Origin of the sequence: Janibacter limosus, from assembly GCF_004295485.1 — a bacterium.
Taxonomy (GTDB): domain Bacteria; phylum Actinomycetota; class Actinomycetes; order Actinomycetales; family Dermatophilaceae; genus Janibacter; species Janibacter limosus_A.
This window is the reverse complement of sequence record NZ_CP036164.1, coordinates 961,804-1,018,628: the sequence shown is the minus strand read 5'-3', so window position 1 is coordinate 1,018,628 and position 56,825 is coordinate 961,804. Positions and strand designations below refer to the sequence as shown.

At 70.1% G+C, this 56,825-nt stretch carries 55 protein-coding genes (2 of these 55 only partly in view); 16 read left to right on the top strand and 39 right to left on the bottom strand.

Annotated features, from left to right (window positions below):
- The 3 genes in view from EXU32_RS04935 to EXU32_RS04925 are tightly spaced (each overlapping or abutting the next) and all read left to right on the top strand, a layout consistent with a single transcriptional unit that may run on beyond the window.
- A protein-coding gene (locus EXU32_RS04935; protein WP_242612887.1) for a metal ABC transporter ATP-binding protein crosses the window boundary here: on the top strand, positions 1-580 show its 3' portion. Its footprint begins 200 nt before the window's first position; only the last 580 of its 780 coding nucleotides appear in the window; its start codon lies off the left edge, out of view; the stop codon is at positions 578-580.
- Positions 577-1,587, top strand: coding sequence for a metal ABC transporter permease (locus tag EXU32_RS04930; RefSeq protein ID WP_130628900.1), 1,011 nt, complete (start codon positions 577-579; stop codon positions 1,585-1,587). Before EXU32_RS04935 ends, EXU32_RS04930 begins: the two co-directional genes overlap by 4 nt.
- Positions 1,584-1,991: a Fur family transcriptional regulator gene (locus tag EXU32_RS04925; protein WP_130628899.1), complete on the top strand. Its 408-nt coding sequence runs from the start codon at positions 1,584-1,586 to the stop codon at positions 1,989-1,991. The genes EXU32_RS04930 and EXU32_RS04925 overlap by 4 nt, the downstream gene beginning before the upstream one ends.
- Here EXU32_RS04925 and EXU32_RS04920 read toward each other — a convergent pair.
- A complete protein-coding gene (locus tag EXU32_RS04920; protein ID WP_130628898.1) occupies positions 1,988-2,938 on the bottom strand; it encodes a class II glutamine amidotransferase in 951 nt (316 codons plus the stop codon). The two genes, EXU32_RS04925 and EXU32_RS04920, sit on opposite strands and share 4 nt — an antisense overlap.
- A gap of 195 nt (positions 2,939-3,133) precedes the next feature.
- Here EXU32_RS04920 and EXU32_RS04915 point away from each other — a divergent pair, with 195 nt between their 5' ends.
- Positions 3,134-3,367 (top strand): hypothetical protein, encoded by a 234-nt coding sequence (locus EXU32_RS04915; RefSeq protein ID WP_130628897.1) that lies wholly within the window; start codon positions 3,134-3,136, stop codon positions 3,365-3,367.
- On the opposite strand, the gene EXU32_RS04910 is transcribed toward EXU32_RS04915, so the two are convergent.
- Both EXU32_RS04910 and recO read right to left on the bottom strand, forming a co-directional pair.
- Positions 3,368-4,150: an isoprenyl transferase gene (locus tag EXU32_RS04910; RefSeq protein ID WP_130628896.1), complete on the bottom strand. Its 783-nt coding sequence runs from the start codon at positions 4,148-4,150 to the stop codon at positions 3,368-3,370. It lies immediately after the preceding gene.
- Complete coding sequence (recO, locus tag EXU32_RS04905) at positions 4,147-4,923, bottom strand: DNA repair protein RecO (RefSeq protein WP_130628895.1); 777 nt, start codon at positions 4,921-4,923, stop codon at positions 4,147-4,149. Before recO ends, EXU32_RS04910 begins: the two co-directional genes overlap by 4 nt.
- Before the next feature lie 95 nt (positions 4,924-5,018).
- On the opposite strand from recO, the gene EXU32_RS04900 reads away from it, so the two are divergent.
- Together EXU32_RS04900 and EXU32_RS04895 are read left to right on the top strand one after the other, a co-directional pair.
- Positions 5,019-5,642, top strand: coding sequence for an alpha-ketoglutarate-dependent dioxygenase AlkB (locus EXU32_RS04900; RefSeq protein ID WP_130628894.1), 624 nt, complete (start codon positions 5,019-5,021; stop codon positions 5,640-5,642).
- A 95-nt stretch (positions 5,643-5,737) separates the two neighbouring features.
- Positions 5,738-6,742 carry a DUF2157 domain-containing protein gene (locus tag EXU32_RS04895; RefSeq protein WP_165399578.1) on the top strand — a complete coding sequence of 335 codons (1,005 nt, stop codon included), beginning with the start codon at positions 5,738-5,740 and terminating at the stop codon, positions 6,740-6,742.
- Between the two features lie 124 nt (positions 6,743-6,866).
- Here the strand turns inward: EXU32_RS04895 and leuA are convergent, their stop codons facing one another.
- The 3 genes from leuA to EXU32_RS04880 form a co-directional block, all read right to left on the bottom strand.
- A complete protein-coding gene (gene leuA / locus EXU32_RS04890) occupies positions 6,867-8,606 on the bottom strand; it encodes a 2-isopropylmalate synthase (RefSeq protein ID WP_130628892.1) in 1,740 nt (579 codons plus the stop codon).
- A 177-nt stretch (positions 8,607-8,783) separates the two neighbouring features.
- Positions 8,784-9,485 (bottom strand): response regulator, encoded by a 702-nt coding sequence (locus EXU32_RS04885; protein ID WP_242612886.1) that lies wholly within the window; start codon positions 9,483-9,485, stop codon positions 8,784-8,786.
- 1 nt (position 9,486) lies between these two features.
- Complete coding sequence (locus tag EXU32_RS04880) at positions 9,487-11,085, bottom strand: sensor histidine kinase (protein WP_207233877.1); 1,599 nt, start codon at positions 11,083-11,085, stop codon at positions 9,487-9,489.
- A gap of 104 nt (positions 11,086-11,189) precedes the next feature.
- Between EXU32_RS04880 and EXU32_RS04875 the strand changes: the two genes are divergently transcribed.
- From EXU32_RS04875 to EXU32_RS04860, 4 genes are read left to right on the top strand one after another with little or no spacing between them, the layout of a single operon-like run.
- The gene (locus tag EXU32_RS04875; protein WP_130628890.1) at positions 11,190-12,179 is read left to right on the top strand and encodes a Bug family tripartite tricarboxylate transporter substrate binding protein; all 990 of its coding nucleotides are present in this window, start codon (positions 11,190-11,192) and stop codon (positions 12,177-12,179) included.
- Positions 12,176-12,706: a tripartite tricarboxylate transporter TctB family protein gene (locus EXU32_RS04870; RefSeq protein WP_130628889.1), complete on the top strand. Its 531-nt coding sequence runs from the start codon at positions 12,176-12,178 to the stop codon at positions 12,704-12,706. The genes EXU32_RS04875 and EXU32_RS04870 overlap by 4 nt, the downstream gene beginning before the upstream one ends.
- Complete coding sequence (locus EXU32_RS04865; protein ID WP_130628888.1) at positions 12,706-14,217, top strand: tripartite tricarboxylate transporter permease; 1,512 nt, start codon at positions 12,706-12,708, stop codon at positions 14,215-14,217. The genes EXU32_RS04870 and EXU32_RS04865 overlap by 1 nt, the downstream gene beginning before the upstream one ends.
- On the top strand, positions 14,214-14,606 hold the full coding sequence (locus EXU32_RS04860; RefSeq protein ID WP_130628887.1) for a universal stress protein: 393 nt from the start codon (positions 14,214-14,216) through the stop codon (positions 14,604-14,606). Before EXU32_RS04865 ends, EXU32_RS04860 begins: the two co-directional genes overlap by 4 nt.
- Before the next feature lie 235 nt (positions 14,607-14,841).
- On the opposite strand, the gene EXU32_RS04855 is transcribed toward EXU32_RS04860, so the two are convergent.
- From EXU32_RS04855 to hrcA, 14 genes are all read right to left on the bottom strand, one after another.
- Complete coding sequence (locus EXU32_RS04855) at positions 14,842-15,690, bottom strand: hypothetical protein (RefSeq protein ID WP_130628886.1); 849 nt, start codon at positions 15,688-15,690, stop codon at positions 14,842-14,844.
- Complete coding sequence (locus tag EXU32_RS04850; protein ID WP_130628885.1) at positions 15,687-16,448, bottom strand: helix-turn-helix transcriptional regulator; 762 nt, start codon at positions 16,446-16,448, stop codon at positions 15,687-15,689. Before EXU32_RS04850 ends, EXU32_RS04855 begins: the two co-directional genes overlap by 4 nt.
- Before the next feature lie 120 nt (positions 16,449-16,568).
- Entirely contained in the window at positions 16,569-17,606 is a 1,038-nt protein-coding gene (locus tag EXU32_RS04845; protein WP_130628884.1) for an aspartate-semialdehyde dehydrogenase, read from the bottom strand.
- Positions 17,607-17,676: 70 nt separating this feature from the next.
- Positions 17,677-19,491: a BCCT family transporter gene (locus EXU32_RS04840; protein WP_431603050.1), complete on the bottom strand. Its 1,815-nt coding sequence runs from the start codon at positions 19,489-19,491 to the stop codon at positions 17,677-17,679.
- Positions 19,492-19,666: 175 nt separating this feature from the next.
- Complete coding sequence (era, locus tag EXU32_RS04835; protein WP_130628883.1) at positions 19,667-20,602, bottom strand: GTPase Era; 936 nt, start codon at positions 20,600-20,602, stop codon at positions 19,667-19,669.
- Entirely contained in the window at positions 20,599-21,891 is a 1,293-nt protein-coding gene (locus EXU32_RS04830; protein ID WP_165399577.1) for a CNNM domain-containing protein, read from the bottom strand. The genes era and EXU32_RS04830 overlap by 4 nt, the downstream gene beginning before the upstream one ends.
- The gene (gene ybeY, locus EXU32_RS04825; protein WP_130628881.1) at positions 21,891-22,361 is read right to left on the bottom strand and encodes an rRNA maturation RNase YbeY; all 471 of its coding nucleotides are present in this window, start codon (positions 22,359-22,361) and stop codon (positions 21,891-21,893) included. The genes EXU32_RS04830 and ybeY overlap by 1 nt, the downstream gene beginning before the upstream one ends.
- On the bottom strand, positions 22,358-23,410 hold the full coding sequence (locus tag EXU32_RS04820; RefSeq protein ID WP_130628880.1) for a PhoH family protein: 1,053 nt from the start codon (positions 23,408-23,410) through the stop codon (positions 22,358-22,360). Before EXU32_RS04820 ends, ybeY begins: the two co-directional genes overlap by 4 nt.
- A 54-nt stretch (positions 23,411-23,464) precedes the next feature.
- A complete protein-coding gene (locus EXU32_RS04815; protein WP_130628879.1) occupies positions 23,465-24,172 on the bottom strand; it encodes a hypothetical protein in 708 nt (235 codons plus the stop codon).
- Positions 24,169-24,996: a hypothetical protein gene (locus EXU32_RS04810; protein WP_130628878.1), complete on the bottom strand. Its 828-nt coding sequence runs from the start codon at positions 24,994-24,996 to the stop codon at positions 24,169-24,171. The genes EXU32_RS04815 and EXU32_RS04810 overlap by 4 nt, the downstream gene beginning before the upstream one ends.
- Complete coding sequence (locus EXU32_RS04805) at positions 24,993-26,030, bottom strand: WXG100 family type VII secretion target (protein ID WP_130628877.1); 1,038 nt, start codon at positions 26,028-26,030, stop codon at positions 24,993-24,995. The genes EXU32_RS04810 and EXU32_RS04805 overlap by 4 nt, the downstream gene beginning before the upstream one ends.
- Positions 26,031-26,118: 88 nt before the next feature.
- Entirely contained in the window at positions 26,119-26,865 is a 747-nt protein-coding gene (locus EXU32_RS04800) for a 16S rRNA (uracil(1498)-N(3))-methyltransferase (RefSeq protein ID WP_130628876.1), read from the bottom strand.
- Between the two features lie 14 nt (positions 26,866-26,879).
- Positions 26,880-28,004, bottom strand: a complete 1,125-nt coding sequence (gene dnaJ / locus EXU32_RS04795) for a molecular chaperone DnaJ (protein WP_130628875.1) — start codon at positions 28,002-28,004, stop codon at positions 26,880-26,882.
- A gap of 57 nt (positions 28,005-28,061) precedes the next feature.
- On the bottom strand, positions 28,062-29,099 hold the full coding sequence (hrcA, locus tag EXU32_RS04790; protein WP_130628874.1) for a heat-inducible transcriptional repressor HrcA: 1,038 nt from the start codon (positions 29,097-29,099) through the stop codon (positions 28,062-28,064).
- Positions 29,100-29,238: 139 nt separating this feature from the next.
- Here hrcA and EXU32_RS04785 point away from each other — a divergent pair, with 139 nt between their 5' ends.
- Entirely contained in the window at positions 29,239-30,117 is an 879-nt protein-coding gene (locus tag EXU32_RS04785) for a DUF3097 domain-containing protein (RefSeq protein ID WP_130628873.1), read from the top strand.
- 67 nt (positions 30,118-30,184) lie between these two features.
- Here EXU32_RS04785 and fabG read toward each other — a convergent pair whose 3' ends face one another.
- From fabG to hemW, 6 genes are all read right to left on the bottom strand, one after another.
- A complete protein-coding gene (gene fabG, locus EXU32_RS04780) occupies positions 30,185-30,940 on the bottom strand; it encodes a 3-oxoacyl-ACP reductase FabG (protein ID WP_130628872.1) in 756 nt (251 codons plus the stop codon).
- Between the two features lie 55 nt (positions 30,941-30,995).
- Positions 30,996-31,298, bottom strand: coding sequence for a hypothetical protein (locus EXU32_RS04775; protein ID WP_165399576.1), 303 nt, complete (start codon positions 31,296-31,298; stop codon positions 30,996-30,998).
- Positions 31,299-31,576: 278 nt separating this feature from the next.
- On the bottom strand, positions 31,577-32,707 hold the full coding sequence (locus EXU32_RS04770) for a hypothetical protein (RefSeq protein WP_130628870.1): 1,131 nt from the start codon (positions 32,705-32,707) through the stop codon (positions 31,577-31,579).
- A gap of 47 nt (positions 32,708-32,754) precedes the next feature.
- Positions 32,755-33,477, bottom strand: a complete 723-nt coding sequence (locus EXU32_RS04765; protein ID WP_165399575.1) for an ABC transporter ATP-binding protein — start codon at positions 33,475-33,477, stop codon at positions 32,755-32,757.
- A gap of 663 nt (positions 33,478-34,140) precedes the next feature.
- A complete protein-coding gene (locus tag EXU32_RS04760) occupies positions 34,141-34,791 on the bottom strand; it encodes a trimeric intracellular cation channel family protein (protein WP_130628868.1) in 651 nt (216 codons plus the stop codon).
- Complete coding sequence (gene hemW / locus EXU32_RS04755; protein WP_130628867.1) at positions 34,784-35,968, bottom strand: radical SAM family heme chaperone HemW; 1,185 nt, start codon at positions 35,966-35,968, stop codon at positions 34,784-34,786. The genes EXU32_RS04760 and hemW overlap by 8 nt, the downstream gene beginning before the upstream one ends.
- A gap of 36 nt (positions 35,969-36,004) precedes the next feature.
- On the opposite strand from hemW, the gene EXU32_RS04750 reads away from it, so the two are divergent.
- On the top strand, positions 36,005-36,778 hold the full coding sequence (locus tag EXU32_RS04750) for a tyrosine-protein phosphatase (RefSeq protein WP_130628866.1): 774 nt from the start codon (positions 36,005-36,007) through the stop codon (positions 36,776-36,778).
- A gap of 1 nt (position 36,779) precedes the next feature.
- Here EXU32_RS04750 and EXU32_RS04745 read toward each other — a convergent pair whose 3' ends face one another.
- The 6 genes from EXU32_RS04745 to EXU32_RS04720 form a co-directional block, all read right to left on the bottom strand.
- Entirely contained in the window at positions 36,780-37,253 is a 474-nt protein-coding gene (locus EXU32_RS04745) for a hotdog fold domain-containing protein (RefSeq protein ID WP_130628865.1), read from the bottom strand.
- Positions 37,254-37,328: 75 nt separating this feature from the next.
- On the bottom strand, positions 37,329-37,736 hold the full coding sequence (locus tag EXU32_RS04740; protein ID WP_130628864.1) for a VOC family protein: 408 nt from the start codon (positions 37,734-37,736) through the stop codon (positions 37,329-37,331).
- A 4-nt stretch (positions 37,737-37,740) separates the two neighbouring features.
- Positions 37,741-38,559, bottom strand: coding sequence for a helix-turn-helix domain-containing protein (locus tag EXU32_RS04735; protein WP_130628863.1), 819 nt, complete (start codon positions 38,557-38,559; stop codon positions 37,741-37,743).
- Positions 38,560-38,582: 23 nt separating this feature from the next.
- Complete coding sequence (gene lepA / locus EXU32_RS04730) at positions 38,583-40,484, bottom strand: translation elongation factor 4 (RefSeq protein ID WP_431603049.1); 1,902 nt, start codon at positions 40,482-40,484, stop codon at positions 38,583-38,585.
- A 40-nt stretch (positions 40,485-40,524) separates the two neighbouring features.
- Complete coding sequence (locus tag EXU32_RS04725; protein ID WP_068423477.1) at positions 40,525-41,784, bottom strand: alkaline phosphatase family protein; 1,260 nt, start codon at positions 41,782-41,784, stop codon at positions 40,525-40,527.
- 16 nt (positions 41,785-41,800) lie between these two features.
- Entirely contained in the window at positions 41,801-43,489 is a 1,689-nt protein-coding gene (locus tag EXU32_RS04720; protein WP_130628861.1) for an alkaline phosphatase D family protein, read from the bottom strand.
- Between the two features lie 105 nt (positions 43,490-43,594).
- Here EXU32_RS04720 and EXU32_RS04715 point away from each other — a divergent pair, with 105 nt between their 5' ends.
- Complete coding sequence (locus EXU32_RS04715; protein ID WP_130628860.1) at positions 43,595-44,035, top strand: type II toxin-antitoxin system PemK/MazF family toxin; 441 nt, start codon at positions 43,595-43,597, stop codon at positions 44,033-44,035.
- A 68-nt stretch (positions 44,036-44,103) separates the two neighbouring features.
- Here EXU32_RS04715 and rpsT read toward each other — a convergent pair whose 3' ends face one another.
- The 4 genes from rpsT to EXU32_RS04695 all read right to left on the bottom strand — a co-directional run bounded on the left by rpsT (position 44,104) and on the right by EXU32_RS04695 (position 48,720).
- Positions 44,104-44,364, bottom strand: a complete 261-nt coding sequence (gene rpsT, locus EXU32_RS04710; protein WP_130628859.1) for a 30S ribosomal protein S20 — start codon at positions 44,362-44,364, stop codon at positions 44,104-44,106.
- Between the two features lie 196 nt (positions 44,365-44,560).
- Entirely contained in the window at positions 44,561-45,517 is a 957-nt protein-coding gene (holA, locus tag EXU32_RS04705) for a DNA polymerase III subunit delta (protein ID WP_130628858.1), read from the bottom strand.
- Positions 45,514-46,488, bottom strand: a complete 975-nt coding sequence (locus EXU32_RS04700) for an aldo/keto reductase (protein WP_130628857.1) — start codon at positions 46,486-46,488, stop codon at positions 45,514-45,516. The genes holA and EXU32_RS04700 overlap by 4 nt, the downstream gene beginning before the upstream one ends.
- 9 nt (positions 46,489-46,497) lie before the next feature.
- The gene (locus EXU32_RS04695) at positions 46,498-48,720 is read right to left on the bottom strand and encodes an ATP-dependent DNA helicase (protein WP_130628856.1); all 2,223 of its coding nucleotides are present in this window, start codon (positions 48,718-48,720) and stop codon (positions 46,498-46,500) included.
- Positions 48,721-49,214: 494 nt separating this feature from the next.
- On the opposite strand from EXU32_RS04695, the gene EXU32_RS04690 reads away from it, so the two are divergent.
- The 3 genes from EXU32_RS04690 to EXU32_RS04680 are packed head-to-tail and all read left to right on the top strand — an operon-like array spanning position 49,215 to position 53,127.
- Positions 49,215-51,284: an MMPL family transporter gene (locus tag EXU32_RS04690; protein ID WP_242612885.1), complete on the top strand. Its 2,070-nt coding sequence runs from the start codon at positions 49,215-49,217 to the stop codon at positions 51,282-51,284.
- Positions 51,281-52,498 carry a sensor histidine kinase gene (locus EXU32_RS04685; RefSeq protein WP_242612884.1) on the top strand — a complete coding sequence of 406 codons (1,218 nt, stop codon included), beginning with the start codon at positions 51,281-51,283 and terminating at the stop codon, positions 52,496-52,498. Before EXU32_RS04690 ends, EXU32_RS04685 begins: the two co-directional genes overlap by 4 nt.
- A gap of 50 nt (positions 52,499-52,548) precedes the next feature.
- On the top strand, positions 52,549-53,127 hold the full coding sequence (locus EXU32_RS04680) for a LuxR C-terminal-related transcriptional regulator (protein ID WP_130631052.1): 579 nt from the start codon (positions 52,549-52,551) through the stop codon (positions 53,125-53,127).
- 3 nt (positions 53,128-53,130) lie between these two features.
- Here the strand turns inward: EXU32_RS04680 and EXU32_RS04675 are convergent, their stop codons facing one another.
- The 3 genes in view from EXU32_RS04675 to EXU32_RS04665 are tightly spaced (at most 39 nt apart) and all read right to left on the bottom strand, a layout consistent with a single transcriptional unit that may run on beyond the window.
- On the bottom strand, positions 53,131-55,863 hold the full coding sequence (locus EXU32_RS04675; protein ID WP_130628855.1) for an MGH1-like glycoside hydrolase domain-containing protein: 2,733 nt from the start codon (positions 55,861-55,863) through the stop codon (positions 53,131-53,133).
- Between the two features lie 39 nt (positions 55,864-55,902).
- The gene (locus EXU32_RS04670) at positions 55,903-56,577 is read right to left on the bottom strand and encodes a response regulator transcription factor (protein WP_130628854.1); all 675 of its coding nucleotides are present in this window, start codon (positions 56,575-56,577) and stop codon (positions 55,903-55,905) included.
- On the bottom strand, positions 56,574-56,825 hold the 3' end of the coding sequence (locus EXU32_RS04665; RefSeq protein ID WP_207233876.1) for a sensor histidine kinase. It continues 1,284 nt past the right edge of the window; 252 of the gene's 1,536 nt are visible here — the last part of the coding sequence; its start codon lies beyond the right edge, outside the window — the gene reads right to left on this strand; the stop codon is at positions 56,574-56,576. The genes EXU32_RS04670 and EXU32_RS04665 overlap by 4 nt, the downstream gene beginning before the upstream one ends.

Below are 56,825 nucleotides of genomic sequence, written 5' to 3'. Positions count from 1 at the left end.
CGCCGAGGCCCGTGCCGGCATCGGCTATGTCCCGCAGCGACACACCCTCGCCTCGGCCGTGCGGGCCACCGCCGCCGAGATCGTGACGATGGGGCGCACCGTGCGCACGCCGTGGTGGGCGCCGTGGCGCATCCGCTCCGCCCCCGACCGGGCCCTCGTGCAGGAGTCGCTCGCCGTCGTCGGGCTCGGCGACCTGTCCTCGCACGACGTCGCGACCCTCTCCGGCGGGCAGCAGCGCCGCGTCCTCATCGCGCGCGCCCTGGCCAGCCGGCCCGACGTCTTCCTGATGGACGAGCCCACCGCAGGAGTCGACCGCGGGCACCAGCAAGTGCTCGTGGCCGTCATGCGCCGGCTCGTCGAGCGCGGCGCCACCCTCGTCATCGTCACCCACGAGCTCGACGCCCTCGCCGACATCGTCACGCGGGCGGTCGTCGTGCGCGCGGGCGGCATCAGCCACGACGGCCCCCCGGACCATCTCGCCCCCGACGACGACGCCCACGCCCACCACGACGACGAGGAGGACCCACCCCCTTCGTCCGTCCCCACCACCATCCTCACGACGAAGGGAGGACCCCGGTGATCGACCTCCTCAACCTGGAGTTCATGCGCAATGCCCTCCTTGCGGCGTTGCTCGTCGGCGCCTCGGCTCCCCTCGTCGGGGTCTTCCTCGTCCAGCGCGGCATGTCCCTCGTCGGTGACGGCATGGGGCACGTGGCGCTGGCCGGTGTGGGCATCGGTCTACTGACGAGCACCAGCCCGGTCCTGACCGCGCTCGTCGTCGTCGTGCTCGCCGCCGTCGCCATCGAGCTGCTGCGCCACCTCGGGCGCACCGGGGGCGACCTGGCCCTCGCGGTGATGTTCTACGGCGGCCTGGCCGCCGGCGTCGTCATCATCGCCAAGGCACCCTCCGGGTCGGCGACCAACCTGCAGGGCTACCTCTTCGGCGCCCTGACCACGGTCTCGCGCGGCGACCTCGTCCAGTTCGCCATCCTCGCGGCGGTCGTCCTGGTCACCGTGCTCGTGCTCCGCGAGCGCCTCTTCGCCGTCGCCCAGGACGAGGAGTACGCGCGCGCCTCGGGCCTACCGGTCCTCGCGACCAACATCCTGCTCGCCGTGCTCACCGGCGTCACCGTCGTCATCTCGATGCGGGTCATCGGGCTGCTGCTCATCAGTGCCCTGATGATCCTGCCCAACGCCACCGGCCAGTACCTCGGCCGTTCCTTCCGCGGGGGCCTGCTGTGGGCGGTGCTCGTCGGCACCCTGACGAGCGTCGGAGGCGTCGTCACGAGCTTCTACGCCGACACCCCGTCGGGCGCGACGATCGTGCTGCTCGCCATCGCCGTCTTCGTCGTCTCGGCGACGCTCGTGACGGCCTGGGCTGCCGTCCGGCGCCGTCGCCACCGCACGGCCGAGGTCCATGAGCACGTGCACTGGGAGGACTGCGGCCACGAGGTCGTCCTGCACGGCGACCACGTCGACTTCCTCCACGACGGGCACCGGCACGCCCGCCATGGCGACCACTGGGACGAGCACGACCCCGACCACACCGATCCCGACCACACCGAGCTCGAGGGGAGCCACCGATGAACGACACCCGCACCCGCCGACCCACGCGGCAGCGCACCGCCATCGAGGCCGATGTCGACCGCTACGACGAGTTCCGCTCGGCGCAGGAGATCCATGCCAGCCTCGTCGCAGGCGGCGACAAGATCGGTCTCGCGACCGTCTACCGCACCCTGCAGGCGATGGTCGACGAGGACGCGCTGGACGCCCTTCGCACCGACGACGGCGAGCAGGTCTACCGCCGCTGCAGCACCGGGCACCACCACCATCTCGTATGCCGCGAGTGCGGCCGGACCGAGGAGGTCGAGGGGCCGGCCGTGGAGCGGTGGGCCGAGCGGGTCAGCGCGGAGCACGGGTTCACCGAGGTCGCGCACACGCTCGAGCTCTTCGGCCGCTGTGCGGCCTGCCCCTCCCGGCCGGCGTCCTAGAGCTGGAGCTCCTTGACGGTCCTGGTGATGCGCTCGCCGTCCTTCGCGAGGAACATGATCGACCCGTACTCCAGGGGGATCCAGTCGTCGCCGTCCTCGCTGAGCGGCTCGGAGGCGAAGACGGCCGCTGTCGCCTCGTCCTCGGTGCACTCCTGGAAGCCGTAGTTGGCCTCGTCGTGCTGGAAGTTGCGACCCAGCAGCAGGTACATCGGCTCCAGGAGCATGCCGAGAGCAAAGTCGTCCGTGCCTGCGTCAGCCTTGCGCAGCTCGCGCCAGTCGCCTGCCGGGTCGACCTCGCCCTGGTGCCCGAGCCCCCAATTGATCCCGATGATCCGATCCTGCGAGACCAGGGCCATCTTCAGCTTGGTCAGCCCCGGGAGGTCAAGATCCTTCATCGCCTTGGCGACGAGCCGCAGCAGCTCCTCGACCGCGCGCTGGACGTCCTCGTCGCTGTTGCCCTCCAGCAGGGACAGCAGGAGTGCGTAGACGAACTCGGTGTCGGTCGTGCCGAGCATCTGGGTCAGGTACTCGTCCTTGCAGTGCTGCAGCAGCTCTCGCTGCAGGACCTGCCAGCCCGGCAGATAGCCGTTCTGCGCCACGATCCACGGGGTCCCCTCGAAGCAGAAGGGATGGCAGTTCTCGTCGACCATGACGACCTTGGCGTGGTAGGCAGCGGCTCGCACGTGCGCCAGCATGGTGCTGGCCTGGAGGCTGGGGAGCATCCGAGTGGCGTTGTCGTCGTAGAAGGCGGCCATCGGCCGGCGGTAGATGAAGGGCTCCTCCGGCTTGAGCAGGTGCTCGCTCCACGCACCGAACCCCCACCCCGCCAGCTGCAGCTCGGGGTGACGCTCCGGGTCGAGGGCCTGGTTGATCAGGCTGTTCTCCGGCTTCAGCAGGAGGTTCTCCAACGAGATCTCCGGACCGATGTAGGCAAGAACTCGGCACATACGTTTCCCTCACTCACAGATCGATGAAACGCAGATCGCGCGCGTCGCCAGCGTATGGCACCAGAGGATCACTCCGAGCTCCCAGACCGTCACCGCGCACGCATCGAGAGACCGGTCGCAGGGCTGAGGGTCGAGCTCCAGGTTTTCTGCCGGGACGCTCGGGTAGGGAGATGCTCCCGATCAAAGGAGAGCGACATGGCCCAGTGCGAGCTCTGCGGCAACGACTACGACAAGTCCTTCGACGTGGTGGCGGCAGGCACCACCCACACCTTCGACAGCTTCGAGTGCGCGATCCACGTGATGGCCCCGGTGTGCGAGCACTGTCAGTGCAAGGTCATCGGTCACGGCACAGAGGTGGATGGACGCTTCTACTGCTGCGCCCACTGCGCCCAGCACGCCGAGGACGCGCCGGTCAGCCATCGCGCCTGACTAGGAGGCCGAGGGCGCGTCGACCGCTCCGCCGTAGCGACGCTCGCGCTGGGCGTAGGTCTCGATGGCCTCCCACAGGTGCCGCCGGTCGTAGTCGGGCCACAGCGTGTCCTGGAAGACCATCTCGGCGTAGGCGGACTGCCACAGCAGGAAGTTGCTCGTGCGCTGCTCCCCCGAGCTGCGCAGGAAGAGGTCGACGTCCGGCATCGTGGGCTCGGTGAGGTAGCGGGCGATGGTCCGCTCGTCGATGCGCGAGCCCTTCAGCCGCCCCGCCTTGACGTCCTCGGCGATCCCGCGCACCGCGTCCGCGATCTCGGCGCGACCGCCGTAGTTGACGCAGAAGTAGAGCGTCATCGCGTCGTTGTCCTGGGTCATCTCCTGGGCGATCTCGAGCTCCTTGATGACCGAGCCCCACAACCGCGGACGGCGCCCGACCCAGCGCATCCGAACGCCCCAGTCGTTGAGCTGGTCGCGGCGGCGCCGGATGACGTCGCGGTTGAAGCCCATGAGGAAGCGCACCTCCTCGGGCGAGCGGCGCCAGTTCTCCGTCGAGAAGGCATAGGTCGACAGGTGCTTCACCCCGATGTCGAGCGCGCCGGCGACGACGTCGAGCAGCGCGCCCTCGCCCGCCTCGTGGCCCTTGGTGCGGGCCAGCCCCCGCTGGTTGGCCCAGCGACCGTTGCCGTCCATGACGATCGCCACGTGATCCGGGACGAGGTCCGCGGGCACGGGCGGCGGCGTCGCTCCGCTCGGGTGGGCGAAGGGGGTCTCGTAGCGGCTCATCCGGTCCTCTGCGGTGTGTGGTCGTCCAGTCGGGGCTGGTCGACGCGGGTGCGATCGACGTGACGAAGGGAGAGCACCCCGCGCTCGAGGTGCCACTGGAGGAAGGCCGAGGTCAGCCCGGAGCCCTCGCGGCGGTGCCGGTCCAGGGAGGCGTCAGCGGCGACCCAGTCCCCGACGAGCAGCGCGGCGAGCAGCTCAAGCGTCTCGGGCGCCGGCGAGGACGACCCGGGCACCCGGCACAGCCGGCAGAGCACGCCGCCGGAGCTGACGTGGAAGGCGCGGTGCGGCCCCTCGTCGCCGCACTGCGCGCAGTCGTGGAAGCTCGGCGCCCACCCCGCGACCGCCAGGGCGCGCAACAGGTAGGCGTCGAGGATCAGCTCGGACGCGTGGTCGGCGTTGGCCAGGGTGCGCAGCGCGCCGGCGAGCAGCAGGTACTGCTGGACCGACGGCTCGTGCTCCTCGGTGAGCCGGTCGGCCGTCTCGAGGATGGCGCTCGCCGCGGTCCACCGTGAGTAGTCACGCGCGAGCGCGTTGCCCCAGGCGTCGAGCGACTCGGTCTGGGTGACGGTGTCGAGGTTGCGCCCCTCGTAGCACTGCAGGTCGACGTGCATCCCCGGCTCGAGGCGGGCGCCGAACTTGGACTTGGTGCGGCGCACCCCCTTGGCCACCGCGCGGATCTTGCCGCGACCGCGCGTGAGCACGGTGATGATCCGGTCGGCCTCACCCAGCTTGTGGGTGCGCAGCACGACCCCGGAGTCGCGGTAGAGGGGCACTGGCTCATTGTCCCCCTTCGTACCGACACGACACGCACCCCCACGCCGACGCCTGAGTCTCGAACATGCGTTCGACCTGGTGCTAGCCTCGATGCATGCTGGCGCTCCAGTCCTCGCTCTTCGACACGGCTGACTCCCCCACGCTCGGCGACCTCGAGCGACGCCACCGACGCTTCCTCGACGAGACCGCGTGGCTCGACCTGGTGCCGGGCTGGGCCTGCGGCAGCGACCAAGTGCTCGACACGCTGCTGCACGAAGTGCCGTGGCGGGCCGAGCGCCGGCAGATGTACGACTCGGTCGTCGACGTGCCGCGCCTGACCTGCTTCTACGGCGAAGGGGAGTCCCTCCCCCACCCGCTGCTCACCGACATGCGCGAGCGGCTCTCGCAGCACTACGCGGCTGAGCTCGGCGAGCCCTTCGTCACCGCCGGGCTGTGCCTGTACCGCCACGGGGAGGACTCCGTCGCCTGGCACGGTGACCGGATCGGGCGCAGTCGCGATCAGGACACGATGGTCGCGATCGTCTCGCTGGGCTCGGCCCGCCACCTCGCCCTGCGTCCCCGCGATGGCGGCCGCTCGCAGCGCGTCGCCCTCGGCCACGGCGACCTCGTCGTCATGGGCGGTGCCTGCCAGCGCACCTGGGACCACGCGGTGCCCAAGACCTCGGCCGCCGTCGGGCCCCGCGTCTCGATCCAGTTCCGCGTGGCCGGAGTCCGCTGAGCCGGGTGAGTGATCCCACCCATGCCCCTCGCGACGCAGCGCCGAGATGATGGGTCATGGCGCTCGTCCGAGCCCCATCAGGGCAGGAGGATCCCATGTCCGCTCATCCGCACTCAGACCACACGGTGACGGCCGTCGACGAGCTCGTGGCCGCAGGCATCATCGACCCGGCAGATCGTGACCGTGCGCTCACCGTCATGAGCGGCACAGATCCGGGCAGCACGGGGCGCGGCCGACTGGCCGGGGAGATCAGCGCCTATGTCGGTGGAGTGCTCGTCTTCACCGCCGCAGCCCTCTTCGTCGGCACCCAGTGGTCCCAGCTGACCTCCGGCACCCGTGCCGGCCTCGTGGCCGGTGCTGCGGCCCTCCTCGCGGCTGCGGCTGGAGCCGTCGTCGCTCTCGCCCACGGCCCCAGGCACATCCGCAGCTCCCGGGCCGACGCGCGTCGACGGCTGGCCGGCGCCTTGCTCGTCGGCGCAGGCACCTTGGCGGGGTGGGCCGCACACATCGTCGTCACCCAGGTGCTGGCTCACGAAGGCCCGGGGATCGAGGTCTTCGGCTTTGGTGTGGGCCTCGCCGTCCTCCTGCTGGGCTACCTGCTCTCCCCCACCGTCGTGGGGCTGCTCGCTGGGGCCGGGGCGTGGGTCGGCCTCGGGACCTCTCTGGCCAGCGGCCGGGAGTGGTCCTTCAGCTACGCGCTCTTCAGCGGGCTGCTGCTGGTCGCAGCACTGGCCCTCGTCGCACTCGCGGAGTCGGGTCACCTCCACACACGACAGACGGGTCGCCTCACCGCCGGAGCCCTCGCCGCGGGTGCCGCCCAAGCGGTGTACGGCGTCTGGGACAACCTCACGCCGGCCTACATCGCCCTCGGTCTGCTGGCCGCCGTCGCTCTCGCCGGTTACGCGGTGACTCGGGCCTGGCCCTACCTGGCGGTCGGGGTCACGACAGCGACGGCAGCGAGCACTCAGGCGGCCTTCGACCTCGGCGAGGGATCGCTCGGCGCGGCCGGCGCGCTCCTCGTGGCAGGCGTGGTGCTCCTGCTCACGAGTCTCCTGGGCGCCGCCATCCACCGCCGACGCGATCCCGCGCGGATCGCCTGACCCGGCAGAGCACCACCGTCAGCGCGCTCGACAAGACAAACCTCGCCTTGGCAAGAGCTTCAAACTCTTGCGAAGGCGAGGTTTATCGGGTCACCCGAGAATCCTGGGTTCCAGGTGACGCAGGTCAGACCTGCGCGGCGTCCCGCTCGGCGCGGTTGACCGCCGAGAGGATCGCCCGCAGCGAGGCCTTGACGATCGAGTCGTGCAGACCGACCCCCCACAGCACCCGCTCGCCGACGGCGCACTCGACGTACGACGCCGCACGGGCGTCGCCGCCGGCCGACAGGGCGTGCTCGGCGTAGTCGAGGACCCGCACGTCGATGCCCAGCGGGGCGAGTGCGTCGAGGAAGGCTGCGATGGGGCCGTTGCCACTGCCCGAGATCGCGATCTCCTGGCCGTTGTCGAGGATGTGCCCCTCGATCCGGTCGAGCCCGCTGTCCTCACCCGACAGCGTGGTGCGCACGGGCTGGAACCGGCCCCAGCCGTCACGGTCCTCGCTGTGCAGGTACTCGTCGTTGAAGACGTCCCACAGGGCCAGACCGCTCATCTCGCCACCGTCGGCGTCGGTCTTGCGCTGGACGACGGCCGAGAACTCCATCTGCAACCGGCGCGGCAGGTCCAGACCGTGCTCCGACTTCAGCAGGTAGGCCACACCGCCCTTGCCGGACTGGCTGTTGACACGCACGACCGCCTCGTAGGAGCGACCGATGTCGTGCGGGTCGATCGGCAGGTAGGGCACGCCCCAGTCGATGCCGTTGACGTCGGTGCCGGCGTCCTTGGCGCGGGCCTCCATGTCCTCGAAGCCCTTCTTGATCGCGTCCTGGTGCGACCCGGAGAAGGCGGTGTACACGAGGTCGCCGCCCCACGGGTGGCGCGGGTGCACGGGCAGCTGGGTGCAGTGCTCGACCGTGCGACGGATCTCGTCCATCTGGGAGAAGTCGATCTGCGGGTCGATGCCCTGGCTGAAGAGGTTCATCCCCAAGGTCACCAGGTCGACGTTGCCGGTCCGCTCCCCGTTGCCGAAGAGGCACCCCTCGATCCGGTCGGCCCCGGCGAGGTACCCGAGCTCGGCGGCAGCCACCCCTTCGCCGCGGTCATTGTGCGGGTGCAGCGAGAGCATGACCGACTCGCGGCGCTCGAGGTTGCGGCTCATCCACTCGATCGAGTCGGCGTAGACGTTGGGGCTGGCCATCTCGACCGTGGCCGGCAGGTTGATGATCATCTTGTGGTCCGGCGTCGGGTCGATGACGTCGATGACCTCGTTGCAGATGCGGGCCGCGAAGTCGAGCTCGGTGCCCGTGTAGGACTCCGGCGAGTACTCGTAGTAGACGTCCGTGTCGGGGATCGTCTCCTCGAGCTTCTTGCACAGCCGCGCACCCTGCAGGGCGATGTCGACGATGCCGTCCTGGTCGGAGTTGAAGACGACCCGGCGCTGCAGCACGGAGGTCGAGTTGTAGAAGTGGACGATCGCCTGCTTGCTGCCGGCGATGGCGTCGAAGGTGCGCTCGATGAGGTGGTCGCGGCACTGGGTCAGCACCTGGATCGTCACGTCGTCGGGGATGTGACCGCCGTCGATCAGCTCACGGCAGAAGTTGTAGTCGGTCTCGCTCGCGCTGGGGAAGCCGACCTCGATCTCCTTGTAGCCCATCTTGACCAGCAGCTGGAAGAGCATGAGCTTGCGGTCGGCGTCCATCGGGTCGATGAGGGCCTGGTTGCCGTCGCGCAGGTCGACCGCGCACCAGCGGGGCGCCTGGGTCATCACCTGGTCGGGCCAGGTGCGGTCGGGCAGCTCGACGGCGATCTGGTCCTGGAAGGGCACGTACTTGCGCACCGGCATCGTGGTCGGCAGCTGGGAGTGGATCATGCTTCGTCCTTCGTCACGTGGGGTCTTGTGCTGGTCGGCACCACGAACTCCGCGACGAGGTGGCCGTCTGTCAGGCCTCGCCGCGGCAGAGAAGGAGGAGGTCCGTCCGCATGCCCAGCACGATACCCCTCGCGTCGGCGCCGCATGACGCGGGTCACCATGCGGGACGAAGGGGGGTCACCGGGCCGGTCGGTAGCGGCGCTCGGGTCGGCCAACCCGGCCGTACTGCTGGCGTCCCTCGAGGGCACCGGTGCCGACGAAGTGCTCGAGGTAGCGCCGTGCGGTGACCCGAGAGAGTCCCACCTGCTCGGCACACTCACTCGCCGAGAGGTCCTGGGCGTCACGTGCAGCGGCGAGGACGAGCTCGGCCGTGGCGGCACTCAGGCCCTTGGGCAAGACCGGTCCGGCAGCGACCCCGCCAGCTCCCCCGGCGAAGATCGCGTCGATGTCGCTCTGGTCCGCGGCCTCGACGTCGACCTCGTCGAGCCGCTGCAGCTCGATGCGGAAGTCCTCCAGACGTGCCGCCAGGTCCTGCTGCCCGAAGGGCTTGACGAGGTAGCCGAAGGCCCCACTGCTGCGGGCCGCCCGGACCTGCTCGACCTCACGGGCCGCGGTCACCATGAGCACGCCGACCTCGGCGCCCTCGGCCCGCAGCCGGCGCAGCACCTCGATGCCGGTCATGTCGGGCAGGTGCACGTCCAGGAGCACGAGGTGCGGATCGTGCTCGCGCACGGCGTCGAGCGCAGCCTGCCCCGACGCAGCCGTGGCGACCACCCGGAAGCCGGGCACGCTCTCGACGAATCGGGTGTGCACCTTGACGACGAGGAAGTCGTCGTCCACGACGACGACGTCAACGCTCTCGCTCAGTCCTGCACCCACGTCATCCACTCTCCCACGGGCCACCGCCACCCAGCGATGCGGTGAAGACGGCGCCGTGGTCTCCCTGGGTGACTGTCACCCGGCCCCCGCCACGGGAGCAGACGGCCTGGACCAGGGCGAGCCCGATCCCCCGCCCCGCAGCACCCATGGGCTTGGTCGACCACCCTCGCTCGAAGACCCGCTCGATGTCCTCCGGCGCGATCCCGGGACCCGTGTCCGCGACCCGCACTAGCGGTCCGCCACCCGGCTCCATCGTCAGGCGCACCGATGACTCACGGCCCCCATGGGCCCGCGTGGCGTCCAGCGCGTTGTCGATGAGGTTGCCCATCACGGTGATGACATCGGCTGCGGTGGCCGGGTCCAGGCGCGGGAGGCTCGACTCCGGCTCGACGGACAGGTCGATCCCGACCTCAGAGGCCGCCGTGACCTTGGCGATGAGCAACGCCGCGACGCGCGGGTCCTCGACATGGCGGGTCACCGAGTCGCTGATCTCCGTGCGCCTGCGGTTGACATCGGCGATGAGCGCGACGACCTCGTCGTACTCCGCCAGCTGCACCAGCCCCGAGATGGTGTGCAGGCGGTTGTCGAACTCGTGGGTCTGGGCACGCAACGCGTCGGTGATGCTCGCCTGCGCCGAGACCTGGCTCTGCAGGGCGAGCAGGTCGCTGCGGTCGACCATCGTCGTCACCGTGCCGACCGCGCGGCCGTCGAAGAAGGTGCGCCGTCGGGTCAGCACGAGGGTGCGGTCCTCGACGACGATGAGCGTGGGATCGCTGTCACCGTCCTCTCCGAGGAAGGCCGCCACCCCGTGGTGCAGGTGCAGGTCCGTCACCGGCCGGCCGACGTCGCCCTCCGTCAGGCCGAGCAGCTCTTGGGCAGAGGTGTTGACGAGAGTCATCACCCCGACGCCGTTGACCCCGATGACGCCTTCGTGGATCCCGGTGAGCAGGGCCTCCTGGTGGTCGGCGAGTCGAGCGATGTCTGCCGGCTCCAGGCCACGAGTCTGTCGACGGATCAGGCGGGAGAGGCCGAAGGCACCGGTCACCCCCAGCGCCGCAGCCGCCCCGAGGAAGAGCAGCAGGTCCGGTGCCGCGTCCAGCAGCCGCTCCGACCACGACGGGTAGTCCTCGACGACCAGCGCCGTCCCGAGGACCTGCTGGTCGTCGCCGATGACCGGGGCCTGCCCGCCCACCGTGTCCTCCCCGTCGAGGCGCAGGTCCCCGGACCACGAACGCCCATCGCCCACCGGCGTGCCCAGTGTCGCGAGCGTCCCGGTCTCCGAGGCGTCCGTGGACGCCGCCACCCGCCCGTCGAGGCCAACGAGCTGGACCCGACGTGCACCGGACAGGCTCGCGGCCCGCCCGATCTGTCCCTCGAGAGCGCGACGGTTACCCCCTTCGACCAGCTCGGACCGGACCACCGGGGTCGCCGCCAGCGACTCGGCCACGGCGAGCATCCGCGTCTGGCGGGACGAGCGGAAGTCCTCGGTGGACTGCTGGACGGTGATGGCGGCGACGACGCCGAGCACGAGCAGAAGGGCCAGGAGCTGCCAGACGAGGAACTGGGCCGCGAGACTCCACCGACGCGAACGGGACCGCAAAGACCACAACCTCCTTTGTGACCGCAATGGTGACGCGGGGCACAGCGAGAGGTCACCATCGGGGCGTGCCCATCTTTCACCATCCACACGAAGGCGTGCCCGACATGTCCCCCGGTCCCCGACGCCGCACCCTCCTGATGGCCTCCCTCGGAGCCCTCGCCCTCCCTTCGCTCGCTGCGTGCGGGGTGACCCGGGGTGACGACGCGGGGTCCACCCGGCTGCGCATGATGATCCCCAACTCCCCCGGCGGCGGCTACGACCTCACCGGTCGTGCCGCCGTGCGGGTCATGGAGGACACCGGGATCACCAGCCGCTTCGAGGTCTTCAACATCATCGGCGCCGGCGGGACCGTCGCCATGGCGCGGCTGGCCAACGAGCGCGGCAACGAGGACCTCATGATGGCCATGGGGCTGGGCGTCGTCGGCGCGACCTTCACCAACAAGTCGCAGACTCGTGTCTCGGGCATGACGCCCCTCGCCCGGCTCATCCAGGAGTCGGAGGGTGTCATCGTCCCGACGGACTCGCCCCACAAGGACATCAAGAGCCTCATCGACGCGTGGAAGAAGGACCCCAAGGCCGTGAGCATCGGCGGCGGGTCCTCCCCCGGCGGCCCCGACCACCTCTTCCCCATGGAGTTCGCGAAGGCGGTCGACATCGACCCCCGCGAGGTCAACTACATCACCTACGACGGCGGCGGCGATCTCCTGCCGGCCCTGCTCGGCTCGAAGATCAAGGCCGGCATGAGCGGCCTCGGCGAGTACGCCGAGCAGATCAAGAAGGGGCAGGTCAAGGTCCTCGCGACCTCCGGCGAGGAGCGGGTGCCAGGCATCGACGCTCCCACGCTGAAGGAGTCGGACGTCGACCTGACCTTCATCAACTGGCGTGGCGTGCTGGCACCCCCCGGCATCCCGTCCGAGCGTCGCGACCAGCTCATCGGCCTGCTGCAGCAGATGCACGGCAGCCAGGCGTGGAAGGACGCGTTGAAGCTCAACAACTGGACCGATGCCTGGATGACCGGGGACGAGTTCGGCGACTTCCTCACCTCGCAGGACGAGCGCGTCGAGACCACCCTGAAGGAGCTGGGCCTGCTGTGAGCGACACCATCCAGACCACCACCCCACCGGCGGCGCCCGAGCGGCGCCGCGACCTGGCCCAGTTCCTCGTCGTGGCCTTCCTCGTCATCGTCGCGACCTTGCTCGTCGTCGACGCGGCCGGCCTGCGCAACGACTTCGCCGAGACCGACCCGGTCGGGCCGAAGTTCTTCCCCTGGTTCATCGCCGGGATGCTCTACCTCACTGCAGCCCTGCTGAGCATCGCGATCCTGCGCGGCTCCATCCCCGAGGAGGAAGGGGGCGAGGACGTCGACCTCGACCAACGAGCCGAGTGGCTCACCGTGGCCAAGCTGGTGGGCGTCTTCGTCTTCCTCATCGCCACCGTCGACCTGCTCGGCTGGGCGATCGCCGGCGCGCTCTTCTTCGCCGGCTGCTCCCTGACCCTCGGCAGCCGCACCTGGCTACGTGACCTGGCCATCGGCACCGCGCTGTCGGTCGGCAGCTTCTACGCCTTCTACGTCGGCCTCGGCGTCCCGCTCCCCGCGGGCATCCTGGACGGGATCCTCTGATGGACAACCTCAACAACCTGATGGACGGCTTCGGTGCCGCCATCACCCCCACCAACCTGCTCTTCGCCTGCGTCGGCGTCCTGCTGGGCACCGCCGTCGGCGTCCTGCCCGGCATCGGTCCGGCCATGACCGTGGCCTTGCTGCTGCCGATCACCTACAACGTCGAGCCTGCCAGTGCCTTCATCATGTTCGCCGGCATCTACTACGGCGGCATGTACGGCGGGTCGACGACCTCGATCCTGCTCAACACCCCCGGCGAGTCCTCGTCGGTCATCACGGCCATCGAGGGCAACAAGATGGCCAAGGCGGGCAGAGCCGCACAAGCGCTGGCCACGGCGGCGTTCGGCTCCTTCATCGCTGGTGCCATCGGCACGACGCTGCTCACCTTCTTCGCCCCCTGGATCGCCGTCCAGGCGGTCAAGCTGGGCGACCCGTCCTACCTCGCAATCATGGTGCTGGCGCTCGTCGCCGTCACCGCGGTCCTCGGCAGCTCCAAGCTGCGCGGCTTCATCGGACTCTTCCTCGGACTCGCGATCGGCATCGTCGGCATCGACTCCCTCACGGGTCAGAGCCGGATGATCTTCGGCATCCCGCTCCTGGGCGACGGGATCGACATCGTCGTCGTGGCTGTGGCGATCTTCGCCATCGGCGAGGCGCTGTGGGTCGCGGCCTTCCTGCGGCGTCGCCCGCAGGAGATCATCCCCGTCGGTCGCCCGTGGATGGGCAAGGACGACTTCAAGCGCTCCTGGAAGCCGTGGCTGCGCGGCACCGCCTTCGGCTTCCCCTTCGGCGCCGTCCCGGCCGGTGGCGCCGAGCTGCCGACCTTCTTGTCGTATGTCACCGAGCGCAAGCTGTCCAAGCACCCCGAGGAGTTCGGTCACGGCGCCATCGAGGGTGTCGCCGGCCCGGAGGCCGCCAACAACGCTTCTGCCGCAGGGACGCTCGTACCCATGCTGGCGCTCGGGCTCCCGACCAACGCGACGGCGGCGATCATGCTCGCGGCGATGATGGGCTACGGCATCCAGCCCGGCCCGGCGCTCTTCGAGTCGGAGAGCACGCTCGTGTGGACCCTCATCGCGAGCCTCTTCATCGGCAACTTCCTGCTGCTGGTGCTCAACCTGCCGCTGGCGCCGCTGTGGGCCAAGCTCCTGCAGACTCCGCGGCCCTACCTCTATGCGGGCATCCTCTTCTTCGCCTCGCTGGGTGCGCTCGCGGTCAATCTGCAGTGGTTCGACCTGGCGCTGCTGCTCTTCTTCGGCCTCGTCGGCCTGGGCATGCGACGCTTCGGCGTCCCCGTGCTGCCGCTCATCATCGGCGTCATCCTCGGCCCGCGCGTCGAGGAGGAGATGCGCAAGACGCTGCTCCTGTCGAGCGGCGACTGGGGCGGCCTCGTCAGCGAGCCCACCGCGATCATCGTCTACGCCATCATCGCCCTCGGCGCCATCGGCATGGCGGTCGCCGGTGCCGTCCGGGGCCGCAAGGACACCACGACCACGGAGGTATCAGCATGACGATCGTCATCGGCTTCACCCCGGAGCCCGCCAGCACCCAGGCCCTCGAGCGCGGGCTGGCCGAGGCCAGGCTGCGCGGCGAGTCGGTGCTCCTGGTCAACGCGACCAAGGGCGACGCCTTCGTCGACACCCGCTACGGCTCCAACACCGCGATCGAGGAGCTGCAGCGCCGGCTCGAGGAGTCGGGCGTCGAGCACGAGGTCTCCCAGCCGATGGGGCCGGACATCGCCGACCTGATCCTCGAGGAGGCCGAGCGGGTCAAGGCCTCGCTCATCGTCATCGGGCTGCGCCACCGCACCCCCGTCGGCAAGCTGTTGCTCGGGTCGACGGCCCAGCGGATCCTGCTCGACGCCGGGTGCCCGGTGCTGGCGGTCAAGCCGCCCCGCTGACGCAGATGGTTGTGTGTTGAACCGGTAGCCCCACGTGCCGGCGTGGCCCAGACAGGGCTGCCGGCAGCCAGGGCTACCGGTTCAACACACAACCATCAGGACGTTGACGGCATGTGAAACACCGGGCCGCCCGCTGCGAAGGGGGTCGCTCACCATGACGGTGAGCGACCCCCTTCGACGTGGGCTGAGGACGACGAGCGGCGCTCACCGGTTCGGCCTCGGTGAGCGCCTACAGTCACGTCCTCAACGCTGCATGCCACCGGCCGAAGACGCTGTCGATGGCAGCGGGGTCGACGAAGGTGTCGAACGTCGACTTGGCTCGCTCGACGCTCACCGGATCACGCAACACGGCAGCGGTCCACGCGACGCTCTGCCGAACGTCGGCACCAATCTCTGGATGGTCCACGAAATGCTCGATCACGGGGACCGTCTCACCAGGATCTGCTGACGCCATCAGCCGCCACAGGTCACCGAGGTCCTTGTCGCGGACTGCTCCCTTGCGTGGCTCGCGGAGCCGCTCGCCGATCTTCGACCCCTTGGCCAGAATGAGCGCCGGGATGTCTGCCACGTGGATCTCAGCCGAGAGCCCCGGGTCCGCAAGGTCGGCGATCGTCATGGTGGATCGGTTGAATGCGCAGAGCTCTAGACCGAGAACATTGCCGACCGCCAGCTTGCCGTGCGCTGGTTGCAGGACCGGAACGCCACGCCTGGTGCGACTGGTCGTGCCGGAGAGACCGTGCGGAGCGAGCAGATCGATCTTTTCGCGGAAGGACTGGCTGCCGTCGAACTCCTCATAGGGCTCCCGTCCCCACAGACCAGGACGCGCCGTCGATCGATGCTCATACCCGGCGTCGGTCAGCAACGCCTCGATGCTGGGAAGGTCGCCGACCAGACCGGGAGTCACCCCCAGATCGCCATCACCCGTCGGCATCCGCGGCACATCAAGGTCCATCGTCCGCAGCAGGACCGCATGCGCACCGACGAGCGTCAACGACTCGGCGTGCACGGCAAGGACGTTGACCACATTGAGGATCGCGCGTCGACTCCACTCGATCTCGCCGCGGGGCGCCTTGGCCGTGGTCATGCCAACCGTCGTCCCAACAGGATGTCGGCTTGCTCAGCCATCCGGTCGATGCCGCCGTAGGCGTCGATGATGACCTGATCACGAGACGCCACGGTGATGCCGTCGATGCGTGTCCGGCCGAGCTCACTGATCCCGTCGAAGGGGATCAGCGTGACTCGCAGCCCGAAGGTGCCGGGCCCCTTGCGGACGAGCCCTGCCGCGCTGGCCGCCCGGGCGACGTCCTCCACGTAGAGCACGGGCCACGTCTCTCCTGCGCTGGAGCGGTAGAGGTTTGCACCAGCATCACCCGTCAGTGCGTAATCGACCCCCGACACCTTGAGCGCACCGGCGATGTCGACTGCACTCGGGCCCGCCGCAAAGTCGACAGAACCGGGGCGACGCGTGAGTCGAGCGACTCGTCCAGCACGAAAGAGCAGGTCCGCCTCTCGTCCCGGCACGACTCGCCCGGCAGCATCAAGCAGGCCGATCCGCGACCACCGCTGCCGCCACAGGTCGACGCCCCGCGACTCGGCGACGGCCAGCTCCGGGTCAAACGCCCACCGCGCAGCTGCCAGCGCGTCCACGTCAGCCGCGCCGATGAAGCCGATCGGCTCTCCAAGGACAGCCAGGATCTCCTGCGCCAAGTCGAAGGACGGACTGACCTGACCGGCCTCGATCCGGGTGACTGTTGTGGGAGCGACGTCCACCAGCGCTGCGAGCTGACGAGCGCTCAGCTCGTTGGCTCGGCGCAGGGTCGCAATGCGCTCCGCAAGGTTCATGAAATTCAGTGTAGACGAGCGTTGCACATATGCAACACTCGTCTGGCAGTTCAGCCACGCAGCGAAGGGGGTCGCTCACCATCACGGTGAGCGACCCCCTTCGACGTGGGTGGGTGCTGCTCAGCCCTGACGGGCCGCGATCGCCTCGGCGATCTGCACGGCGTTGAGCGCCGCGCCCTTGCGCAGGTTGTCACCGACGACGAAGAGCGTCAGGCCCTTGCCGTCGACGACGGACTGGTCGGCGCGGATGCGACCGACGAAGACGTCGTCCTTGCCCGCGGCCTCGAGCGGGTTGGGCACGTCGGTGACGACGACGCCGTCCGCGGCCTCGAGGATCTCCTTGGCCCGCTCCGGGGTGATCGCACGGTCGAACTCGGCGTGGATCGCCAGCGCGTGACCGGTGAAGACCGGCACGCGCACACAGGTGCCGGAGACCCGCAGGTCGGGCAGGTGCAGGATCTTGCGCGACTCGTTGCGCAGCTTTTGCTCCTCGTCGGTCTCGAGGGTGCCGTCGTCCTGGACGGACCCGGCGACCGGCACGACGTTGAAGCCGACCGGCACCTCGTAGACCTGGGGCGCGGGGAGGGTCAGCGCGGACCCGTCGCGGGCGAGGTCCTTGGGGTCGCCCGAGGCATAGCCGGCGCGCAGCTGGCTGTCGAGCTCGGTCAGGCCGACGCCACCAGAGCCGGAGACGGCCTGGTAGGTCGAGACGCGAAGGGCGACCAGGCCCGCCTCGTCGTGCAGCGGCTTGAGCACCGGCATCGCGGCCATGGTCGTGCAGTTGGGGTTGGCGATGATGCCCTTGGGCAGGTCGGCGATGTCGCCGGGGTTGACCTCGGAGACGACGAGCGGGACCTCGTCGTCCTTGCGCCAGGCGCTCGAGTTGTCGACGACGGTGGCGCCCGCAGCGGCGACCTTGGGCGCCCACTCCTTGCTGGTGGTCCCCCCGTTGGAGAAGAGTGCGATGTCCAGACCCGAGAAGTCGGCGGTCGCGGTGTCCTCGACCGTCACCTCCTCGTCCTTCCACGGCAGGGTCGACCCGGCGGACCGCGCAGAGGCGAAGTAGCGGATCGAGGTGACGGGGAAGTCCCGCTCCTCGAGCAGCGCTCGCATGACCTGTCCGACCTGGCCGGTGGCTCCAAAGACTCCGATGTGCATGCCCCAAGGATAGGCGTCGGGGCCTGAACACCCACATCGGTGCTCAGGCCCCGGACACGGAGCGGCTGGATCAGGCCCGCGTGCCAGCCTCCGGGCCGTCCTGCGAGGACGACTCCGAGGAGACTCCCTCGGTGGTCAGCGGCGCGACCTTGTCGCGGTCGATGCCCTCACCGGGAGCGGCGTGGTCGACCGACAGGACGAAGTCGTCACCGTGCTCGGTGACGCCGGCGACGACGGCCTGCGAGAGCGCCGCACGGGCGTACGCACCGCGCACCGCCATCGGGTCGGTCTTGAGGTCCTTCATCAGCGAGACCGCCATACCGATCATGATCAGCACGAAGGGCAGTGCCGCGACGATGGTCACCTGCTGCAGACCTGTCAGCGAGTCCTCGCCGCCGATGATGAGCATGATCGCCGCGGCGGCGCCGGTGGCGACACCCCAGAAGATCACCGTGACCTTGTTGGGCTCGAGCGTGCCGCGCTCGCTGAGCGAGCCCATGACGATCGAGGCCGCGTCCGCGCCCGAGACGAAGAAGATCGCGACGAGCACCATGACGAGCACCGAGGTCACGGCGGCCCACGGCATCGAGTCGAGCAGCGCGAAGAGCGTGCTCTCCTCGCCGCCCTCGAACTTGTCGAGGGGCACGCCCATCTCCTGCGCCTTGATGGCGGCACCACCGAAGATCGCGAACCAGATCAGGCTGACGGTGCTCGGCACGAGGAGCACGCCGGTGACGAACTCGCGGATGGTGCGACCACGCGAGATGCGGGCGATGAACATGCCGACGAAGGGGGTCCAGCTGACCCACCAGGCCCAGTAGAAGATCGTCCAGCCCGAGAGCCAGTCCTTCATGCCCGGCTCACCCTGGGCGTTGGTCCGCGCGGAGTACTCCATGAGGTGCTGCATGTAGGTGCCCAGCGAGGTCGGGACCAGGTTGAGGATGAAGATCGTCGGGCCGGCCACGAAGACGAAGGCGGCCAGGACGAAGGCCAGCACCATGTTGGTGTTGGACAGCCACTGGATGCCCTTCTCCACACCGGAGACGGCGGAGAAGATGAAGCAGATCGTCAGCACGACGATGATGAGGACGAGCACGGTGTTGGTCACGTCGTTGGCCCAGCCGACGATCTTGACGCCGGAGGCGATCTGCAGCGCGCCCAGGCCCAGCGAGGTCGCCGAGCCGAAGAGCGTGGCGAAGATCGCGAAGATGTCGATGACCTTGCCGGCCGGCCCCTCGACCTGACGCTTGCCGAGCAGCGGCTCGAAGACCGCGCTGATCGTCAGGCCACGGCCCTTGCGGAAGACGCCGTAACCGATCGCCAGACCGGCGACGGTGTAGATGGCCCACGGGTGCAACGTCCAGTGGAAGAGGGTCGTGGCCATGGCCGTCCGGGTGGCTTGATCGTTGCCGACCTCGCCGGTGCCGGGTGGCGGCGTGAGGAAGTGCGCGAGCGGCTCCGCCGCCCCCCAGAACATCAGGCCGATCCCCATGCCGGCGGAGAACATCATCGCGATCCACGAGATCGTCTTGAACTCGGGCTGCTCGCCGTCAGCGCCGAGCGGGATGTTGCCGTACTTGCTGGCGGCCAGCCAGATGACGAAGAAGACGAAGCCGGTCGAGGCCAGCGCGAAGAGCCAGCCGGTGTTGGTCACGACCCAGTCGAGGCCGCTGGCCGAGGCGCTGGCCAGCGATGCGGTGCTCAGCACGCCCCACAGGACGAAGGCGATGGCGAGCACGGCGGTCACGCCGAAGACGATGTAGTCGATGCCGAGCTTGTCGCTCTTGTCGACGATCCGCGGCTCGAGGGCCGGGTGGTCGACGCGTCGGGTGTCGCGTGGCGGTGCGTGCGGTCCAGAGGTCGGTGGTTGCGTAGGTTCAGTCACGTCGGGTCACGCCCGGGCGCAAGGAGCTCGTCCGGGCCGCTCCTCCCAAGTTTGAGTCGTTGCGAGTATCAGTCGTCGTTTGTCAGTAGTGGCGGTAGTGGCAGCATGCTGCCCAACCAGCCACTCTGAACCACCCAGCGGGCCTGACCCAAATGCCCGTAACCGACTCGTGACCTCAGAAGCCCAGTCGCTGCAGCTGCTTGGGGTCCCGCTGCCAGTCCTTGGCGACCTTGACGTGCAGGTCGAGGAAGACCTTGCTACCCAGCAGCTTTTCGATGCCGACCCGGGCCGTCGTCCCCACCTCACGCAGGCGTGAGCCGCCCCGACCGATGATGATCGCCTTCTGGCTGTCGCGCTCGACGAAGACGTTGACCCGCACGTCGAGCATCGGGTCGTCGTCCGGTCGGCCCTCGCGCGGCACGATCTCCTCGACGACCACGGCCAGGCTGTGCGGGAGCTCGTCGCGCACACCCTCGAGGGCCGCCTCGCGCACGAGCTCGGCGATCATCTTGTCGTCGTCCTCGTCGCTGAGCTGACCCTCGGGGTACAGCGCCGCCGGCGAGGTGGGCAGGTGCTCGACGAGCACCCCGAAGAGCTCCTCGACCTGGTCGCCGCGCACGGCGGAGCACGGGATGATCGCGGCCCAGTCACCCAGCTGGTCGATGGCGATGAGGTGCTCGGCCAGCCGCTCGCGGTCGACCTTGTCGCTCTTGGTGGCGATGGCCACCACCGGTACGCGCTTGGCCCGCTGCAGCTCGGCCAGGTCCCGGGCGATGTAGGTGTCACCGGGCCCGACCTTCTGGTCGGCGGGCAGGCAGAAGCCGATGACGTCGACCTCGAGCAGGGTCTCGCGGACCAGGTCGTTGAGACGCTCACCGAGCAGGGTGCGCGGTCGGTGCAGACCCGGGGTGTCGACGAGGATCAGCTGCTGGTGGTCCCGGGTGACGATGCCGCGGATGGTGTGCCGCGTCGTCTGCGGCTTGCTCGAGGTGATGGCCACCTTGTCGCCGACGAGGGCATTGGTCAGGGTCGACTTGCCCGCGTTGGGGCGTCCGACCAGGCAGGCAAATCCTGCGTGCCACTGGGTCGCGTCCGGCTGGTCCACGGTCATGCCCCGATCTCCTCGTGCTCGCGCCCGTCCTGCGTCGACTCCGTGGAGACCTGCTCGACGATGACGGTGGCGATGCGGTGTTGTCGTCCGGACATCTTCTCAGCAGTGAGGGACAGGCCACCCACCATGCACCGGGCGCCGACGATCGGCACGCGACCGGTGACCTTGCCGATCAGGCCCCCGACCGTGTCGACCTCCTCGTCGTCGAGCTCCACGCCGTAGAGCTCGCCGAGGTCGTCGATGTGCATCCCGGCCGGGACCCGGAAGCGGCCGCTGCCAAGGTCCTGCACCCCGGGCCCCTCACGGTCGTACTCGTCGGTGATCTCACCGACGATCTCCTCGAGGATGTCCTCGATCGTCACCAGCCCCGCGGTACCGCCGTACTCGTCGACGACGATCGCGGCGTGCGTCTGGTCGCGCTGCATCTCGCGCAGCAGCGCATCGACCGGCTTGCTCTCGGGGACGAAGGGGGCCGGCCGCATCATGGTCGAGACCGGCAGGTCGCGAGCATCGTCGTCGGCGATGAGCCGCCGCACGACGTCCTTGAGGTAGAGCAGGCCGACGATGTCGTCGCTGGACTCACCGACGACCGGGACCCGGGAGAACCCGGAGCGGATGAAGAGGTTGAGCCCCTTGCGGGCCGGCTTGTCGGACTCGATGGTGATCATGTCGGTGCGCGGGACCATCACCTCGCTGGCCATCGTGTCCCCAAGCTCGAAGACGGAGTGCAGCATGTCGCGCTCCTCGTCCTCGATGATCGAGGACTCCCCCGCCAGGTCGAGCAGGTCGCGCAGCTCCGCCTCGGAGCGGAAGGGCCCGTCGCGGTACCCGCCACCGGGTGTCACGGCATTGCCGAAGGAGACGAGCAGTCGCGCGACGGGTCCGAGCACGCGCCGCAACCCGATGACGACGGGAGCCCCTGCCAGGGCGATCCGCGTGCTGTGCTGCTGCCCGAGGGTCCGGGGCGAGACGCCGACGAGGACGAAGGTGACGACGACCATGATCGCTGCCGAGACGATCAGCGCCAGCCAGGTGCGCTCGACCTCCTCGACGACGACGAGGGTGATGAGTACCGCGGCGCTCGCCTCGGCGATGGCCCGCAGGAAGGCGAGGACGGAGATCGGCCCGGCGCTGTCGGCGAGGATCTTGCGGAGGGCGGGTGCCCCCCTTCGCCCCTCGCTGTCGGCCTGCTCCGCCGCGACGCGGGAGGTGGACCCGATCGCTGCGTCCACGAGGGTGAGGACGAAGGCGACGACGATCGAGACGACCGCGCCGATGATCAGGGTCATCACCCGGAGGTCTCCCTCCCACGGCCGGCCAGGAAGGTCAGGAGGAGCTGGCGCTGCAGCTCGAACATCTCCTTCTCCTCGTCGGGCTCGGCGTGGTCGTAGCCGAGGAGGTGCAGGATCCCGTGGGTCGTCAGCAGCAGCATCTCCTCGATGGCGGCATGGCCGGCGGTGACGGCCTGCTGCTCGGCGATCGAGGGGCAGACGACGATGTCGCCGAGGACACCCTCGAGGGAGGTCTCGCCCTCGCGCCCCGGTCGCAGCTCGTCCATGGGGAAGCTCATGACATCGGTGGGTCCGGCCAGGTCCATCCACTGCTCGTGCAGGACGGTCATCGTCGGTTCGTCGACGAAGCGGATGCACAGCTCGGCCTGCGGGTGCACCCGCATCTCGTCGAGGACGTAGCGGCTGAGCTCGACGAACTCGACCTCCGCGACCTCGTGGTCGGTCTCGTTGAGCACGTCGATGCTCATCGGCGCTCCCCCTTGGTCGCGTCGTAGCGGTCGTAGGCGCCGACGATCTGCTGCACCAGGCGGTGTCGCACGACGTCGGAGGCCTCGAGGTGGGCGAAGTGCACGTCGTCGACGTCGGCGAGGATGCGCTGGACGACCTTCAGCCCCGACTCCGTGCCCGAGGGCAGGTCGACCTGGCTGGTGTCACCGGTGACGACCATCTTGGAGCCGAAGCCGAGGCGGGTGAGGAACATCTTCATCTGCTCGGGCGAGGTGTTCTGCGCCTCGTCGAGGATGATGAAGGAGTCGTTGAGCGTCCGGCCGCGCATGAAGGCCAGCGGCGCGACCTCGATCGTGCCGGCCGCCATGAGCCGCGGGATCGTCTCGGGGTCGATCATGTCGTGCAGCGCGTCGTAGAGCGGACGCAGGTACGGGTCGATCTTGTCGCCCAGGGTGCCGGGCAGGAAGCCCAGCTTTTCCCCCGCCTCGACGGCCGGGCGGGTGAGGATGATCCGGTTGACCTGCTTGGCCTGCAGCGCGGCGACCGCCTTGGCCATCGCCAGGTAGGTCTTGCCGGTACCGGCCGGGCCGATGCCGAAGATCACCGTGTTGTCGCCGATCGCGTCGACGTAGTGCTTCTGCCCGAGCGTCTTGGGGCGGATGGTGCGCCCCCGGTTGGACACGATGTTCATCGTCAGCACGTCGGCGGGCCGCTCGCGGGTCTGGCCGCGCAGCATGGTGATCGAGCGCTCGACGGCGTCCTTGTTGAGCGGCTGGCCGGCCTCGACGATCTCCGTCAGCTCATCGAGGAGACGGTCGATCACCTCGAGGTCGTTGCTCGGGCCGTTGAGCCGGAACTCGTTGCCCCGCACGAGGATCTCGGTCTTGGGGAAGGCGCGCTCCATCGTGCGCAGCAGCTCGTCGGTCGCTCCGAGGAGACCGACCATGGGCACGTTGTCCGGCATGACGATGGTCTGCTGGACGCTGGCCGAGGCACCCGGGGGGGCGGCACGCGGGTCGTCGGGGATGGCGTCGAGGGCGCGCAGGTCTGGTTGGTCTGATCGAGGCATCGTGGCGCCAGTCTATGCGTGCGGCAGGCCGATGACCGGGTCGGTGACCATCTCTCAGTCCGCGAGGGGCGGGTCCAGCGCGCGACGCTGGACGAGCAGGTCCTGCGGGGGGTGCGACGAGGCAGGGGTGAAGGTGCGCTCCTGCGCGCGCTGGGTCATGCCCTGCGCCGGGAACCCTGCATGCACCATCGCCGACTCGACGGCCGTGAGGACCTCGATGGGGTCCCCGGACAGCCCCCACTCACAGAAGGGGCTCGGCACGCTCGAGGGCGGCAGGTGTGGGCTGCTCGCCCCGGGGTCGGGGTTGAGGGCGTTGACCACGGCCACCGGTCCCTGGCTCTGCAGGATGCGGGTGCCACCCGAGTGGAAGTGGCGACCCAGGTTGCGCACCCGGGTCGAGATGGCGACCCTGCCCGGGTCGATGGTGGCGAAGGGGATGACCCGTCGCCTCGGACCGAGGAGCAGCGCGCGCTCGGCAACACGGGTCTTCTGCGAGCGCGCCCACAGCCAGGCCAGCAGCGCTGTGCCCCCGAAGATCGCGAGAATGATCGCTGCCGAGACCGGGAAGAACTTGGGGTTGAGCGGGTACGCGCCCACGAGCAGCATCAGTCCGATGACGAGCCACGGGAGCGTGAGGTACCAGGGCGGGTTGGGCGTGAAGGTCGCAACGACCCGGCCGGCGTCCTGCTGGCTCCAGCGGGCCAGCTGCGCCAGCTCGGCGTGGATGCGACCCGACCCGTCGTCCCGCACGAGCCCACTCACCAGCGGCTCCGCCAGGCGCGGAAGTCCTCGGCCAGGTCACCGGCCGAGATCCCGCTGTAGCGCACACGGGCGCCGTCTCGCCCACCGACGAAGACCGAGCCGTCGTTGCGCACGTGCGTCATGAGGATGTCCCCCTCGGTCCCCGACCCCTCGGGGTGCAGGCGCACGAAGGTCGTCATCGCCGTGGTCTGCTCGAGGAAGGGCAGCTTCGTCGGGTCGGTGACCTCGTCGAGCGCGACCGCGGCACGCACGTCATCGGCTGCAGGGGCGTCGGGCCGCACGCCCGCCCAAGCGAGGGTGGTCTCCGCCTCGTCCGTCTCAGGCTTGAGCAGGGCGAAGGAGTGGTAGCCCTGCCGGGTGACCAGCTCGCGCAGCCAGACGTCGCCAGCACGACGGTGGATGAGCCAGGCGATGTCGTCCTGCATGACTCGGGTCGCGTTGAGCGTCATGGTGCCGGTCCTCTTCAGCCGCAGCACCGCGAGCACCTCCGGCGACACGAGCGGCACGGCGTCGGCCTCCTCGTCCTCACGCGTGAGCAGGAACCGGTCGTTGGCGGTCTGCGTGCGCAGGGCTGCGGTCTGGGCCAGCTCCTGCTGCTCCACCGTCAGCCCCGAGTACCACTCACCGAAGGGGGTGGCGTCCTCGGGGTCGTCGCTCAAGGCCACGAGCTCCTCGTCGGTCAGGGTCACGAGCTGGAGGAAGGGCTCCTGGGTCGCCTCGAGCTCGGCGAGCACTCGGTCCACCGCCTCGCGGGCCGTCGGCGAGTCCGCCAGGCTGGGCTCGTGCGGGGTGTCCCGCTCCGCTGCAGTCGTCTCCACGCTCATCCGAACACGCTCCCGAGTCCCTTGCCGATGCCCTTGATGACGCTACCTGCCGTGTCCTTGACGGACGATGCCGCGTCCGTGACCCCGTTGTAGACGTCCGAGGCGCGGTCGCCCACCCATGAGCCGACGGTCTTCATGCCGTTCCAGATGGCCTCGCGGTTCTGCCAGATCTCGATGCCAGCCCAGACGGCGCCGCCCACGACCGCGGCACCGAGGATGAAGGGAGCCGCTGCCGTGCCCGCCAGGGCGGCGCCGCCGAAGGCGAGGGCCGTGACGGCAGCACCGGAGACGACCCCGGCCCCGCCCTTGACGGCCGTGAGCCAGTCACCGTTCTTGATGCCCTCGTAGATGTCGATCCCGCCGAAGACCACGCCGAGTGGGCCGGCCACCTTGCCCATGAGGGCACCGGCACCACGCACGAGACCGCCGAAGGAGCCGAGCTTGTGAGTCCAGCCCGCGAGCCCGGCTGCCTTCGCCTCGGCGAGCGTCATCGGCCCGATGCGGCCGAGCGCCCTGACCGCCTCACTCTTGCCGAGGTACTTGGACAGGAACTTCAGGTCCTGCAGGAAGTTGCCCTTGCCCCCGAGGAAGCGGGCCAGGCCCCACAGCCCCGTGGCGGCACCGAAGCCCTTCTTCAACGCGTTCAGCGCGTCCTTGAGGTCACCCCCGAGCAGGTTCTTGATCCGGTCGATGAAGCTCGGGCCCTCGACCGGACCGCGCTGTCCGCCGGGGCCACCAGGTCCGTCGGGGCCCCGACCGTCACCAGCGGACCCCTTCTCCTGGTCGTCAGCGTTGCGCGTCATCGTCGTGCTGTACTCCCGCAGGTTCTCGGAGAGCTGGTGGATCGAGGGCTCCAGTCCGTCCCAGCGACCCGTGAAGGTCTCGAGATCGGGTCCCTCCCAAGCGGCGCTCAGGGTGGCCAGCTGCCCCCTCCCCTGCTTCGCCACCGCCTCGACGTCGTCGCCCAGGCAAGCCACCTGGGCCGCGATGGAGCGCACGCGAGCGACGTCCATCCCCTCCTGCATTTCCCCCACGGGAACTCCTTCAGGTCGTCGCGTTGGCCAACGGCACGAGGCTAGTGAGTGCGCCGGTCCTCGGCCATGGGGAACACTCCCCCATGGCTCACCGCCAGCGGCCCATGGCGCTCAGCACGGCGATCGCCGCCGGTCCGGCGGTGGAGGCGCGCAGCACCTCGGTCCCGAGGCGCACGGGGACGGCCCCGGCGGCAACCAGGCGGTCGACCTCCTGGGGCGAGATGCCCCCTTCGGGTCCGACGACGAGGAGGATCTCCCCTTCGCTCGGCAGCGCGGCCGTGGCCAGCGGGGAGGTCGCGTCCTCGTGCAGGACGAAGGGGGTGACCCCCTCCTGCGCGCACCGTGCGGCGAGCGACGAGCTCGACTCGAGCTCGCCGAGGACCGGCCAACGACCGCGCCGGGACTGCTTGGCGGCGCGCTCGATCACGTTGGCCCACTTGCGCAGGCCCTTGTCGGCCTTGGGGCCCTTCCACCGCACGATCGAGCGGTCGGCCTGCCACGGGATGATCCCGTCGACGCCGAGCTCGGTGGCCGCCTCGACGGCGTCCTCGTCGCGGCCGTCCTTGGACAGCGCCTGCACGAGGACGAGGCGAAGGGAGGGTGCCGGCTCGTCGGCCCGCGAGGCGATCCGCAGCCGCACGAGATCACCCGAGACGGCCTGCGCCGTGGTGAGGACGCGGGCACCCTGCCGGTCGGCGACGAGCACCTCCTCCCCCACGGACAGGCGCACGACGGTGGCCGCGTGGTGCGCCTCGGTGCCGGTCAGCTCGACGACGTCGTCGACCCCGAGCCCGTCGAGGGCGCCGGGGTCGACGAGGAAGAGCGGTGCGGTCATCGCCGGGAGCCCGGTCAGCGGCCCTTGAAGGCGTGCCGCAGCCGGCCGACGAAGCCGGAGTCGACGTCGTCGAGCTCGCCGTCGGGCTGCTCCTCGTCGCGGACCCGCGCGAGGTCGCGCAGCAGCTGCTCCTGCTCGGCGTCGAGCTTGGTGGGGGTGCGCACGTCGACGTGGATCACCAGGTCGCCGCGACCCTCGCGGCGCAGGTGGGTGACGCCCAGTCCGTCGAGGACGATGGTGTCGCCGGGCTGGGTGCCGCGCTTGATCGTGATCTCCTGCTCACCGTCGAGGGTGGCGAAGCTCATCGTCACACCGAGGGCGGCCGCCGTCATCGGGACGGCCACGGACGCGTGCAGGTCGTCACCACGGCGGGTGAAGGTCTCGTGCTCGGCCACGCGCAGCTCGACGTAGAGGTCGCCAGCAGCACCACCACCGGGACCGACCTCCCCTTCGCCGGCGAGGTGGATGCGGGTGCCGGAGTCGACGCCGGCGGGGATGCGGACCTTCATCGTCCGGCGGCTGCGCACGCGGCCCTGGCCGGAGCACTCGTGGCAGGGGTTGGGGATGACCTCGCCGAAGCCCTGGCAGGTGGGGCAGGGGCGGCTGGTCATGACCTGGCCGAGGAAGGAGCGCTGGACCTGCTGCACCTCGCCGCGACCACCACAGGTGTCGCACCGGCGACGCCCCGTGCCGGGCTGGGCGCCGTCGCCGGAGCACGAGGTGCAGACCACCGCGGTGTCGATCGTCAGGTCCTCCTGACCACCGAAGACGGCGGTCGCGAGGTCGACCTCGAGCCCGACGAGCCCGTCCTGGCCGCGCGAGGCGCGCGAGCGCGGACCGCGCCCCCCGCCGCCGGCGGCCTGGCCGAAGAACTGCTCCATGATGTCGCTGAAGGTGAAGCCGGCACCGAAGCCGTCGTGGGAGCCGCCGTAGGGGTCACCGCCCCGGTCGTACTGGCTGCGCTTGGCCTCGTCGGAGAGCACGTCGTAGGCCTGCGAGACCTTCTTGAACTGCTCCTCGGCCTCGGCGCCCGGGTTGACGTCCGGGTGCAGGGTGCGGGCGAGCTTGCGGTAGGCCCGCTTGATCTCCTCGGGCGTGGCCTCGCGGCTGACGCCGAGGTCCTCGTAGTAGTCGTTCACGCGTGACGTCCTCGTAGGTCGTGGGTCGGGTTACGGGTGTGCGGTGCGGGCGCCGGGTCAGGCATCCACGATCCGCGAGAGATAGGCGGCGACGGCACGCACCTGCGCCATCGTCGCGGGGTAGTCCATGCGAGTCGGTCCGAGCACCCCGACGGCGCCGACCTGCTCGTCGCCGGCGCCGTACCCGGAGGTGATCAGCGAGGTGCTCTGCAGCCCGGAGACCGGGTTTTCGGAGCCGATGCGCACCGTGATGCCGGAGACGTCCTGCGTGGCCCCGGCGCTGAGGAGCCGGAGCAGGACGACGTGCTGCTCGAGGACGTCGAGCACGGGCTCGAGCGTCATCGGGAAGTCGCTGGAGCTGCGGGCGAGGTTGGCCGTGCCGGCGAGCGTCACCTTGGTCGCGCGCTCCTCGGCCAGGGCCTCCTCGATCGAGGCGAGCACCCCCGCCGTCAGGGCGTCCTCGGTGCCGGAGTCCTCGTCGTGGAGGGTCGCGAGCGAGGCCAGCGCGTCGGCCAGCCGTCGGTCACGGGTCGCGGCATTGATCCGCGCCCGGGCACTCGCCAGGGCGGCAGCACCGTCAGCGGTCATGTAGTCGATGCCGATCGGCACGATCCGCTGCTCCACCCGACCGCTGCCCATGATGACCACGACCATGAGCCTGGTCTCGCTCATCGGGACGAGCTCGATGTGCTTGACCGTGCTGCGGGTCAGGGACGGGTACTGCACGACGGCGACCTGACGGGTCAGGGTCGACAGCAGGCGCACGGTGCGGTCCAGGACGACGTCGAGGTCGTCGGACCCCTCGAGGTAGTCGGTGATCGCGGCGCGCTCCCCCTTCGACATCGGACGCACGGCCGCCAGACGGTCGACGAAGAGGCGGTAGCCCGCATCGGTGGGGATGCGCCCGGCAGAGGTGTGCGGGGCGGCGATCAGGCCCTCGTCCTCGAGGGCCGCCATGTCGTTGCGCACGGTCGCTGCCGAGACGTTGAGCTGGTGGCGGTCGAGCAGTGCCTTGGAGCCGACGGGCTCCGACGTCTGCACGTAGTCCTCGACGATGGCGCTGAGCACGGCCATGCGGCGCTGCTCCTGGCTCATCCGGACCTCCCTTCGACACACACGACCGGACCACTGGCACTCGGTCCACCTGAGTGCCAAGTCTACGACCGGGGCAGGCATTCCCCGGAATCCGGCGTGCCGCCGCCCCCGCGGGCCCGCTTGCGCCTACGGTCCCAGCGTGAGCGATCGATATGGCAAGGATGTCCTCTCCGGCGACTGGAAGTCCAAGGGCAGGCTGTCGCGCCCCACGTCCCAAGCCCTCGAGGCCACCCGCGGAACCGTCGTCGAGGACGTCGAGACCGGCTGGGTCGGCGCTGTCGTCTCGGTGGAGAAGGCCGGCGGCGTGCACGTCGTCCACCTCGAGGACCGCCGCGGCAAGGTCAAGGCCTTCCCCCTCGGCCCCGGCTTCCACGTCGACGGGCGTCCGGTCACGCTCACCGCGCCGAAGGGGGCCCAGCGTGCGGCCCTGGCCACGGTCCGGCAGCAGTCCTCGCGCACCGCGAGCGGGTCGGTGGCCGTCCACGACGGCAAGGCGAAGGTGGCCCTCGCGTCCCGGATCTTCGTCGAGGGCCGGCACGACGCCGAGCTCGTCGAGAAGGTCTGGGGCCACGACCTGCGCGTCGAGGGCGTCGTCGTCGAGCCTCTCGACGGGGTCGACGACCTGGCCGCCGCGATCCGCGAGTTCTCCCCCGGCCGCGGCCGCCGGATGGGGGTGCTCGTCGACCACCTCGTGCCGGGCAGCAAGGAGTCACGCATCGTCGCGGAGGCCAACCGGGTGGCACCCGACCACGTGCTCGTCGTGGGCCACCCCTATGTCGACGTGTGGCAGTCCGTGCGGCCGCAGCGCCTCGGCATGGACGCGTGGCCGACGATCCCGCGCTCCATGGAGTGGAAGCGCGGGATCTGCGCGCACCTCGGCTGGGCCCACGAGACGCAGGCCGACATCGCCCGGGCCTGGAAGCAGATCCTCGGCACCGTGCGCTCCTACGCCGACCTCGAGCCCGCGCTGCTCGGGCGCGTGGAGGAGCTCATCGACTTCGTGACCGCGCCGGAGTGAGGACCGCACGACCTTAAGGAAATGCGCACCAACCGCCGCACGACCTTAAGGAAATGCGCAGGTGCGGTCAGTCGCGCGGGCCACCCGCGACGTAGATGACCTGGCCGGAGACGAAGCCGGCCTCTTCGGAGAGCAGGAAGGACGCGGTGGCGGCGATGTCCTCGGGCTGGCCGACCCGGCCGACCGGGGTCTCCTTGGCCGCGTGGGCCAGGAAGTCCTCGAAGGGCACGCCCATCCGCTCGGCGGTCGCGGCCGTCATGTCGGTCTGGATGAACCCGGGCGCGATGGCATTGGCGGTGACGCCGAACTTGCCGAGCTCGATGGCCAGGGTCTTGGTGAAGCCCTGCATGCCCGCCTTGGCCGCCGAGTAGTTGGTCTGGCCGCGGTTGCCCAGGGCGGACGTCGAGGACAGGTTGACGATCCGGCCGTACTTCTGCGCGGTCATGTGGGCCTGGGCGGCCTTGGTCATGAGGAAGGCGCCGCGCAGGTGGACCGCCATGACGAAGTCCCAGTCGTCGACGGACATCTTGAAGAGCATGTTGTCGCGGATGATCCCGGCGTTGTTGACGAGCAGCGTCGGGGCGCCGAGCTCGGCCGCGACCCGAGCGACGCCGGCCTCGACCTGCTCGGGGTCGGAGACGTCCACGCCGACGGCGAGGGCGGTACCGCCACCCTCGGTGATCTCGTCCACGACGACCTGGCAGGCCGACTCGTCGAGGTCGAGGACGGCGACGTGGTGGCCGTCGGTGGCGAGCCGGTGGGCGATGGCCCGGCCGATCCCGCGGGCAGCTCCGGTGACAATGGCAGTTCGCGTGGTGGTCATGGTCATCATCGTGCGTCACCGGTACCCGTGAGTCACAGCGCAGTCCGCGGACCGGTCACCCCCTCCGCAGCTCGCCGACGACGTGCACGAGGGACCCGATGAGCAGGAGAGCTAGAGCCGTCGGCCATCCGTGGAGAGGCTCGGCCATGGGCAGGGCCCACGCCTCGATCTGGCCACGCTGGTCACGTCCGAGCAGTAACGCCGCGAAGACCCACAGCCAGGGCAGGACCGACCACACCCCCCAGGGCAGGCGCCGAGTGAGCAGAGTGAGCCCGATGAGGGCGGCGATGTTGCGGGCCAGGGACACATGCACCTCGTCCCCCTCGCCCGCAGGAGCGAAGAGGAGCACTGCAAGCACGACGAACCCGCTTGTGCCGACGATGACGAGGACACGTCCTGCGGCCCACATCGGCTGTGGACGCCGTGGGATGTCATCGTGCCAGGGGAGGACCGGACGCAGACACACTCCAGATGCACATGCGATGACGCACGCCCAGATGAGCGCCGCGTCGGGCGGTAGTGCCACCTCCACGGGCAGGGGGAGTCTGACGGCACCCCAGATGAACCCGCAGATGAGAGCCGAGAGAAACACCAGATGCTCTGCCGCCGTTGCCCGAACGCTGAGCCACGTCAACCTCACTGTCCGCCGCACTCGACACCTGAGAAAGCATGGCGAGCGGCCGCACGCTTGTCCGCCTCGGACAGTGCTGCGAACTCGGGCCAAGCACGCGAGAACGCGTCCGAAGTGTCCGTCGTTGATGCCGCCAACCACGCCGCGACGGCAGCCAAGACCTGACCTTGATCGTTCTCGCAACTCATGCCCACGAGAACCTGAGCCAACTGGTCCACGGGCATGCTCACGGGTGCGGCGCGGGTGTCCAGGTAGATCCGGGCTTCTCCATCGCGAGTCCGCTTCTGTGGTTTGGCATCACCTGCATTGATCACCATCGCGTTCACTGGCAGGGTCAGGCCGTGGTCCGTGGCAGCTTGAGACAGTCGACCAGCGGAGTCTGACGTCGCCGCTGCCCATTGCCGGTGCGCCGCCGAGGAGCAGACGACCACCGGCCCGTCGGTGCACTTCTGCGCCGCACTCGCCTGCCGGAATTCCTGCGGGGGCACCCTGGGTCCGACCAACGCAACGATCAACACCATCATCGGTGCAACGAGGATGGCTGTTCGTGAGGACCACAGTGGCAATGCGAAGATGACGAGCATCCCTCCGGCCAGAGTGCCCGACATCAGCACCACGGGAAGAATCCAGGAGTCAGTGGTGGGCGTCATCCCCGCCAGTGCCGCGCTGTGGCCCAATGGGTAGAGCCCTCCGCCTTCGGCGACGATGAGCACGAGCACCAGCCCACCGGCGAGCACTGGCGCCACGAATCTGTGCGCGACGGATCCAACGAGGTAGCCGATCGAGGTCATCAAGCACATCCACAGCACCTGAGGGAGTGTCACGGCAGCGAAGAGCGGTCGATCCACGGCCAAGTCCTGCGTGCGGACGACGGTTAGGACCGCTACGAAAAGGGGCGCCGCTCCAGCCCAGGTGACCATGGCCATCAGGCCACGCAGACGAGCAGCTCGCGGGCGCACGGCCAGCAACGTGCGCAGCGTGTGCACCTTCTGGACCCACGCCACCCCGAAGGCCACGAACATCGCGAGCAGCGGCAGGCACAGGTAGAGCAGGGCTCCGGAGATGTCGACAGTCGATGCGGCGTCATGGCGCAACGCTGGCGGCAACAACAATTGCCCGACGATGAGGATCAGCACGGAGCAGCCGAAGACCGCAGGGCCGACCGGGTTGGCTCTCAGCCACCTCATCGCGATGGCACCGAGGCGAGCAGGTCGTTCAGCGCCGAAAGCCGCTGATCCGGGTCGCCCAACTCGTCGTGCTGCAGGTCATGAATGATCTCGCCCTCACTCAGGATGAGGAAGCGCTCGGCCCACATTGCAACGTCTTCAAGGATGTGCGAGGTGACGAGTACCAGCCGATCACGGGGCAGGTCCTGAAGGATCCGTCTCAGCCGATCGCGTTGGATCGGGTCCAAGCCCGCGGTCGGCTCGTCCATCAGCACGATCTGCGGGTCGTGAACGAGCGCCTGCGCGCAGGCTAGGCGACGCTTCTGTCCGCCGCTGAGCCGTGCGGCGCGCGAGGCGCGCACGTCAAGAAGGTCCACGGCCGCCAAGGCGTCGGTCACGGATCGATCTCGCGTGGCGGCTGGCACTTCCTTCAGGTCAGCGGCCATCCCGACGCACTCCTCAACTGTGAGCAGCAACGGAAAGTCCACGTCCTGCGGGACGAAGCCTGTCCGTTCTGGCGGGAGGTGCGCGGAGGATACGTCACCGACCAAGAGGGTCCCGGAATGGCGCAGCACCCCGAGCATCGAACGCAACAAAGTCGTCTTGCCTGACCCGTTGACACCGATGAGGGCAATGCGCTCCGCGTTGAGCTGAATGTCCAATCGCGACAGGCGGAACGGCCCGCGCCGGGCCGAGAACGCGATCAGGCGGACAGATTCCGAGTCAACCTTGTCCGACACGTGCGTCAGTACTGCCAGCCGGAAGAAATCGCGTACCCACTACCACAAAAGTCGGGTCGCCAAACTTTGGTGATGCACATTCGCGCTGACAGCCGAGCAAACGTTCCGGTCGTCGAAACCCCCTGATGAATGAACATCCAGTTGCTCCGGTAGGAACCTCCCCACCCCTGTGTCTTAGTGACGCCACCATAAGGGTAGTATTCTTGGTTACACGACGTGTACTTCGGGGCGTAGCACCAACCTGAATTAACCATGGTCGTCATTCTCCCATGCACCAAGCGCCCGTCCTGGCTGGTGTCCTTCAGTTTCCACGCTGACTGGGACCTCAGCCCCGTAGCCAACTTCGCAAGGCGGTAACTGATCGCTGCGTCCCCGCGCCTCGTGGTCCCCTCATAAACTGCAAAGGGATTGCTCGTGGTGCGCACCACCTCAAACGGATCTCCCGGAGTTCGTGGTCCCGCCACGCTGGGACCTGCTGTCGTCAGCACCGTGGCCGCCGCAATAGCGACACCCGCCAGACCGCGCATCCATATCAGCTTCATATTTCCCCCTTGTTGGGCCGGCTCCCTCGGCCAAGTCCAGAGAAAGTATCCCCCCCCAGCATCTGGCAATACCTCCTTACCAAACTCATGACACCGACAGGCCATCTCTTGACCAACCGAGTCACCGACGGTGGACGCGGCTGGTCGCCCACCGGGGCTCGGTCGGCAGCATCCACCCGTGCTTGCGGGCCAGGAGGCAGACGGCGCCACCGACGAGGACCCCGCCGAGCGAGGCCAGCGGACCGGTGGTCGCCAGGTGGAGCAGCACCAGGGTCGCGCCGCCGGCAAAGGCCGCCGTCGCGTACAGCTCCGAGCGTTGCAGGATGACCGGGACATTGCCGAGCATCATGTCCCGCACCACGCCGCCGCCACAGGCGGTCAGCACACCCAGCAGGATCGCCGGCAGCCAGTGGATGTCGTTGAGGAGCGCCTTCTGCGTGCCGACGACCGCCCAGGTCCCCAGCGCGATGGCATCGACCCAGGGGAAGGTCTGTCGCCAGCGTCGTCCCTCGAGCGGGACGAGGTAGGCGATGGCCGCGGCGACGAGCGCGACCGTGAGATAGCGCAGGTCGGTCAGTGCCACCGGTTGGACATTGAGCAGCACATCGCGGATCGCCCCACCGCCCAGGGCCGAGATGATGGCCAGGACGGTGAACCCCACCGGGTCGAGCTGGTAGCGACGGGCGACGGCGCCACCGAGCAGGCCGTTGGCCAGGACCCCCAGCAGGTCGAAGAAGGCGATGAGGTCGGGGATCTGCGGGACGTCAGGCACCGCTGACCACCACGGGGTCCGGCTCACCGGCGATGAGCTGGTGGACGACCGTGTCCGCGAGGAGGCGACCACGACGGGTCAGGACGACTCGACCGGCGATGGCCGCGCGACCGTCGACGAGACCGTCCGCGACGAGCCCGGCGACCGCCCTTCGCCCCTGCGCCGCAAGGCGATCGGTCGGCAGGCCCTCACGCAGACGGACCCCCAGCAGGATCGCCTCGTCGGCTCGCTGCTCGGGCGTCAGGTCCTCTCGCTCGGCCTCGGGGTGGTCCTCGGCGAGGCCCTTGGCCCAGGTCGCCGGGTGCTTGAGGTTCCACCACCGTGCGCCGTCGACGTGGCTGTGCGCACCCGGCCCGACGCCCCACCAGTCGTGGCTGCGCCAATACGCCTCGTTGTGCCGGCAGCGATCGGCATCGGTACGCGCCCAGTTGCTGATCTCGTACCAGTCGTACCCAGCGTCCGCGAGCAGCTCGTCGGCCAGCTCGTACTTGTCGGCCTCGTCGTCACCGGTCGGCATCGGCAGCTCGCCACGGCGCACGCGGACGGCCATCTTGGTGCCCTCCTCGACGGTGAGGGCATAGGCCGACAGGTGGTCGGGCGCCAGCGCGATGGCCGTCTCCAGCGAGGTGCGCCACTGGTCCAGGCTCTCCCCCGGCGTGCCGTAGATGAGGTCGAGGCTCACGGCGAGACCGGCGGCGCGGGCGGCGGACAGGGCACGAGAGACATTGGCCGGGTCGTGCGTGCGGTCGAGCGTGGCGAGCACCTCGGGCACGGCCGACTGCATGCCGATGCTCACCCGGGTGAACCCACCCTCCGCGAGCACCCTCAGGGACTCCTCGGTCACGCTGTCCGGGTTGGCCTCGGTGGTCACCTCGACGTCGTCAGCCAGCCCCCAGCGCTCGCGCACCGCGTCGAGGAAGCGCACGAGGTCCTGCGGCGGCAGCAGCGTCGGCGTGCCACCGCCGACGAAGAGCGTCGACACCGGTGGCGCGTCCGGCAGCGTGGCGGCGGCGAGGTCCAGCTCGAGGATCGCGGCGTCGACGAAGGTGGCGACGCTCGCTCCCTTCGCCCCTCCGACGGGGCCGAGCTCGGTGGCGGTGTAGGTGTTGAAGTCGCAGTACCCGCAACGGACCGTGCAGAAGGGCACGTGGAGGTAGATGCCGAAGGGGGGACGCACGCGGCCATCCTCCCACCCGGTGACTACGGTGGGCTCATGACCCGATGGATCGAGCTCGACGGCGTCGTCAACATGCGTGACCTCGGTGGGCTGCCCACCCGCGACGGGCGGCTGACCCGGGAGGGGCGGCTGATCCGCAGCGACAACCTGCAGGACCTGAGCGAAGGGGACGTCCGTCGCCTCGTCGACGAGGTCGGCGTGACCGACGTGGTCGACCTGCGCAGCAATGTCGAGTACGAGATCACCGGGGAGGGCCCGCTGCGGGCCACTCCCCTGACGCACCACCACTTCAGCCTGCTCGCCGAGGACCAGGACCCTGACCGGACTGTCGAGGAGGCCCTCGCGGTGCGCTGGGGACGGGATGAGTCGACTCCGCGCGATGGCGACTTCTGGGGACGCCACTACACCGGCTACCTCACCAAGCGGCCGGACTCGGTCGCTGCGGCCCTGGCCGCGGTGCGCGACAGCGCAGGCGGTGCCGTCGTCCACTGCGCCGCCGGCAAGGACCGGACCGGGACCGTGGTCGGGATGGCCCTGTCCGTCGCCGGGGTCCCGGAGGAGGAGATCATCGCCGACTACGTGCGCACGGCCGAGCGCCTGGAGCAGATCATCGACCGGCTCATCCGGGTCGAGCCCTACAACCGCTCCCTGCCGACGCACAGCCTCGAGGAGCAGCTACCCCGCGCCGAGTCGATGGAGGCGGTGCTCACCCATCTCGACGAGGGATACGGCGGCGCGGTCGGGTGGCTGAGGGCCAGCGGCTGGACCGACGCCGACGTCGAGGCCCTCCGGGTGCGCCTGACGGTCTGAGTCAGGACCTCGTGGGCTTCTCCGTGACGTAGACCGGGATGACGCCCTCGACGACGACCACGCCGTCGGTGCGCACGGCCTTGACCTTGATGTCGACGTCACCGGGGGTCGCCGCCCACTGGGCGGGGTCGGTCTCGGCGATGCAGAGCAGGTCGGTCGTGGACTTCGCCAGGTAGCTCACCTGCAGGCCGCGTGGCAGCCAGCGCTTGTCGGCCGGGCAGGTCGCCTCGGCGACCAGGCCCATGGCGGCCTCCAGCCCGTTGCACACCGCGATCGCGTGCAGGGTCCCGATGTGGTTGTGCACCCGCTTGCGGTTGCGGATCGACAGCTCGGCGTAGTTGGGGCGCACCTCGCGCACGACGGGACGCACGGTCGCGAAGTACGGCGCCTTGACGCTGTAGAGGAGGGAGAAGATGCGCTTGCCCGCCGGGAGCTTGGCGATGCGCTGGTAGAGGTCGAAGGTCTGCTGGGCCATGGGTCGAACCCTAGGCTCGGGCGCCCTTGCGCCGGAAGCCCGCACGACGTCGGTTGCGTCACGCGGACGACCCGACTACCCGGCGTAGGTGCCGAAGCTCCACGAGTTGCCCTCGGGGTCGAGGATGCTGAAGCCGCGCGAGCCGTAGTCGCTGTCCTCCATCGGCCGGGTGAAGGTGGCGCCCGCGGCCTCGGCGCGGGCGTGCACGGCGTCCGGCTCGTCGGTGACGACGTAGAGCATCGCGCCGCCGACGGGCATCGTGAAGTGCGGGTCGTCCGGGCGCGCGCTGGAGATCATCACCCGGCCGCCCTCGGGCCAGAGCATCTCGCTGTGCTGCACGATCCCACCGTCGCCCTCTACGAGGATCCCCTCGGTGAACCCGAGGGTGAGCAGCCAGGCCCGCAGGGCGAGCGGGTCGGCGGCGGTGATGCCGCTCCAGATGTCGTGGTCGGTGCGGGTGCCGGTCTCGGCCGTGGTGTCCATGACCTCAGGATGGCGCTGCCGCACCCGTGGTGTCTTGGACGAATGCGATCTCGTCTTCGCGCAGCCACCGGGTGGGCGAGGTCCCGGCGAGGTCCAGCCAGTCGCGGTTGAGGTGGCTCTGGTCCACGAACCCGCAGGCCGCCGCCACCTCGGCGAGGGGCCGGCCCTGCCCGATCAGCCGTCGGCTCTCCTGGAACCGCATCACCCGGGCGGTCGTCTTCGGCGACTGGCCGAACTCGTGGCGGAACTGCGTGCCCAGGTGCCGGGTGGACCAGCCGACCTCGGCGGCGATCGCATGGATCGGCGCCCGGCCACGGCTGCGGCGCAGCAGGCGCCACGCGTGCCCCACCTCGGGTCGTGGCTGCCACGTCGCGTCGCGATCGGCGAAGAGCGCCTGGACGACGAGCGCGAATCGGGACTCCCACCCTTCGCTCTCGGAGAGCCGCTCGTGCAGCTGCCGGGCGGCCGGCCCGATGAGCAGGTCGAGGTCGACGCTGGTACCGGCCAGCTCACCCGCGGGCCCACCGAGGAGCAGGGCGGCACCGGCCGGGGTGAGGTCGAGCTGGACCCCGTGCTGGCTGCCGTCGTGGCGGATCAACGCCGGACCGGCGTGCAGCCCAGCGACCATGGCGTCGTACCGCCCCTCGCGACCGTCGGCCCCGACGAGGTCGAGCGGGTCGTCGAGGGAGACGACGAGCGTGAGCGTGTCCGAGGGCATCCCGATGTGCGTCCCCGGCCGGGCTCCCGTGATCCGGTAGCCGACCAGCGACTCCACGAAGGGAGCGAGCCGCCCCGGGAGCGCGGCCTCCATGTACTGCGCCATGGGGCCACGCTACGCCGGGTGGGCTACTTCTTGGCCTTGTCCACGGCGTCGTCGTCGGACGAGAGAGCAGCGATGAAGGCCTCCTGCGGGACCTCGACGGTGCCGATGTTCTTCATCCGCTTCTTGCCCTCCTTCTGCTTCTCGAGCAGCTTGCGCTTGCGCGAGATGTCACCGCCGTAGCACTTGGCGAGGACGTCCTTGCGGATGGCGCGGATGGTCTCGCGGGCGATGATCCGGGCGCCGATGGCAGCCTGGATCGGCACCTCGAACTGCTGCCTCGGGATGAGCTCCTTGAGCTTGCCGGCCATCATGTTGCCGTAGGCGTAGGCCCGGTCCTTGTGGACGACGGCGCTGAAGGCGTCGACGGCCTCGCCCTGCAGGAGGATGTCGACCTTGACCAGGTCGGCGACCTGGTCACCGGACTCCTGGTAGTCCAGCGAGGCATAGCCGCGCGTCTTGGACTTCAGCTGGTCGAAGAAGCCGAAGACGATCTCGGCGAGCGGGAGCGTGTAGCGCAGCTCGACCCGGTCCTCGGAGAGGTAGTCCATGCCGCCGAGCTGGCCGCGCTTGGACTGGCACAGCTCCATGATCGCGCCGATGAACTCGCTGGGCGCGAGGATCGTGGCCTTGACGACCGGCTCACGGACCTCGGAGACCTTGCCGTAGGGGAACTCGCTGGGGTTGGTCACGATGATCTCGGAGCCGTCGTCCATCGTCACCTCGTAGACCACGTTGGGCTGGGTCGAGATGAGGTCGAGGTTGAACTCGCGCTCGAGGCGCTCGCGGACGATCTCCAGGTGCAGCAGCCCGAGGAAGCCGCAGCGGAAGCCGAAGCCGAGTGCGACGGAGGTCTCCGGCTCGTAGACCAGGGCCGCGTCGTTGAGCTTGAGCTTGTCGAGGGCGTCTCGCAGGGTCGGGTAGTCGCTGCCGTCGAGCGGGTAGAGCCCCGAGAAGACCATTGGGTTGGGGTCCTTGTAGCCGCCGATCGCGGTGTCCGCGGGCTTGCCGGCGTTGGTGACGGTGTCACCGACCTTGGACTGGCGCACGTCCTTGACGCCCGTGATGAGGTAGCCGACCTCGCCGACGCCCAGGCCCTTGCTCGGGTGCATCTCCGGGGAGCTGACCCCGATCTCGAGGAGCTCGTGGGTGGCCCGCGTCGACATCATGACGATCTTCTCGCGGGGGTTGAGGTCGCCGTCGACGACCCGCACATAGGTGACGACACCGCGGTAGTTGTCGTAGACGGAGTCGAAGATCATCGCGCGAGCAGGGGCATCGGGGTCGCCGACCGGCGGCGGCAGCTTGGCGACGATCTCGTCGATGAGCTCCTCTACCCCGGCGCCCGTCTTGCCGCTGACCTGCAGGACGTCCTCGGGCTCGCACCCGATGAGCCGCGCGATCTCCTCGGCGTACTTCTCCGGCTGGGCGGCCGGCAGGTCGATCTTGTTGAGCACCGGGATGATCGTCAGGTTGTTCTCCATCGCCAGGTAGAGGTTGGCGAGGGTCTGCGCCTCGATCCCCTGCGCGGCGTCGACGAGCAGGACGGCACCCTCGCACGCGGCGAGCGACCGGGAGACCTCGTAGGTGAAGTCGACGTGCCCCGGTGTGTCGATCATGTTGAGGCAGTAGGTCTGACCGTCTTGTTCCCACGGGATGCGGACGGCCTGGGACTTGATCGTGATCCCGCGCTCGCGCTCGATGTCCATGCGGTCGAGGTACTGCGCGCGCATCTGGCGAGCCTCGACGACACCGGTGATCTGCAGCATCCGGTCGGCCAGGGTCGACTTGCCGTGGTCGATGTGGGCGATGATGCAGAAGTTGCGGATCTGCGCGGGCGGCGTCGCGTTCGGCGGGAGGGCCTGACTGGCCTGGGGTGACACGGGTGACGGACCTCGGGATCGACGGGACAGGGCTCGGCCCCCCATCCTCCCACGGACGAGGGGCCGGGCCGGCACACGGCGCGGGTCAGAGGCGGGAGACCCCGTCGTAGCCGCCGGGCAGGGACGGCAGGCCGAAGACCGCACCGACGGTCGCCGCCACGTCGACGGTGTGCGCGGTCGCGGTCCGGGTGCCGGGCCGCACGAGCGAGGAGCCTCCTGCGACGACGAAGGGGATGGGCGCCGTGACCGGGTGGCCGTGGTTGCCGGGGATCGGGTTGTCGAAGATCGTCGGGTCGGAGAAGCGCCAGCCCTGCTTGCAGTAGGCGATGAGGTCACCGGCCACCGGGCTCAGCCGCAGCTGGGCCGGCGTGTGGACCGACAGCACCCCCGGCTGGCGCAGCACGACCTCGCGCAGCCGGGCGATGCCGGCGGCCTTCTCCCCCGCCGGACCGGTCCAGTAGAAGCTGTCGGCGCCCCCGTTCTGCGCGATCTCGACCTTGTCCCGCAGGGTGGTGTCGAACCATATCGGTGCGCCGAGGGAGATGACCCGATGGGTCATCGACCAGTCCATCGAGTGGTCGGCGAGGACGATGACGACCGACTGCTCCCACACCCCCTTCGCCTTGAGGTGCTCGACGAAGTTGCCGACGAGGCGGTCGGTGTTGGCCAGCGCGGCGTACCGCATCGCCGGCAGGTTGATGGTGCCGCCGAGGTCGGCGTGACCGACGCGGTCGATGTCGCCGAAGTTGGCGAAGACCAGGTGCGGGTCGGCCTCGTCGACCATCTTGACCAGGGCGTCGTAGGTGTAGCCGTCGGGCGCGTGGTCGGTGATCGGCATGAGCGGCTTGGGCTCCCACCGGTAGGTGGCCCGGTCGCCGAAGATCCCGTAGAGGTAGTCCTTCGACAGCACGGTGCCGGTCGTGAGGCCCCGAGCGTTGAGGCGCTCGATGACGGTCGGCACCTTGATGTCGCTCGGCTGGTCCATGTCGCGGACCTCGCCGAGGCCACGGTCGTAGATCTTGTTGGCCGGCACGCCGCTGCGGTCGGGCCGCACGCCGGTCATCATCATCACGTGGTTGGGGATGGTCTCCATGATCGGCAGCGACCGGGCATTGGGGTACCAGGTGCCACCGCTGCGTAGGGCGTGGAGGTGGGGGGTGCAGTCGGCGGTGATCTCGTCGGGGCGCAGGCCGTCGGTGACGAGCACGTAGACGCGGCGCGAGCTCTTGCGGGGCGCCGCGGACGCCCAGGGGGCACCGAGCACCCCCGAGATCGCCACGCTCGTGCCGCCGGCCGCGGCGAAGCGCAGCAGGGTCCGGCGGGAGGGCTGGGTCAGGTCGGTCATCGTCTCTCCGGTGGTGTCAGCTGGCGGGGTACCAGACGCGGCGGGTGCGCTGCGTGCCGGGCAGGGTCTCGAAGCCCGCGCTCCACCGAGCGGCGGAGTCCGGGTCGGTGCGGTCGGCGAGGACGTACCAGTCCATCTGCGCCCGCGCCGGGGTGAGGGTGAGCACGCTGTAGCCGTGCCGGTCGAAGTCGAGGTAGCGCACGTGCAGGTTGGCGGTGCGGATGGCGGCCTCGACGCTCAGCGACACCGTCCGCGGCGCCACCTTGAGGATGTCGTCGAGGTTGTTCGACGTCACCGAGGTCCCGACAAACTCGACGGCCACTGATCGGCTCAAGGGATAGGTGCCGACATTCTTGGGTACGTCGCACGCCCAGGCGGAGTGGATGTCGCCGGTGATGAAGACGGTGTTGTCGATCGCGTGGTCGGCCAGGTGGTCGATGAGCTCACGACGGTCGGCCGTGTACCCGTCCCACTGGTCGACGTTGTAGGGGATGCCCTCCGGAGGCAGCAGCCCACCCATCTCGTGCAGTGCCTGCCCGGCCTCGACGTCCACCGCAGCGAAGGTCACCGGCGAGATCATCACCGGGTTGCCAACGAGCTTCCATGTGGCGGCGGACTCGCTCAACGAGGACTTGAGCCAGGTCATCTGCTCCGTGCCGGTGATCGTGCGGTCGGCGTCGCCCACCTGTCCGAGCGCCGTCTCGGGGGCCTGCTCGCTCCGGTAGCTGCGCAGGTCGAGCATCCGCAGGTCGGCGAGGGTTCCGAACGAGAGCTGGCGGTAGATCTGGTTGCCGTCCCCGATGGCCGAGGTCCCGGACAGTCGGATCGGCATCCACTCGTCATAGGCACGCCGAGAGGCAGCGGCTCGGTCGCGCCAGCGCCCTTCGGTCAACGAGTCGTGGTTCTCCGCGCCATTGAGCCACGCGTCGTTGGCGCTCTCGTGGTCGTCCCAGGTGGTGATCCATGGCGCCGCGGCGTGGAGCCCTTGCAGGTCCGGGTCGGTCTTGTAGTGGCCGTGCCGGATCCGGTAGTCCGCGAGGGTGACGATCTCGTGGGCCGGCTGGCTGACGCGCACGGCGCCATCGGCCGCCCCGTACTCCCCCGTCGGGTACTCGTAGAGGTAGTCGCCCATGTGCAGGACCGCGTCGAGACCCGCGTGGCTGGCCAGGTGGCGGTAGGCCGCGAAGTACCCGGCCTCCCAGTTGGAGCAGGACACCACTCCGAGGCGGAGTTTGGGAGGGGTCGACGAGGGAGCCGGCGCGGTCTTGGTCCAGCCGGTCTGTGAGACCTTGCCACCGCTGCGGAACCGGTAGGCGTAGCGCGTCCCCGGCACCAGGCCGGTGGCGTCGACCTTGACCGTGTGGTCGCGTTCGGTGCCCGTCGACACCCGGCCCTTGCGCACGATCGTGGCGAAGCTCGCGTCCTTGGCGACCTCCCAGTCCACGGCGACACGCGCCCCCTTCCCCGATCCCGGGGTGGCTTCGGCGCTGGGCGTGACCCGCGTCCACAGGACGACCGCGGTGGGCAATGGGTCACCGGAGGCGACTCCATGGAGGAACCCGGTGGTCGTGGTGACGTCGGCACGGGCTGGGGCGAAGGGGGCCGCCGTCGCCGTGGCGACAACGGCACCCACCGCAGCACCACGGACGACAGTGCGTCGGCCGGGTCCGGGCACGGCGGTGGGAGGTGTGGCGTCAGAGGTCATGCGCGCATCGTCCCCACCCCGCATGGACTCCCGGTGACAGACAGGTGGACAAGTCCCCGATCGCCCCGTGATCGTGCTCACCCCGTCCCGGCTAGCGTGGTCGACATGAGCGACTACCCCGGCGACTTCACCGGCGTGCCAGACCTCGCGTGGGCCCCCACCCCCGACGACCCGACGCCTTCCCCCGGCGAGGTGGTGTGGGCCTGGGTCCCCTACGAGGAGGACCACACGCAAGGCAAGGACCGCCCCGTCCTGCTCATCGGGCAGGACGGTGACTGGCTCCTCGGCCTGCAGCTGACGAGCTCCGACCACGACCTCGACGCCGAGCAGGAGGCACAGGCCGGCCGGCGATGGATCGACATCGGCTCGGGCGCCTGGGACGGCAAGGGCCGTCGCAGCGAGGCCAGGGTCAACCGCGTCGTGCGGCTGGACCCTGCTGCGGTACGGCGAGACGGCGCCGTGCTCGACGAGCGCGTCTTCGCAGCCGTCACCGAGGCGCTGCGGGCGGTGGCTCAGGGACGTGACTACGACGACGACCCGGTCTGAGGACATGCGAAGGGGGCCGGTCACCGTGACGGTGACCGGCCCCCTTCGAGGTGCTGCTGGGTGTCAGCTCAGAGCGCGTTGACGCGCTTGGCCAGACGCGACTTCTTGTTCGCGGCCTGGTTGGCGTGCAGGACGCCCTTGGTGACGGCCTTGTCCAGCTTGGCGCTGGCGGTGACGAGCGCGGCCTTGGCCGCCTCTGCGTCGCCGGCGTCGACGGCCGTGCGGACCTTGCGGATCCACGTGCGCAGCTCGGACTTGGCGGCGCGGTTGCGCTCGGTCCGGGCGGCGTTGGTCTTGACGCGCTTGATCTGGGACTTGATGTTTGCCACAGGAATGTCTCTCTTGGTCGTCGAAAATTTTGCCGTTAGAGGGCGGCAAGGCGGCTCGGGACCGGCGTGGGGATACCGTGGGAGAGTCGCCCTGGATGCTGCTTGCGATGCGCGCACGACCATGCGCGCACGCGAAGGTTCAATCTAGCAGCGGTGGGGCACCCCGGCCAAAACCGCGGACGGCATGGTGGCCGCGTCAGCCGCCGTTGCGCTCCCGGGTGATCGTCAGGACGGCCTTCTCCACGGCATAGACCGGGTCGCGTCCGCCACCCTTGACCTCGAAGTCCGCGGCAGCGACCGCCTGGATGCTGCGCCCGAGCGCGTCACCGCCCCATCCCTGGAGCGAGCGACGCGCCTTGTCCACCTGCCAGGGCGCCATGCCGAGCTCACGGGCGAGGTCGGCGCTGCGGCCCCGCCCTGCTCCCCCGACCCTGGCCAGCTGGCGCAGCTGCTGCGCGAGGACGGCGACGATCGGCACCGGGTCGACACCGACGTTGACCGCGTGCCGCAGCAGTCGCAGCGCCTCACCGGTCTGCCCGGCCACCGCAGCATCGGCGACCTTGAACCCCGTGGCCTCGACGCGCCCACCGTGGTATCGCTCCACCACGTCGGCGTCGATGACCCCGGTCGTGTCGTCGACGAGCTGCTGGCAGGCCGAGGCCAGCTCGCGCACGTCCTTGCCCACGGCCTCGACGAGCGCCTGCACCGCCTCGGGCGCCGCCTTGCGGCGGGCCCGACGGAACTCGTTGGACACGAAGTCCGCCTTGTCGCGGTCGCTCTTGATGGCCGGCGCCTCGAGGACGAGTGCCTTGGCCTTCTTGAGGGTGTCGAGCACCTTCTTGCCCTTGTTGCCCGAGGCATGGGTGACGACCAGTGTCACCGAGTCGGCCGGGTCGGCGAGGTAGTCCAGCAGGTCGACCTGCAGTGCGTCGGGCGCCTGGTGCAGGTCACGCACGACGATCAGCTTGTCCTCACCGAAGAGGGAGGGGCTGGCATGGACCATCAGCTCGCCCTCCTCGTAGCCTTCGGCCCGCAGGGTGATGACCTCGAGGTCGGGCGCGGTGACCCGCACGTCGGAGATGACCTGGTCGATCGCCCGGTCGGCGAGGACGGCCTCGGGCCCTTGCACGAGGACGAGCTGTGGAGTGCTCAAAAGAGGGCGACCCTGGGCACGGCCGGGAAGATCTCCTCGAGCGCTGCCTCGTCCTGCGCGGTCGGCACCCAGCACACCGCCTCGGCATTCTGCTCGATCTGCTCGGGCCGCGTGGCCCCGGCGATGACGCTGTCGACGCGCGGCCGGGAGGCGAGCCAGGAGAAGGCGACCTGCAGCTCGGTGAGGTCACGCTCCCGGGCGAAGTCACCGAAGGCCCCCAGCTGATCGAGGTCGGCCTCCTGCAGCATGTACTGCCGCGAGTGGGTCAGCCGGCTGCCCTCCGGCGCCGTGCCCGAGGAGTACTTGCCCGTGAGCAGGCCGTTGGCCAGCGGGAAGTAGGGCAGCACGCCCAGGCCATAGGCCTCGGCGGCCGGCACGACCTCGAGCTCGGCTCGACGGTCGAGCAGGTTGTAGTGGCTCTGGCTGGAGATGAAGCGGGCGCCACCACGGGCACGGGCGACGTGCTCGGCGTCGGCGATCTGCCACCCTGCCCGGTTGGAGTGGCCGATGTAGCGCACCTTGCCCGAGCGGACGAGGTCGTCCAGGACGTCGAGCGTCTCCTCGATCGGGGTCTGCGGGTCGGGGGTGTGGAACTGGTAGAGGTCGATGTGGTCGGTACCCAGACGACGCAGCGACGCCTCGACCGCGGTCGTGATGTAGCGGCGCGAGCCGCGCGCCCCGAAGTCGGGCCCGTTGGCCCCGGACAGGTCCATGCCGAACTTGGTCGCGAGCACGATCTCGTCGCGACGGTTGCCCAGCGCCTTGCCGAGCATCGTCTCGGACAGGCCCGGCTCCGCGCCGTAGGTGTCGGCGGTGTCGAAGAGGGTGATGCCGGCATCGAGCGCCGCACCGATGAGCGCATCGGTCCCCTCCTGGGTCTGCGTGACCGCACCGCGACGACCGAGGTTATTGCACCCGAGCCCCACGACCGAGACGGACAGACCAGAGTGACCCAGGCGACGAAGTTCCATGGCGACAGGCTAGCCGCGGGTCGGGACAACGAGGCCGAGGGTCTTGGCCCTCGCCACGACGGCGGACTCCTCGCGGTCCAGGGACGCAGCCAGCTCCTCCAGCGGCAGCCCGAGGTCGGCCCCGTCGCGCAGCTCGTCGTCGTCCTGGACGGACCAGCCGTCGCCCTGCACGACGGCCGTCCGCACGCTGCCGGCCGTGCCGGGGTCGGTGACCTTGCCCGTGAGCCCGCGCTTGACCGGGTCGGCGACGGGCAGGACCTCGGGCGCGATCTCGTCGAGCCGTCGCAGTGCGCCCAGGACGAGCTCGCGGTCGGTCGTCGGCCAGAAGGGAGGAAGGGAGCGCTGCAGGAACCCCGCGTAGCGCGCCTTGATCATCCGGTTGTCGAGGAAGGCGACCACGCCCCGGTCGTCGCCGCGGCGGATGAGCCGTCCTGCCCCCTGGGCCAGGCGCAGCGCGGCGTGGGTCGCCGAGACCGCCATGAAGCCGTTGCCACCGCGTCGGGCGATCTCCTGGGTCCGCGCGGAGGACAGCGGGTCGTCCGGGCGGGGGAAGGGGATGCGGTCGATGAGCACCAGCTGACAGCTGCTGCCGGGCACGTCGACGCCCTGCCACAGGGTGAGCGTGCCGAAGAGGATCGTCTTGGGGTCGCGCGCGAAGTTGCGCACGAGGGTGCCGATCATGTCCTCGCCCTGGCACAGCACGGTGTAGTCGTCGTCGAGACGCTCGCGCATCGCCTCGGAGGCCTCCTTGGCCGCACGCATCGACGAGAAGAGACCGAGGGTGCGCCCTCCGGCTGCCCGGACGAGCGCCTCGATCTCGTCGAGGGTCTGCGCTGCCAGTCCGTCCCGGCCGGGTGCGGGCAGGTGCTCCGCGACATAGGCGATGCCCTGCTGCTGGTAGTCGAAGGGCGACCCGACGTCGAGGCCGGTCCACTCCGGGGCGCCGGGACCGCGCAGGCCGAGGGTGCCGGCGACGGCGTCGAAGGTGCCACCCAGCTCGAGCGTCGCGGAGGTGAGGATGACGGTGCGGTCGCGCACGGCCTCGTCCTCGTCGGTGGCGCCGGTGCCGAAGATCCGCTCGCGCATCCGCATCGCCACGCTCATGGGCGCCACCCGCAGCAGCGGGCCACGCCGCATGTCGCGGCTGACCCAGATGACGTCGAGCTCGTGCTCCTGGAGCATCCGCCCCGCGGTCTCGTGGACCTCGTCGACGGACGCGAGCGCGATCTGGCGGGACCCGTCGACCTGCTCGCCCTTGGGCGGCTTCATCTCGGTGAGGAGGTTGCGGCTGACATCGCGGCAGCGACCCAGGACCGCGGCGAGGGCGTCGGGGATGCCGCTGGTCAACCGACCCTCGGGCGCCTCCTCCAGCACGGCCTCGAGATCGGTGGCGAGATCGTCGAGCGCGTCGGAGGACTCGGCGAACTTGCGCGCGCGCTTGGCCGCGGCTCGCACCCCGCCCGGGGCCAGCTCGTCGGTGACCGTGGAGGTCACCCGGTCGACCAGCTCGTGGGCCTCGTCGATGACCAGGACGTCGTGATCGGGCAGCATCGGGCGTCCTTCGAAGGCGTCGATGGCCATGAAGGAGTGGTTGGTGACGATGACGTCGACGTCCTTGGCCGCCTCGCGGGAGCGCTCGACGAAGCACTCGCCGACCATCGGGCACTTGGAGCCCAGGCACTCCTGCGCGGAGACGGAGACCTGGCGCCAGGCCTTCTCCGAGACACCGGGAACCAGCTCGTCGCGGTCGCCGGACTCGGTCTCGCCGGCCCACTCGCGAACGCGCACGACCTCCTTGCCGAGCCACCCTGCCTGGGCGTCGGCCTCACCGACGTCGAAGAGTCCGTCCTCGTCGTCGGGGAACCCGCCGTCGGTCTTGTGCTTGCAGACGTAGTTGCGCCGGCCCTTGACGATCGCGTAGGTCGGGCGGCGCTTCAGGTGACCAGCGAGGGCATCAGCGAGCCGAGGCATGTCGCGGTCGACGATCTGGCCCTGCAGGGCGAGGGTCGCCGTCGCGACGACGGCGGGCTTGCCCACCCTCTGGGCGTGCTCGACGGCGGGCACGAGGTAGGCCAGCGACTTGCCGGTGCCGGTGCCGGCCTGGACGAGCAAGTGCTCCTGCGTGTCGATGGCCCGGGCGACGGCCACGGCCATCTGGACCTGACCCTCCCGGGTGGAGCCGCCCACTCCCCCGACGGCGGCGGCGAGCAGGGATTCGACAGTCGAGGACACGCGACCACCTTAAGTCCCGGCACCGACACCTCGGGACGGTGATCCACAGGCACGGGACGACGAGGACGGTCGAGCCGCCAAGCAGCGGACGACGAGGAGGGGCAGGCGGCCAGCACGGTGACACGCATCAGCGCGCACGGGGATCGCCGTCAGCTAGCCGATCCTCAGCAGCCGCGAGACCGCGACGATGCGCACGACCTTAAGGAAATACGGTGTGGGTAGCCGGTGGTCCCCACGACCTTAAGGAAATACGCCACACCTGCGCACGACCTTAAGGAAATACGGTGTGGGTAGCCGTTGGTCCGCACGACCTTGAGGAAATACGCCACACCTGCGCACGACCTTAAGGAAATGCGGTGTGGGTAGCCGTTGGTCCGCACGACCTTGAGGAGATGCGGGAGCGGGACCGGGACCGGGGTCCATCAAAAGGTTGACCGCAGGACCAACCTCCAGCGCGATGTGCCGACACCCCCTTCGGCGGTGGACTGGATGCCATGACAGCGACCCTGCGCCCCCACCGTCCCGACTCACCCCCTCACTCCCCCCGACCGACCTTCGCGCAGCGCCTGACCGGCCGCCGCGGGCCCGGGATCGTGCTCCTGCTGGCCCTCGTGCTCATCGGTCTGGCGAGCACCGTGCTCGGCTCGGCACAGGCCCCCGCGCGGGGCGACAGCTACTCCGCGACCGCCGAGTCGGCAGTGGTCGCCGACCAGCTGAAGTCCTTCCCGGGGAGCGACCACGCGCCGGTCCTCCTCGTCGCGACGAAGGGGGGAGCCGACCTCACCTCGACGGACACCTCGGCCCTCACCCGGCTTGCCGACCAGCTCGGAGCCACCGACGCGCGGGCGCAGGTCAGCGAGGACGGCCGGGCCGCGACGGTCACCGTCCCGGTACGGACGAGCGAGGACAGCGACACCCAGGTCCAGACCATCGAGGACCTGCGCGCCGACGTCGCCGAGCAGGCGCCGGCCGACCTGACGATCCAGGTCACCGGTGGCCCCGCCTTCGGCGCGGACATCGCCTCGTCCTTCGACGGTGCCAACTTCACCCTGCTCGCCGTCACCATCGGCGTCGTCGCGCTCCTGCTGCTGCTCACCTACCGATCCCCCGTGCTCTGGCTCGTCCCGCTCTCGGTCGTCGGTATCGCCGACCAGGTCGCCGGTACCGTCACCACCGCGGTCGGCGACTGGAGCGGCCTGCCCTTCGACGCCGGGATCGTCTCCGTGCTCGTCTTCGGTGCCGGCGCCAACTACGCACTGCTGCTGATCTCCCGCTACCGCGAGGAGCTGCACGAGCACGAGGACCACCGGGCTGCGCTCGCCACCGCCTGGCGGGCCACGGTCCCCGCGATCCTCGCGAGCAATGCCACCGTCGTCCTGGCCCTGGGCACCCTGCTCCTCGCGAGCGTCCCCGGCACCCGCGGACTCGGACTCGCCTCCGCGGTCGGCCTGGTCATCGCCCTGCTCGCGGTCACCTTCGTGCTGCCCGCCGCTCTGGCCCTCGTCGGCCGCAAGGTCTTCTGGCCCTTCGTGCCCCGCCCCGGCGACACCCTCGACCACGAGGGCGTCTGGGCCAAGGTGGCCCGCACGGTCGTCGCGCGCCCTGCCGCCCACCTCGTCGGTGGTCTCGTCCTGCTCGCCGTCCTGGCCTCGGCCCTCCTCGGCGCGCGGGTCGGCCTGAGCCAGGCCGACTCCTTCCGCACCGCCTCCGAGTCGGCCGACGGCCTCGTCACGGTCGCTGAGCACTTCCCGGCCGGGTCGGCCGCTCCCTTCACCGTCACGGCGCGCGAAGGGAGCGCCGCCGCGACCACGTCCGCCCTCGCGACCGTCGACGGCGTCACCGCGGCGATCCCCACCGGCAGCAATGGCGCGGGTCTGACCAGGATCACCGTCATCGGCGAGCCCTCACCGGGCACCCCGGCCAGCCTCGAGCTCGCCCAGGACCTGCGGACCGCCGCCCACGGCATCCCCGGCGCCGACGCCAGGGTCGGTGGCGGCTCCGCCCAGCTGCTCGACGCCCGCACTGCGGCCGAGAGCGACCTGCGGACCGTCGTCCCGCTCGTCCTCCTCGTCAGCCTCGCCGTGCTCGTGCTGCTGCTGCGGGCCCTGGTCGGCCCGGTCGTCCTGCTTGCGCTGAACGCGGCCAGCGCCCTCGCGGCGCTCGGTCTGGGCGCGTGGCTCGACGAGCACCTGCTGGGCCACCCGGCCCTGGACGTGCAGGTGCCGCTCGTGGCCTTCCTCTTCCTCGTCGCCCTGGGGATCGACTACACGATCTTCCTCATGCACCGGGCGACGGCCGAGGCCGCCGAGCACGGGACGCGCGAGGGCGTCGCCCGCGCCGTCGCCCGCACCGGTGGCGTCATCACCAGCGCAGGGATCGTCCTGGCGGCCGTCTTCGCCGCCCTCGGGGTCCTGCCCCTGGTCGTCCTCGGCCAGCTGGGACTCATCGTCGGGCTCGGTGTCCTGCTCGACACCCTCGTGGTCCGCACGGTCGTCGTGCCCGCCGCGACAGCCCTCATCGGCGACCGCTTCTGGTGGCCGGGCCGGGTAGCGTCACGTCGGTGAGCGAGACCATCGACCGGACGGGGACCAGCCGTTGGCTGCGCCTGGGCCAGCACGCCCTCCTCGGCGTGCTGGCCCTCGTCTGCGGGCTGCGGGCCATCACCGACGGTGCCCACCCGCTGGCCGAGCTCACCGCCCTCGCCGCCTTCATCGGCTGGTACGCCGCCGGCCCACGGCTGGCCGGGAAGGGCGGGGGCGGCACGGTGTGGTTCGTCGGGCTGACCCTGCTGTGGGCGGTCCTCGTCCTCGTCTCCCCGGAAAACGTGTGGCTCGCCTTCTCCCTCTGGCTGCTCGCCGGGCACGTCCTGCCCCTCCTGCCGGCCGTGATCGTCTCCCTCACCGTCTTCGTCGTCGTGGCCCTCGAGCCCGTCCGCGCCACCGGCGAGGCCAGCTTCGCGGCGATCATCGGCCCCTTCATCGGCATGGTCGTGGCGCTGGGCGTCGCCAAGGCCCAGCAGGCCCTGGTACGTGACGGCATCGAGCGTCAGCGACTGATCACCTCGCTCTACGCGGCGCAGGAGGAGTCCGCGGCGCTGACCGACGAGCTCGCCCGGGTGCAGCGCGCCGAGGGTGCCTCGAGCGAGCGCACCCGCCTGTCCCGCGACATCCACGACGGCATCGCCCAGGGCTTCTCCTCGATCCTGCTGCTCGCCCGCGCCGCCCTGTCCGAGCACGATCCCGACCGGCTGCGCGAGATCCTGCGGCACGTCGAGTCCGGTGCCGCAGAGGGCCTCGAGGAGTCGCGACGCGTCGTCGGTGCCCTCGCCCCCGCCGACCTGGACGAAGGGAGCCTGACCGGCGCCGTCCGTCGGGTCACCGAGCGCTTCGCCCAGGAGTCCGGTGTCGCCGCTCGGGTCGTCGTCACCGGGTCCCTCACCTCCCTTCCCACCACCGCCGAGGTCACCCTGCTGCGCTGTGTGCAGGGCGCCCTCGCCAATGTCCGCACCCACGCCGACGCCCACCAGGTTGTCGTCAGCATCGACGAGACGCCGGACTCGGTCCGGGTCGACGTCGTCGACGACGGTCGCGGATTCGACACCGAGGTCTGGACTGCCACGGCGGCCGGGTCCCCGAAGGACGGCGGCTACGGCCTGCGCGCCACCCGGGCACGCCTGCGCGAGCTCGGTGGCGGGCTGGCCGTCGAGTCCGCACCCGGCGAGGGCACTGCACTGTCGGCGTGGATCCCGTTGTCGCACACCGCCAAGGAGTACCCGTGAGCAGCAGCCGCGTCAGGGTGGTCGTCGTCGAGGACCACCCCGTCACCCGGATGGGCATCGTCGCCCTCCTCGGGCAGGACGAGCGCCTGTCCGTCGTCGGTCAGGCCGGCACCGGCGAGGAGGCGCTGGCGACCCTCGAGGCGCAGCGTCCCGATGTCGTCGTCACCGACCTGCGCCTGGGTGCCGGGATGGACGGTGTCGGCGTGACGAGCGCAGTGCGTGCCCGCCGCGGCGCCCCGGCCGTGCTCGTCCTGACCACCTACGACACCGACCGCGACATCGTCCGGGCCGTCGAGGCCGGCGCCGCGGGCTACCTGCTCAAGGATGCCGACCCGGCCGACATCGTCGGGGCCGTCGTCGCGGCGGCCAGCGGGGAGTCCGTCCTGTCACCCGCGCTGGCCCAGCGGGTCGTCGCCCGGATGGGTCGGCAGCAGGCCGACCTGTCGGCCCGCGAGGTCGAGATCCTCACCGCCGTCGCGCAGGGACTGGGCAACCGCGAGATCGCCCGCACGCTCTTCATCTCCGAGGCCACGGTCAAGACCCACCTCGTGCACGTCTTCACCAAGCTCGACGTCGACTCGCGCACGGCGGCCGTCGCCCGTGCCCGCGAGGACGGGCTGCTCGGCTGACGCTCAGCCCACCGAGCCGCGGTTGCGCTCCCGGTGCACGTCGCGTCGGCTCGTGCAGACCAGGTGGGCCACCATCCCGGTCCACCCGAGCTGGTGCGAGGCTCCGAGGCCCCGCCCGGTGTCCCCGTGGAAGTACTCCGAGAAGGTCGGGTGCGCTCGCCCCCACAGGTCGCCGGTCGGGACATGGATCGGGTCGGCCGGGCGGCGCCCGTCCTCACCCGTCCTGAAGAGGGCGATGAGCCGGTCCTCGAGCTCGAGGGCGACCTCACGCAGCGGGATCCTGCGGCCCGACCCCGTGGGCATCTCCACGGTGAGGTCCTCGTGCGCGTCGACCGCGTGGGTGCGCAGCGCATCGGTGAGCAGGACGTTGACCGGGAACCACACCGGCCCACGCCAGTTGGAGTTGCCACCAAACATCCCGGTGTCGGACTCTCCCGGCACGTATCGCAACGACAGGTCGCGCCCGTCGAGCGCCACGTGCACCCCGTCGCGGTGTCCCGCCGACAGGCTGCGCACGCCGTGCGGCGAGAGGAACTCGCCCTCGTCCAGGAGCCGGGAGAGCAGCCGCTCCAGCCGGGCCCGGTCGACGAGGGCCAAGGTGGTGTCCTGCTCGTCGCCCCGGCTCACCTGCAGGAGCGCATCGGTCAGGTCCGGCCGGTGCCTGCGCAGCCACGCCAGGCGTGAGCTGAAGTCGGTCAGCTCCTGCGGCACCCAGTCCGGCTCGTTGGCCACGGCCATGAGCGGCAGCAGCCCGACCATCGAGCGCACCCGGATCGGCGTGGCACCGCCGTCCGCGTCGACCACCACGTCGTAGAAGAATCCGTCCTGCTCGTCCCACAGGTGCACGTCATCGGTCCCAAAATGCTCCACGGCGTCGGCGATGTGCAGGAAATGCTCGAGGAACTTGGTCGCCACCTCGTCCCAGGCGTGGTCGGACCGGGCCAGCTCCCACGCGATCCGCAGCATGTTGAGGCAGAAGAAGGCCATCCAGCTCGTCGCGTCGGACTGCTCGAGGCGCTGCCCGTCCGGCAGCGGCTCCGACCGGTCGAAGGGGCCGATGTTGTCCATCCCGAGGAAGCCGCCCTCGAAGAGGTAGGAGCCGTCGGAGTCCTTGCGGTTGACCCACCAGCCGAAGTTGAGCATGAGCTTGGTGAAGATCCGCACGAGGAAGCCCGGGTCGTGCGCACCCTCGAGGGCGTAGACCTGCCAGGCGGCCCACGCGTGGACGGGCGGGTTGACGTCGGAGAAGTTCCACTCGTAGGCAGCCATCTGCCCGTTGGGGTGCATCGCCCACTCACGGCACAGCAGGACCAGCTGCTCCTTGGCGAAGGCCGGGTCCATGTGCGCCATCCCCACCGCGTGGAAGGCGGAGTCCCAGGTCGCGAACCACGGGTACTCCCACTCGTCCGGCATCGAGATGACGTCGGCGAGCGCGAGGTGGGTCCAGTCGGTGTTGCGCCCCACCGGTTGCGGTGCCCGACGGCTCAGCGGGGCCGGAGGTTGCGCCGGGTCGCCCTCGAGCCACTCGCGCACGTCGTACCGGTAGACCTGCTTGCACCAGTTGAGCCCCGCGAAGGCCCGCCGCGCGATGAAGCGGTCCTCCTCGCTCGCGTGCTCGGGGATGACCGCGGCGTAGAACTCGTCGGCCTCGCTGCGGCGGCTCGCGATGACCTCGTCGACAGCGGCGAAGGGAGCGTCGCCCCCTTCGCCCTCGCCCGCGCCCTCGTCCTCGCTCACCTGAACGAGTCGCAGGCGCACCCGCACCCTCTCCCCCGGCGCGATGGCGTCGTAGTGGTAGTGCAAGGCGGCCTTGGTCGCGCGGTGGTCCGGCGGCGCGAGGAGCGACCGGTCGTCGTGGACGATCGCCGCGTCGACGGCATTCTTGGGGTGCGGTGACGGGTCCTCGCCGGCGGAGCCGAAGGTCGCCGCCTCGTTGGTCTCGTTGTCGCAGAGCAGCACCTCGGGGGCGCCGTCGGCGTGCAGCACGTACCGGCCGAGCCAGCCGTGCTCGACGAGCAGACGGGTCCCCGTGCCCTCCGGCGACGTCGGGTCGCTCGTGACGGTGATCGAGGGGCGCCGGTCATCGCGGCCCCAGGACCACGTGTTGCGGAACCACACCTGCGGGAGCAGGTCGAGGGGCGCGGGGTCGGGACCGTGGTTGGTGGCCTCGATCTCGATGACGACGTCGCGCTCGCCCACCTTGGCGTGCCGGGTGACGACGTCGAAGAAGCGGTCCTGCTCGAGCACACCGGTATCGCTCAGCTCGTACTCGTCGTCCCCGTGCCCGCGCTCGGCGTTGCGCGCGACGAGGTCCGCGTAGGGGAAGGCCGCCTGGGGATAGCGGTAGAGGTACTCGCCGAAGGAGTGCGTCGGGGTGGCGTCGAGGTGCCACCAGTACTCCTTGGCGTCCTCGCCGTGGTTGCCCTGTGGCCCGCTCAGGCCGAAGAGGCGCTCCTTGAGCCGGTCGTCGTGGCCGTTCCACATCGCCGTCGCGAGCGTGAGGAACCCGTAGCGGTCGGTGAGCCCGGCGATGCCGTCCTCGCCCCAGCGGTAGGCACGGGTGTGCGCCTGGTCGAAGGGGAAGTGGTCCCAGGCCTCCCCGTCGGGGCTGTAGTCCTCGCGGACGGTGCCCCACTGGCGGCCGGCGACATAGGGCCCCCACAGGCGCCACGGGTCGTCGGTCCCGGGCGCCTCGGCGAGTCGTCGGTGCTCTGCGGTCGGCTGCGCGTCACTCACGGGCCCACGGTCCCACAGGGCGAGGTGTCGAGGTCGGCCTCAGCCGGTGACCGGCCGCAGGCGGTAGCCCACTCCCCGCACGGTGAGGATGCGCTCGGCGCCGATCTTGGTGCGCAGGCTGCGCACGAAGACGTCGACGACATTGGACCCGGGGTCGAAGTCCATGTCCCACACCATGCCGAGCAGCTGCTCCCGCGAGAGGACCTGGTCGGCGTGCTCGACGAAGGCCTCGAGCAGCGCGAACTCGCGGGCGGTCAGCTCGACCTCGCGGTCGGCGACCCGCGCGGACCTCCGGCGGATGTCGAGGCTGAGGTCCCCCACCACGAGGGCGCTGTCGTCGGCGGGTGCGGCACCCCCTTCGCGCAGCCGCAGGCGCACCCGGGCGAGCAGCTCGGCGAACTGGAAGGGCTTGGTCATGTAGTCGTTGGCCCCGCCCTCCAGCCCCGCGACGGTGTCGTCGACCCCGTCGCGGGCCGTGAGGATGATGACCGGCAGGTCGACCCCGTCGCCGCGCAGGCGACGAAGCACCTCGAAGCCGTCGAGACCCGGCAGCCCGACGTCCAGGACCAGGAGGTCGAAGGCGCCGGTCCCCGCCAGCGCCCACGCCTGCCGCCCGTCGGCCGTGATGGTCGTGCGGTGGCCGGCGGCCCGCAGCCCCTTGTCGATGAAGCTGGCGATCTCCTCGTGGTCCTCTGCGATGAGGATGCTGCTCATGGTGCCTCCTGGTCGTCCCGCTCGAGGCGGCCGGTGGTCTCGTCGACGGGGATGACGAGGGTGAAGACGGCCCCCACGCCGGGGCGACCCCCGACGTCGACCCGCCCGTCATGGCCCTGCGCGATGGCGCGCACGATCGCCAGGCCGAGGCCGGCGCCGCTGTGCCGCCGACCGTCGGGTGGCTCGCCGTGGGCGAAGCGCTGGAAGATCTGCTCACGGTCGGACTCGGGGACGCCGGGCCCGGTGTC

Coding starts and splice junctions, on each gene's coding strand:
- EXU32_RS04925 (WP_130628899.1), top strand. CDS start 1,584: ATGAACGACACCCGCACCCGCCGACCCACGCGGCAGCGCACCGCCATC.
- EXU32_RS04920 (WP_130628898.1), bottom strand. CDS start 2,938: ATGTGCCGAGTTCTTGCCTACATCGGTCCGGAGATCTCGTTGGAGAAC.
- EXU32_RS04915 (WP_130628897.1), top strand. CDS start 3,134: ATGGCCCAGTGCGAGCTCTGCGGCAACGACTACGACAAGTCCTTCGAC.
- EXU32_RS04910 (WP_130628896.1), bottom strand. CDS start 4,150: ATGAGCCGCTACGAGACCCCCTTCGCCCACCCGAGCGGAGCGACGCCG.
- EXU32_RS04900 (WP_130628894.1), top strand. CDS start 5,019: ATGCTGGCGCTCCAGTCCTCGCTCTTCGACACGGCTGACTCCCCCACG.
- EXU32_RS04895 (WP_165399578.1), top strand. CDS start 5,738: ATGTCCGCTCATCCGCACTCAGACCACACGGTGACGGCCGTCGACGAG.
- leuA (WP_130628892.1), bottom strand. CDS start 8,606: ATGATCCACTCCCAGCTGCCGACCACGATGCCGGTGCGCAAGTACGTG.
- EXU32_RS04875 (WP_130628890.1), top strand. CDS start 11,190: ATGTCCCCCGGTCCCCGACGCCGCACCCTCCTGATGGCCTCCCTCGGA.
- EXU32_RS04865 (WP_130628888.1), top strand. CDS start 12,706: ATGGACAACCTCAACAACCTGATGGACGGCTTCGGTGCCGCCATCACC.
- EXU32_RS04860 (WP_130628887.1), top strand. CDS start 14,214: ATGACGATCGTCATCGGCTTCACCCCGGAGCCCGCCAGCACCCAGGCC.
- EXU32_RS04855 (WP_130628886.1), bottom strand. CDS start 15,690: ATGACCACGGCCAAGGCGCCCCGCGGCGAGATCGAGTGGAGTCGACGC.
- EXU32_RS04850 (WP_130628885.1), bottom strand. CDS start 16,448: ATGAACCTTGCGGAGCGCATTGCGACCCTGCGCCGAGCCAACGAGCTG.
- EXU32_RS04845 (WP_130628884.1), bottom strand. CDS start 17,606: ATGCACATCGGAGTCTTTGGAGCCACCGGCCAGGTCGGACAGGTCATG.
- era (WP_130628883.1), bottom strand. CDS start 20,602: ATGACCGTGGACCAGCCGGACGCGACCCAGTGGCACGCAGGATTTGCC.
- EXU32_RS04830 (WP_165399577.1), bottom strand. CDS start 21,891: ATGACCCTGATCATCGGCGCGGTCGTCTCGATCGTCGTCGCCTTCGTC.
- ybeY (WP_130628881.1), bottom strand. CDS start 22,361: ATGAGCATCGACGTGCTCAACGAGACCGACCACGAGGTCGCGGAGGTC.
- EXU32_RS04820 (WP_130628880.1), bottom strand. CDS start 23,410: ATGCCTCGATCAGACCAACCAGACCTGCGCGCCCTCGACGCCATCCCC.
- EXU32_RS04810 (WP_130628878.1), bottom strand. CDS start 24,996: ATGAGCGTGGAGACGACTGCAGCGGAGCGGGACACCCCGCACGAGCCC.
- EXU32_RS04800 (WP_130628876.1), bottom strand. CDS start 26,865: ATGACCGCACCGCTCTTCCTCGTCGACCCCGGCGCCCTCGACGGGCTC.
- hrcA (WP_130628874.1), bottom strand. CDS start 29,099: ATGAGCCAGGAGCAGCGCCGCATGGCCGTGCTCAGCGCCATCGTCGAG.
- fabG (WP_130628872.1), bottom strand. CDS start 30,940: ATGACCACCACGCGAACTGCCATTGTCACCGGAGCTGCCCGCGGGATC.
- EXU32_RS04750 (WP_130628866.1), top strand. CDS start 36,005: ATGACCCGATGGATCGAGCTCGACGGCGTCGTCAACATGCGTGACCTC.
- EXU32_RS04745 (WP_130628865.1), bottom strand. CDS start 37,253: ATGGCCCAGCAGACCTTCGACCTCTACCAGCGCATCGCCAAGCTCCCG.
- EXU32_RS04740 (WP_130628864.1), bottom strand. CDS start 37,736: ATGGACACCACGGCCGAGACCGGCACCCGCACCGACCACGACATCTGG.
- EXU32_RS04735 (WP_130628863.1), bottom strand. CDS start 38,559: ATGGCGCAGTACATGGAGGCCGCGCTCCCGGGGCGGCTCGCTCCCTTC.
- lepA (WP_431603049.1), bottom strand. CDS start 40,484: ATGGGGGGCCGAGCCCTGTCCCGTCGATCCCGAGGTCCGTCACCCGTG.
- EXU32_RS04725 (WP_068423477.1), bottom strand. CDS start 41,784: ATGACCGACCTGACCCAGCCCTCCCGCCGGACCCTGCTGCGCTTCGCC.
- EXU32_RS04720 (WP_130628861.1), bottom strand. CDS start 43,489: ATGACCTCTGACGCCACACCTCCCACCGCCGTGCCCGGACCCGGCCGA.
- EXU32_RS04715 (WP_130628860.1), top strand. CDS start 43,595: ATGAGCGACTACCCCGGCGACTTCACCGGCGTGCCAGACCTCGCGTGG.
- EXU32_RS04700 (WP_130628857.1), bottom strand. CDS start 46,488: ATGGAACTTCGTCGCCTGGGTCACTCTGGTCTGTCCGTCTCGGTCGTG.
- EXU32_RS04690 (WP_242612885.1), top strand. CDS start 49,215: ATGACAGCGACCCTGCGCCCCCACCGTCCCGACTCACCCCCTCACTCC.
- EXU32_RS04680 (WP_130631052.1), top strand. CDS start 52,549: ATGGGCATCGTCGCCCTCCTCGGGCAGGACGAGCGCCTGTCCGTCGTC.
- EXU32_RS04670 (WP_130628854.1), bottom strand. CDS start 56,577: ATGAGCAGCATCCTCATCGCAGAGGACCACGAGGAGATCGCCAGCTTC.